Source organism: Roseovarius indicus, assembly GCF_008728195.1.
GTDB classification, from domain to species: Bacteria; Pseudomonadota; Alphaproteobacteria; order Rhodobacterales; family Rhodobacteraceae; genus Roseovarius; species Roseovarius indicus.
This window is the reverse complement of sequence record NZ_CP031601.1, coordinates 57672-114750: the sequence shown is the minus strand read 5'-3', so window position 1 is coordinate 114750 and position 57079 is coordinate 57672. Positions and strand designations below refer to the sequence as shown.

At 59.7% G+C, this 57079-nt stretch carries 57 protein-coding genes (2 of these 57 only partly in view); 32 read left to right on the top strand and 25 right to left on the bottom strand.

The genetic code is table 11. The annotated features are described in order from the left end of the window. Positions 1-3: the 3' portion of a Crp/Fnr family transcriptional regulator gene (locus RIdsm_RS29775; protein ID WP_057821638.1), read on the top strand. It extends 735 nt beyond the left edge of the window; only the last 3 of its 738 coding nucleotides appear in the window; its start codon lies beyond the left edge, outside the window; its stop codon occupies positions 1-3. Between the two features lie 58 nt (positions 4-61). Here RIdsm_RS29775 and RIdsm_RS29770 read toward each other — a convergent pair whose 3' ends face one another. The 3 genes from RIdsm_RS29770 to RIdsm_RS29760 form a co-directional block, all read right to left on the bottom strand. Further along, the gene (locus RIdsm_RS29770) at positions 62-250 is read right to left on the bottom strand and encodes a hypothetical protein (RefSeq protein WP_057821640.1); all 189 of its coding nucleotides are present in this window, start codon (positions 248-250) and stop codon (positions 62-64) included. Between the two features lie 211 nt (positions 251-461). Continuing rightward, entirely contained in the window at positions 462-782 is a 321-nt protein-coding gene (locus RIdsm_RS29765) for a hypothetical protein (protein ID WP_057821642.1), read from the bottom strand. An 89-nt stretch (positions 783-871) separates the two neighbouring features. Continuing rightward, positions 872-1297 (bottom strand): hypothetical protein, encoded by a 426-nt coding sequence (locus RIdsm_RS29760; protein ID WP_057821644.1) that lies wholly within the window; start codon positions 1295-1297, stop codon positions 872-874. Positions 1298-1570: 273 nt separating this feature from the next. Between RIdsm_RS29760 and RIdsm_RS29755 the strand changes: the two genes are divergently transcribed. The 12 genes from RIdsm_RS29755 (at position 1571) to RIdsm_RS29705 (ending at position 10417) form a co-directional block, all read left to right on the top strand. Next, positions 1571-1885 carry a hypothetical protein gene (locus tag RIdsm_RS29755; RefSeq protein ID WP_057821646.1) on the top strand — a complete coding sequence of 105 codons (315 nt, stop codon included), beginning with the start codon at positions 1571-1573 and terminating at the stop codon, positions 1883-1885. Next, complete coding sequence (locus RIdsm_RS29750; protein ID WP_057821648.1) at positions 1882-2226, top strand: hypothetical protein; 345 nt, start codon at positions 1882-1884, stop codon at positions 2224-2226. Before RIdsm_RS29755 ends, RIdsm_RS29750 begins: the two co-directional genes overlap by 4 nt. A 107-nt stretch (positions 2227-2333) precedes the next feature. Continuing rightward, entirely contained in the window at positions 2334-3401 is a 1068-nt protein-coding gene (gene hflK / locus RIdsm_RS29745; RefSeq protein WP_057821650.1) for an FtsH protease activity modulator HflK, read from the top strand. Then, entirely contained in the window at positions 3398-4486 is a 1089-nt protein-coding gene (gene hflC / locus RIdsm_RS29740; RefSeq protein ID WP_082647567.1) for a protease modulator HflC, read from the top strand. Before hflK ends, hflC begins: the two co-directional genes overlap by 4 nt. A 270-nt stretch (positions 4487-4756) precedes the next feature. Continuing rightward, positions 4757-5236, top strand: a complete 480-nt coding sequence (locus RIdsm_RS29735) for a hypothetical protein (RefSeq protein WP_057821651.1) — start codon at positions 4757-4759, stop codon at positions 5234-5236. Continuing rightward, the gene (locus tag RIdsm_RS29730) at positions 5233-6237 is read left to right on the top strand and encodes a hypothetical protein (protein ID WP_143100573.1); all 1005 of its coding nucleotides are present in this window, start codon (positions 5233-5235) and stop codon (positions 6235-6237) included. The genes RIdsm_RS29735 and RIdsm_RS29730 overlap by 4 nt, the downstream gene beginning before the upstream one ends. Before the next feature lie 34 nt (positions 6238-6271). Continuing rightward, positions 6272-7078 (top strand): transglutaminase-like domain-containing protein, encoded by an 807-nt coding sequence (locus RIdsm_RS29725; protein ID WP_057821670.1) that lies wholly within the window; start codon positions 6272-6274, stop codon positions 7076-7078. Positions 7079-7164: 86 nt separating this feature from the next. Next, a complete protein-coding gene (locus RIdsm_RS30305) occupies positions 7165-7344 on the top strand; it encodes a hypothetical protein (RefSeq protein ID WP_057821653.1) in 180 nt (59 codons plus the stop codon). A gap of 85 nt (positions 7345-7429) precedes the next feature. Continuing rightward, positions 7430-7936: a hypothetical protein gene (locus tag RIdsm_RS29720; RefSeq protein WP_229709627.1), complete on the top strand. Its 507-nt coding sequence runs from the start codon at positions 7430-7432 to the stop codon at positions 7934-7936. 70 nt (positions 7937-8006) lie between these two features. After that, positions 8007-8315 carry a hypothetical protein gene (locus RIdsm_RS29715; protein WP_143100574.1) on the top strand — a complete coding sequence of 103 codons (309 nt, stop codon included), beginning with the start codon at positions 8007-8009 and terminating at the stop codon, positions 8313-8315. A gap of 221 nt (positions 8316-8536) precedes the next feature. Then, complete coding sequence (locus tag RIdsm_RS29710) at positions 8537-9421, top strand: transglutaminase family protein (protein ID WP_057821659.1); 885 nt, start codon at positions 8537-8539, stop codon at positions 9419-9421. A 240-nt stretch (positions 9422-9661) separates the two neighbouring features. Continuing rightward, positions 9662-10417: a hypothetical protein gene (locus tag RIdsm_RS29705; protein ID WP_177228469.1), complete on the top strand. Its 756-nt coding sequence runs from the start codon at positions 9662-9664 to the stop codon at positions 10415-10417. Positions 10418-10523: 106 nt separating this feature from the next. Here the strand turns inward: RIdsm_RS29705 and RIdsm_RS29700 are convergent, their stop codons facing one another. The 3 genes from RIdsm_RS29700 to RIdsm_RS29690 form a co-directional block, all read right to left on the bottom strand. Further along, positions 10524-10763 (bottom strand): hypothetical protein, encoded by a 240-nt coding sequence (locus RIdsm_RS29700; protein ID WP_057821661.1) that lies wholly within the window; start codon positions 10761-10763, stop codon positions 10524-10526. A 168-nt stretch (positions 10764-10931) separates the two neighbouring features. Further along, positions 10932-11189 carry a helix-turn-helix domain-containing protein gene (locus RIdsm_RS29695; protein ID WP_057821663.1) on the bottom strand — a complete coding sequence of 86 codons (258 nt, stop codon included), beginning with the start codon at positions 11187-11189 and terminating at the stop codon, positions 10932-10934. 124 nt (positions 11190-11313) lie between these two features. Next, positions 11314-11565 (bottom strand): hypothetical protein, encoded by a 252-nt coding sequence (locus RIdsm_RS29690; protein WP_057821672.1) that lies wholly within the window; start codon positions 11563-11565, stop codon positions 11314-11316. A gap of 210 nt (positions 11566-11775) precedes the next feature. Between RIdsm_RS29690 and RIdsm_RS29685 the strand changes: the two genes are divergently transcribed. The 16 genes from RIdsm_RS29685 to RIdsm_RS29610 all read left to right on the top strand — a co-directional run bounded on the left by RIdsm_RS29685 (position 11776) and on the right by RIdsm_RS29610 (position 25968). Beyond that, a complete protein-coding gene (locus tag RIdsm_RS29685) occupies positions 11776-12144 on the top strand; it encodes a hypothetical protein (RefSeq protein ID WP_057821665.1) in 369 nt (122 codons plus the stop codon). A gap of 43 nt (positions 12145-12187) precedes the next feature. Then, complete coding sequence (locus RIdsm_RS29680) at positions 12188-12802, top strand: lytic transglycosylase domain-containing protein (RefSeq protein ID WP_057821666.1); 615 nt, start codon at positions 12188-12190, stop codon at positions 12800-12802. Next, positions 12799-13092: a TrbC/VirB2 family type IV secretion system protein gene (locus tag RIdsm_RS29675; RefSeq protein WP_057821668.1), complete on the top strand. Its 294-nt coding sequence runs from the start codon at positions 12799-12801 to the stop codon at positions 13090-13092. Before RIdsm_RS29680 ends, RIdsm_RS29675 begins: the two co-directional genes overlap by 4 nt. Continuing rightward, the gene (locus RIdsm_RS29670) at positions 13085-13363 is read left to right on the top strand and encodes a VirB3 family type IV secretion system protein (protein WP_043772477.1); all 279 of its coding nucleotides are present in this window, start codon (positions 13085-13087) and stop codon (positions 13361-13363) included. The genes RIdsm_RS29675 and RIdsm_RS29670 overlap by 8 nt, the downstream gene beginning before the upstream one ends. After that, a complete protein-coding gene (locus RIdsm_RS29665; RefSeq protein WP_074940787.1) occupies positions 13353-15728 on the top strand; it encodes a VirB4 family type IV secretion/conjugal transfer ATPase in 2376 nt (791 codons plus the stop codon). The genes RIdsm_RS29670 and RIdsm_RS29665 overlap by 11 nt, the downstream gene beginning before the upstream one ends. A gap of 299 nt (positions 15729-16027) precedes the next feature. Next, positions 16028-17557, top strand: coding sequence for an IS21 family transposase (istA, locus tag RIdsm_RS29660; protein WP_151175227.1), 1530 nt, complete (start codon positions 16028-16030; stop codon positions 17555-17557). A 12-nt stretch (positions 17558-17569) separates the two neighbouring features. Continuing rightward, entirely contained in the window at positions 17570-18340 is a 771-nt protein-coding gene (istB, locus tag RIdsm_RS29655; protein WP_151175226.1) for an IS21-like element helper ATPase IstB, read from the top strand. Positions 18341-18545: 205 nt separating this feature from the next. Beyond that, positions 18546-19634: a lytic transglycosylase domain-containing protein gene (locus RIdsm_RS29650; RefSeq protein ID WP_057822092.1), complete on the top strand. Its 1089-nt coding sequence runs from the start codon at positions 18546-18548 to the stop codon at positions 19632-19634. Beyond that, positions 19634-20443: a type IV secretion system protein gene (locus RIdsm_RS29645; RefSeq protein WP_057822090.1), complete on the top strand. Its 810-nt coding sequence runs from the start codon at positions 19634-19636 to the stop codon at positions 20441-20443. The genes RIdsm_RS29650 and RIdsm_RS29645 overlap by 1 nt, the downstream gene beginning before the upstream one ends. A 14-nt stretch (positions 20444-20457) precedes the next feature. Next, positions 20458-21114 (top strand): VirB8 family type IV secretion system protein, encoded by a 657-nt coding sequence (locus tag RIdsm_RS29640; protein WP_151175248.1) that lies wholly within the window; start codon positions 20458-20460, stop codon positions 21112-21114. Between the two features lie 101 nt (positions 21115-21215). Then, complete coding sequence (locus RIdsm_RS29635; RefSeq protein WP_074940739.1) at positions 21216-21911, top strand: TrbG/VirB9 family P-type conjugative transfer protein; 696 nt, start codon at positions 21216-21218, stop codon at positions 21909-21911. Continuing rightward, on the top strand, positions 21908-23287 hold the full coding sequence (locus RIdsm_RS29630; protein ID WP_057821935.1) for a TraB/TrbI/VirB10 family type IV secretion system protein: 1380 nt from the start codon (positions 21908-21910) through the stop codon (positions 23285-23287). Before RIdsm_RS29635 ends, RIdsm_RS29630 begins: the two co-directional genes overlap by 4 nt. Positions 23288-23291: 4 nt before the next feature. Next, positions 23292-24278: an ATPase, T2SS/T4P/T4SS family gene (locus RIdsm_RS29625; RefSeq protein WP_057821933.1), complete on the top strand. Its 987-nt coding sequence runs from the start codon at positions 23292-23294 to the stop codon at positions 24276-24278. Further along, a complete protein-coding gene (locus tag RIdsm_RS29620) occupies positions 24275-24469 on the top strand; it encodes a hypothetical protein (protein WP_057821931.1) in 195 nt (64 codons plus the stop codon). Before RIdsm_RS29625 ends, RIdsm_RS29620 begins: the two co-directional genes overlap by 4 nt. Continuing rightward, positions 24466-24879 carry a hypothetical protein gene (locus tag RIdsm_RS29615; protein WP_057821929.1) on the top strand — a complete coding sequence of 138 codons (414 nt, stop codon included), beginning with the start codon at positions 24466-24468 and terminating at the stop codon, positions 24877-24879. Before RIdsm_RS29620 ends, RIdsm_RS29615 begins: the two co-directional genes overlap by 4 nt. 12 nt (positions 24880-24891) lie before the next feature. Further along, positions 24892-25968: a TrbL/VirB6 family protein gene (locus RIdsm_RS29610; RefSeq protein ID WP_057821927.1), complete on the top strand. Its 1077-nt coding sequence runs from the start codon at positions 24892-24894 to the stop codon at positions 25966-25968. A 137-nt stretch (positions 25969-26105) separates the two neighbouring features. On the opposite strand, the gene RIdsm_RS29605 is transcribed toward RIdsm_RS29610, so the two are convergent. From RIdsm_RS29605 to RIdsm_RS29575, 7 genes are all read right to left on the bottom strand, one after another. Beyond that, complete coding sequence (locus RIdsm_RS29605) at positions 26106-26798, bottom strand: competence protein CoiA (protein WP_082647578.1); 693 nt, start codon at positions 26796-26798, stop codon at positions 26106-26108. An 11-nt stretch (positions 26799-26809) separates the two neighbouring features. Further along, positions 26810-29017 (bottom strand): hypothetical protein, encoded by a 2208-nt coding sequence (locus tag RIdsm_RS29600; protein WP_057821923.1) that lies wholly within the window; start codon positions 29015-29017, stop codon positions 26810-26812. Positions 29018-29112: 95 nt separating this feature from the next. Continuing rightward, complete coding sequence (locus RIdsm_RS29595) at positions 29113-31284, bottom strand: DEAD/DEAH box helicase (protein WP_057821921.1); 2172 nt, start codon at positions 31282-31284, stop codon at positions 29113-29115. Between the two features lie 5 nt (positions 31285-31289). Continuing rightward, positions 31290-32597 carry an ATP-binding protein gene (locus RIdsm_RS29590; RefSeq protein WP_073037478.1) on the bottom strand — a complete coding sequence of 436 codons (1308 nt, stop codon included), beginning with the start codon at positions 32595-32597 and terminating at the stop codon, positions 31290-31292. After that, entirely contained in the window at positions 32590-35118 is a 2529-nt protein-coding gene (locus RIdsm_RS29585) for a tellurite resistance TerB family protein (protein ID WP_073037480.1), read from the bottom strand. The genes RIdsm_RS29590 and RIdsm_RS29585 overlap by 8 nt, the downstream gene beginning before the upstream one ends. Before the next feature lie 415 nt (positions 35119-35533). Beyond that, complete coding sequence (locus RIdsm_RS29580; protein ID WP_057821959.1) at positions 35534-38608, bottom strand: AAA family ATPase; 3075 nt, start codon at positions 38606-38608, stop codon at positions 35534-35536. After that, positions 38605-39747 (bottom strand): exonuclease SbcCD subunit D, encoded by a 1143-nt coding sequence (locus RIdsm_RS29575; RefSeq protein WP_057821957.1) that lies wholly within the window; start codon positions 39745-39747, stop codon positions 38605-38607. The genes RIdsm_RS29580 and RIdsm_RS29575 overlap by 4 nt, the downstream gene beginning before the upstream one ends. Before the next feature lie 77 nt (positions 39748-39824). Between RIdsm_RS29575 and RIdsm_RS29570 the strand changes: the two genes are divergently transcribed. Further along, positions 39825-40619: a BrxR family transcriptional regulator gene (locus RIdsm_RS29570; RefSeq protein WP_057821955.1), complete on the top strand. Its 795-nt coding sequence runs from the start codon at positions 39825-39827 to the stop codon at positions 40617-40619. A gap of 3 nt (positions 40620-40622) precedes the next feature. Here RIdsm_RS29570 and RIdsm_RS29565 read toward each other — a convergent pair whose 3' ends face one another. The 5 genes from RIdsm_RS29565 to RIdsm_RS29540 all read right to left on the bottom strand — a co-directional run bounded on the left by RIdsm_RS29565 (position 40623) and on the right by RIdsm_RS29540 (position 47753). Beyond that, complete coding sequence (locus tag RIdsm_RS29565) at positions 40623-42623, bottom strand: type IV secretory system conjugative DNA transfer family protein (RefSeq protein ID WP_057821953.1); 2001 nt, start codon at positions 42621-42623, stop codon at positions 40623-40625. Positions 42624-42631: 8 nt separating this feature from the next. Beyond that, complete coding sequence (locus RIdsm_RS29560) at positions 42632-44983, bottom strand: relaxase/mobilization nuclease domain-containing protein (protein WP_037240058.1); 2352 nt, start codon at positions 44981-44983, stop codon at positions 42632-42634. Next, on the bottom strand, positions 44970-45563 hold the full coding sequence (locus RIdsm_RS29555) for a helix-turn-helix domain-containing protein (protein WP_037240056.1): 594 nt from the start codon (positions 45561-45563) through the stop codon (positions 44970-44972). Before RIdsm_RS29555 ends, RIdsm_RS29560 begins: the two co-directional genes overlap by 14 nt. 516 nt (positions 45564-46079) lie before the next feature. After that, positions 46080-46286 carry a hypothetical protein gene (locus tag RIdsm_RS29550; protein WP_037240054.1) on the bottom strand — a complete coding sequence of 69 codons (207 nt, stop codon included), beginning with the start codon at positions 46284-46286 and terminating at the stop codon, positions 46080-46082. Between the two features lie 537 nt (positions 46287-46823). Further along, positions 46824-47753 carry a DUF2493 domain-containing protein gene (locus tag RIdsm_RS29540; RefSeq protein WP_037240049.1) on the bottom strand — a complete coding sequence of 310 codons (930 nt, stop codon included), beginning with the start codon at positions 47751-47753 and terminating at the stop codon, positions 46824-46826. A gap of 840 nt (positions 47754-48593) precedes the next feature. On the opposite strand from RIdsm_RS29540, the gene RIdsm_RS29535 reads away from it, so the two are divergent. After that, a complete protein-coding gene (locus RIdsm_RS29535) occupies positions 48594-49562 on the top strand; it encodes an AAA family ATPase (RefSeq protein ID WP_197060313.1) in 969 nt (322 codons plus the stop codon). 8 nt (positions 49563-49570) lie between these two features. After that, a complete protein-coding gene (locus RIdsm_RS29530) occupies positions 49571-51901 on the top strand; it encodes a S8 family peptidase (protein WP_074940746.1) in 2331 nt (776 codons plus the stop codon). Between the two features lie 134 nt (positions 51902-52035). Here the strand turns inward: RIdsm_RS29530 and RIdsm_RS29525 are convergent, their stop codons facing one another. From RIdsm_RS29525 to RIdsm_RS29495, 7 genes are all read right to left on the bottom strand, one after another. Further along, entirely contained in the window at positions 52036-52635 is a 600-nt protein-coding gene (locus RIdsm_RS29525) for a rhomboid family intramembrane serine protease (protein WP_107817808.1), read from the bottom strand. A 163-nt stretch (positions 52636-52798) separates the two neighbouring features. Further along, positions 52799-53302 (bottom strand): hypothetical protein, encoded by a 504-nt coding sequence (locus RIdsm_RS29520; RefSeq protein WP_236553432.1) that lies wholly within the window; start codon positions 53300-53302, stop codon positions 52799-52801. Positions 53303-53456: 154 nt separating this feature from the next. Beyond that, positions 53457-54179: a DUF736 family protein gene (locus RIdsm_RS29515; RefSeq protein WP_037240043.1), complete on the bottom strand. Its 723-nt coding sequence runs from the start codon at positions 54177-54179 to the stop codon at positions 53457-53459. A 126-nt stretch (positions 54180-54305) separates the two neighbouring features. Then, a complete protein-coding gene (locus RIdsm_RS29510) occupies positions 54306-54608 on the bottom strand; it encodes a hypothetical protein (RefSeq protein ID WP_037240040.1) in 303 nt (100 codons plus the stop codon). Between the two features lie 100 nt (positions 54609-54708). Continuing rightward, complete coding sequence (locus RIdsm_RS29505; protein WP_057822078.1) at positions 54709-55170, bottom strand: DUF6915 family protein; 462 nt, start codon at positions 55168-55170, stop codon at positions 54709-54711. Between the two features lies 1 nt (position 55171). Next, entirely contained in the window at positions 55172-55558 is a 387-nt protein-coding gene (locus tag RIdsm_RS29500) for a DUF6878 family protein (protein ID WP_037240036.1), read from the bottom strand. 121 nt (positions 55559-55679) lie between these two features. Further along, a protein-coding gene (locus RIdsm_RS29495) for a strawberry notch family protein (protein ID WP_074940726.1) crosses the window boundary here: on the bottom strand, positions 55680-57079 show its 3' portion. Its footprint extends 2863 nt past the window's final position; only the last 1400 of its 4263 coding nucleotides appear in the window; its start codon lies beyond the right edge, outside the window — the gene reads right to left on this strand; its stop codon occupies positions 55680-55682.

Here is a 57079-nt window from a genome sequence, read left to right as displayed (position 1 = left end):
TGAGAGGGCCGCCCTCTCTTGCTCGGCAGGCGGCCCCGGTGATCACATCAGACGCCGGAGGTTAAGCGAGGGCGTGTTTCGCCGCATCGAGTTCCTTGTTGGTCTCGGCGTCGTTTTTCGCCGTGTGGGCCTTCTCGGCTGCCTGGTAGTGCTTCAGCGCCGCGTCTTTCTTCGGGCCGGAGGGCGCCTTGTCCCACGCGGCCTTCACGGACTTCATCTTCTCGGCAGTCTTGTTCTGTTCGGGAGTCATTGGAATTGTCCTTTCCTGGACGCTCCGAGAATAAGAAGCGTGTCGACATGCCGTCCTTTGGAGATCGACACGCCCACACGCTTCTCGGGTACTCGGAAAAATGCACCACCGAATGTTCGGCGGCACGTCTCACCTAAACGGAGTCGGCGCCCCGCCGCACTGACGCAGGTTAGCCCCGACGCCTGCGGCAGGTCGGTTGCCCATGCGCTTCTCAATTCACTGCAGTTTGCTGGTGGGAAATCCGCAGCCATCTGTCGTCATCGTTGAGGTAGGTTGAGGCACAGAGGGCCTTGTAGATCGGCACATCGGGTTTCTCTGCCGAGACGCGATAGGTGAGAATTGCGATATCACGACACCGCGTGACGCGCCGTTCGGCCATGACAACGGTGCGCCAGCCTGTCCTTTCCCGAAGATGGGTCCAGATCTGGTCGCCCTGGAGGATGCCGGGCGGATAGGGGAACACCATGACGGCGTTGGTCGCTGTCGTTGCCCGCGCGTTCTCGGCGCCACTGGTCCAGAAGTGCTCCTCCATGTCCCAGAGTATGCCCTGTTCGTGTGGAGAAAGCGTACCAGACTTGTGCGCAGCATGTGCCGGTCTCCTCTCGGTCGCGGTTGATACGGTCATTCGCCTGACCCCGACCCGCCAACCATGAACGTCTGAAATAGCACAAAGATGATCGCGAGCACCGCCCAGATCGCTCCGCTTGTTCCCGGGCGGCCATCGGCCACCGTCGAGGCAGCGCGCTGCAGGGCACCTGATGTCGGTCCTTCGGGAAGCAGCTGGCTCAGGTCTCGTGCGATCCTGCCGTAATCGCTGGCGAGCGCAGGAACGTCCCGAAATCCGGAAAGCAGCGTTCCCAATCGTGCCCGCGCGCCGTCGCGCCCCAGCATGACCAGTTCAGCGGTTTCTTTCCATGGATCGAGGCCAAGCCGCGCGAGCGTGGAGAGGACCGTCACGATATATCCGTTTCGGTCCTCGCCGACCGATGCATAGAGAAATCGCTCGAACTCGGGTGGGTGCGGGTTGAGTACATTGGGGTCGGCCATTGTATTTCCATTCCTTGGTTGCAGGAACGCAGATCGCCCCTGTTTGCCAAAGGATACGCGCGGGTCGGTCTCCCCGCCCTTACACAGGTCAGTGCGCGCGACTGCACCCCGGGAAGGTCGCAGCAGGTTCGGTGCCAGGGACTAACATGCGTCAGCGCCAGTCGGACGATCCCGATGTACAAGACACTAAAGCGTTCGACTGGTCAGGCCGGGTCTCCAAGGTGCCCTCGACAGTGATGAGCGACGAATCTGCCAACATCGCGGAGATCAGAGATGACCATGCGGTCGACCAAATCGACGGTGACGTTTTCGAACCCTTTCACCTTGCCGGGATACCCGGGCGATTTGCCTGCGGGCGACTACGAAATTCTTGTCGAAGAAGAGCTTCTCCAGGGGCTCAGCTTTGAGGCGTATCGCCGGACGGCGACCTACCTGACGGTGCGCGGAAGGGGCGGTCATGCGGGACGTACAGAATTACGGGCGATTTCCGACAGCGACCTGAAAGCGGCGCTGAGCCGGGATGCAACCACAAGCGAAACGAACAATCACAGCGAGGCGGCGCTTTTCCCGCAGGAGGACTTGAAATGAATACTCCCGAATGGCTCAAACCTGGCATCTATGGTGCCGTGATCGGTGCTGTCTTTGTCGGCGTCGTCGGATTTACATGGGGTGGCTGGATGACCGGCGGCACTTCGAATGACCGGGCGGTGGCGATGTCCCGTAACGATGTCGTCGCCTCAATGGTACCGGTCTGCCTCGACATGGCGCGGTCAGACCCGGCTCGGGTGGACAAGCTTGCAACGATCCGGGCAGCCTCAACCTACCAGAGGCGCGACGCTCTCATGACAGCCGGCTGGGCGACGATGCCAGGAACCGATGCCCCAGACCGAGACATTGCGCAAGCCTGCCTGAAGGAACTGGAACTCTGAGGTCATGCTGTTCAGAGCCGACGATGTGATGGCGCAAAACGGTTCGCACCGTCAAACGCGCGAGCCAGGCATCGCCCCGAGTGCCAAAACTGAGATAGGAGCTTGCGATGCCATCTGATGACAATGGACCGGAACATCGCGGACCTTGGAAAAACAAGCAGACCCGCGTTCCCCCTGAGGTTGACGCAATTCTCAGGAGGGGCCGGGATCGGCTGCACGGCATCCTGCCGGACGGTCTGCCACCGGTGAAGCGTCTTGCAATCGGGGCCGCCATTGCGCTTGCGGCGTTTGGGGCGTGGTCCTCATATTACACGGTGCCGAGCGACTCTGTTGCGATTGTCCAACGGTTCGGGAAGTACGCGGCCGAGGTCCCTCCGGGGCTGCACTTCAAGATCCCGTTCGGGATCGACGTGACCACGTTGGTCCCGGTCAAGCGCCAGTTGAAACAAGAGTTCGGGTTCACGACTCCGGGTGCCTCCGATCCCTATCAGAGCCCGACGGACGGTCGCCGCGAGACCGAGATGGTGACTGGCGATCTCAACGCCGCGCTCGTGGAGTGGGTGGTGCAGTACCGGATTTCCGAACCCCGGAAGTTCTTGTTTGAAGTGCGCGAGCCGAGCGCGACCCTGCGTTACGTCTCGGAGTCCGTCATGCGTGAAGTCGTGGGAGACCGCACAGTCGACGAGGTGATCACCGTCGGGCGCCAGGAAATCGAAAGCGAAGCCCTGTTGAAGATGCAGGCGCTCGCGACCAAATACGCGATGGGCATCAGCATCGATCAGGTGCAGCTGAAGAATATCAATCCGCCCCAACTCGTTCAGGCCTCGTTCAACGAGGTCAATCAGGCGCAGCAAGAAAAAGAGCGGATCATCAACGAGGCCCGCCGTGAATACAACCGCGTCATACCTTTAGCCGAAGGCGAAAAGGACCAACGGATCCGCGAAGCCGATGGTTATCGCTTGAGGAGGATCAATGAAGCCGAGGGCGATGCTTCACGCTTCACGGCGCTCCTGACGGAATACCGTCTGGCGCCCGAAGTTACCCGGCGCCGGATCTACATCGAAACCCTGCAGGATGTTCTGCCGGGAATTGGTTCCAAGATCATTGTCGACGGGTCCACGGCAAGCATCCTCCCGCTTTTGAACCTTGATCGACAGACAGGAGAGCAACGATGAAGACCCTTTCGCTTATTGCCTCGGGGATCGCGGTTGCCGGGGTCGTCGCTGCGTCATCCGCCGTCTACACCGTCGGCGAGGTCGAACAGGCCATCATCACCCAGTTCGGCAAGCCGGTCGGCGCGCCGATCACCGAGGCTGGTCTCAAGCTGAAACTCCCCTTCGTTCAGGAGGTTAACCGGATCGACAGCCGGGTTCTGGAGTGGGACGGCTCGCCATCGGACATGCCCACCAAAGACAAGCTCTATATCTCGGTCGATCTCTTCGCGCGCTGGAAGATCACCGATCCTCTGCAGTACTTTCTGCGCCTGCGCGACGAACGCAGCGCCCAGTCGCGCCTCGATGATATCCTCGGTAGCGAGACGCGGAACGCCGTCGCCAAGCACGAACTCATCGAGATTGTGCGCACGACCAGGGGCCGGACGCCGCTTCGGGACACGCTTCTGACTGATCAGGAGCTTGCCCAGGACATTGGCGCACTGGTTCCCATCACGAAGGGGCGGGCGCTGGTCGAGCAGCAGATCTTCGAGGCGGCGGCGGAGAAGGTGCGCGTCTTCGGGATTGAGCTTCTCGACATTCGTTTCAAGCGCATAAACTACAATGAGAGCGTGCGACCCAAGATCTATGACCGCATGATCTCGGAGCGCCGGCAGATCGCCGAAAGATTCCTGTCCGAAGGCAACGGTGAAGCGGCCCGTATTCAAGGCAACAGGGTGCGGGATCTGAACAAGATCCAGTCCGAAGCCTATCGCGCCGTCGAGGAAATCCGCGGTGCCGCCGATGCCGCAGCAGCAGCAATCTATGCGGGCGCCTACAATGTTGATGCCGTTTCGGTCGAATTCTACGATTTCACCCGAACAATGCAGGCCTACGGCGACATGATTTCCGACGACACGACGCTTGTCCTGACGACGGACAGCGATCTGTTCCAGTTCCTGCGTGGCATGCAGGGCGAGGCAGACCCGATCCGCGATCCAGGCAGCGTTCCAAGCGACGGTGGCGTGGCGTCAATCGGCAGGGCCCGACCAGCGCAAGACCCCGCGACGCCAATCGTGACACAGACGGAGGTCGAAGCATGCCGATAGGTTCATGGTGGAGGGTTTCAAGCATGAATAGAGGGTATCAAGCGGGAAGCACGTCAATGACACCGGGACCACCGAGGTCGGTTTCTTTCCGCTTCTGAGCAAGACACACCCACTTAATTTCCGTGCCCCTAACCTGCGTCAGCGCACGATTTGCGCTTGGCTGGTAGGTGGATGGCAAGAGATGGATCGCGATGAGGCGAGGGCCTGCCTGCCCCCACTCGAGGACACGACTTCCAACGTCGCACCGCGCAGCGAGGAGGACAATACGCTATGACATCAGTCAAACATCTAACCAGGACAGCCGCAGAGACCACCGATCTCGAACGGCGTGTGCTCGCCCATGAGAAGGTGCTTCAAGCCCTGATCGCCTTCATGGCCCGCACCGAGCCGCGATTTATTGATCATCTGAGAGAACGGTTCGTCGAGCCGATGCGCATGGCGCGGCATGAACATGACTACCGCGAAACCGATGATTATGCGGAAGAATTCATTCGCGCCGTGATGCTCCTCGTAGACGTGCGCGCGCCAAACGAGAGGGAGCCGGAAATGACCGACATGAAACCCGTGCCGCCGAAAAGCAGAGGAGCACAAGATTCTTCCATGAACCGGCCGACGCAGCGCAATGGGGTTCAGGTGCGCGAAAGAAACGGCATCTGGGAGGTGCAGGTCGATGGCAAGTTCCGGGGCGACTACCACCAGAAGGAACATGCCCTTGCGGCTGCGGCTTTAATAAAGTTGTCCCAAAAATGACCAACCGCGCCCGCCTTACAGTTCCGCAAGACTTCCCGATTCAGGCGGCAGAAAACGAGGGCATGCCACCAAGACCCGATTTCGAGGATACGCAACCGCGCTTCACCCGCCCCGGGAGCCAAACTGGAACACACTGCCTGGGTTCTTTGAAGGAAAAAACGGCGACTGGCAAAGCTTGGCCTGCAAGGGAAAAGCCGATCAGACAGGACAAGAAGAAAAACAACAATTCGCTAGCACGACTGATCTCTAGGCTGGCTGTCGTGGCCGGTATCATTGCGTCTGTGGCCTTCCCAGTCTTTGCTCAAGACGGCACTGGACCGATGCCAGACAACGCAGAGGCGCGGAACTATGGTGGGGGCTGGGACTGCGATCTCGGTTTTCGGATGGACGGTGCCGAATGCTTGGCTCTCAACATCCCCGACAACGCCTATGCTACAGGGCGGACATATGGTTCAGGCTGGGCGTGCAGGCGAGGATACGAAGAAGTGGGCGATGCGTCCTGTGAAGCGATCCCCATGCCCGAGAATGCCTATCTGCGATCATCAGGTTACGACTGGCAATGCGAGCGCGGATACCGGCAGGATCGTGAGACATGCGTGCCAATCGTCCTTCCGGAACATGGATACCTCACGGAAGACACGTCGGGGTCCGGGTGGGTATGCGACCGCGGTTTCACACCGTCGGCGAGCGCCTGCGTTCCGATTTCGGTTCCCGAAAACGGCTATCTCACCAATGCCGACTATGGTGCCGAATGGGCCTGTGAAAGGGGCTTCTTCGAAATCGATGGCCGCTGTGATCCCGTGGCGCTTCCGGCAAACGCCTTTCTGGATCAAGAGTCCTACGGTCCGGGATGGCGGTGCGAACGGGGTTTCGAGGCGGTGGACAACGCCTGTGTGGCGATCGACCTGCCCGCAAATGCCCATCTCGATCGATCCGGAAACCGCTGGCGTTGCGACCGGAGCTTTCAACTTTCTGACGGGGCGTGCGTTCTTGGACGATAATGCCCCCAAATCGCGTCCGGCCGAGACGGCTGGCATGCGGTTGCGGATAGGCTGTCGCCTGCGTTACCAGCTGACCCAGCCGACGCCGCTCATTGCAATGCTGAATGTGCACTATTCGCGGTTCGGCGATCTGGAGCGTGCAGACTATCTCGTGACGCAACCGAGCGTGCCGCTGGAAAGCTATCGCGACGGCTTCGGCAATTGGTGCACGCGGATGGTGGCGCCGGCGGGGGACTTCACCCTGTCCACCGACGGGATCTTTCGCGACACCGGATTGCCCGATCCGTCAGCGACCGAGGCCGCGCAGCACGCCGTTCAGGACCTGCCCTTCGAAACCTTGGTCTACCTTCTCGGCAGTCGTTACTGCGACACCGATCTTCTTTCGGAAGAGGCATGGCGGCGCTTCGAGAATACCCCGCCTGGCTGGGCACGCGTTCAGGCGATCTGCGATTTCGTGCACAGGCATGTCCGCTTCGATTACATGCAGGCGAGCGCGACCAGAACCGCGTCCGAAACGCTGGCCGGTCGGCAGGGCGTCTGCCGGGATTTCTCCCATCTCGCCATCGCCTTCTGCCGCTGCATGAACATCCCGGCGCGTTACTGCACCGGCTATTTGAGCGAATTCGGTCAACCGGAGCCTCACGCCCCCGACGATTTCGCAGCCTGGATGGAGGTCTTTCTGGGTGGTCGCTGGTGGGTCTTCGATCCAAGAAACAACAGCCCGCGCATGGGAAGGATCCTGATCGCGCGCGGTCGGGACGCCGCCGATGTGCCTCTGACCCAGACATTCGGGCCGAATACGCTGACGCAATTCAACGTCTGGACAGATGAGTTGACCTGACCTTGGTTTCTTTTGCGACGGGACATCGTAAGTCCGTTCGCCAGTCCCCATATACATAATACCGACGCCAAGCGTTCCGGTCCGACATGGACGAGGAGTTGCCGTCGGTCAATCAAAGGATCGATGACATGTCTTTCAAGGACCTGACTGACCGGGCTGCGGCTGCAATGAATCCGAAGCCTGAGGAGATAGCTAAGACTCTTGCCAAGGAGAACGAGTCCAAACCTGCCGGCAAGGACATACCAGCGAAATCCAAGACATCTTGAGACGTCCACGGGCCACGCATCTTATACTCAAATGGGGCGCGGACCACCCATAGCAACAAAAGAAACAAGCGAAAGGACAGCGCCAATGGAAGATCTGACGAGTAAGACTATCGCGGTTTTCTCCCGACCGTTCACCGTTCCAGGCTTTGCTGAAACGCTTCCGGCGGGCGAGTACGAGATTGAAACGGAACTGGCGTCTCCCCCGGATCAAGTGGACCCCGAAGCTTGGAAAGCCTCCGTCTTGGTGAAGCTTCATCCCCGGACATCGCATCCTGGACTGGAGAGAATCCTGACTGTTTCCCTTGCCGACCTCGACCACGCACGCGCGAGGGACAAGCTGACCGGTAATGCCTTGACGGATTTCTTCCTCGAGGAGATGCTTGCCGACCCGATGATCCGTCTCGTTATGCAGGCGGACGGCGTCTCCGAGGCGCATTTGCGACATCTTTACTCCAGGCCCGGCTTGCCGGAGGCGGACAATAGGCAGGCAGGGCAAGTTGCCCCCTCCAAGCCGAAGGGGATACGAAATGGGACGGATGCAGGTATTTCCGGCCCACTCTCTGGAAGCTCTCGTCCCGGCATAGGAGAATGACGCCGTTGTTGGACAGATGCTTCCCGATCCAACCGAGTGCGTTGTTCGAATGGATCGAAGGGGCTCGGTTTTGACCGATCACCCGATCAATCTCGACGGTCACAGATCCGCTGCCGACCAGCGCGAAACAGAGATGCGTCGGCGCCCTGCGAACAGCCAGCCACCCTCTACGCTCTCGTCGCAACTTGGCCTCGGAAGTCTCGAAGATCAGATGCTGGCAGAGCCTGCGCGGACATGGGTCGAAGTCATGGAGAAATGGCGCTTTCTTCTTGTTCGCTACGCATCGACCCCCGAGGCTGGAGATGAACGCCTTCAGAAACTAATCAAACGGGCCCTTGGCGACATGGAACGACTGAGGAAACGCGAGGAGCGGAAATGACGATCAAGTTCGCGGACGAGGAACTCGAGATACCGAGGGCAGCGGCCGACGTTGCCGCCGAGCGCTTCTGTTTGAAGTGCAGGTCGCGCTTCTGGAGCGAGGGGTTCGTTGAGCGCATATGTTCGCGTTGCAAGGGGTCTGCCGTTTGGCGCGCGGCTATTTCCGAGGGTAGCGGACATGGGCGCCGACGTTCCGGCGGTCGTTTGTCGTAGGTCTCACCGATGCCATCGATCACCCTCACGCACACAACCTGCTATCGGTATCGCATCGCTGTTTCACTCGGCCCGCATCGGTTGATGTTGCGTCCGCGGGAAACCCGGGATCTCAGTCTGACGTCTTTCGACCTGAAGATCAGTCCCGAGGCCCGCATCGACTGGTCAAACGACGTTGCCGGCAATGCGATCGCGACGGCTCAGTTCGACGAGATGACGGAGTCGCTTTCGATCCGGTCGCGCGCGCGGGTGGACCTGAGCGCGCCTGTCTGGCCGGTTTTCCCGATCGCTGCCGACGCTGCCTCCTACCCATTTGTTTATTCCAGCGACGACCGGACCGACCTCGGCTCGCTGGCGAAGCCGCAATACGCGGACGCCGCGGGGCGGTTGTCCGCGTGGGTTGAAAGTTATGTCATGTCACGGCCAACAGACACGCTGTCACTGCTGAAGGACATCAGCAACGGCATCACGGCCAGCATTTCCTATCAGAGCCGCGAAACCGAGGGAACGCAAGGACCGCTGGAGACCCTCGACAGGGGTTGGGGATCCTGCCGGGACTTCGCTGTGCTGTTCGCCGAGGCCACCCGGACACTAGGCTTCGGGGCCAGGCTTGTATCAGGATATCTGTTCAATCCCTCGGGGGACCGGGTCGGAACAGTGGGAAGCGGTTCCACACACGCCTGGGTCGAGGTGTTCGTTCCCGGAGCGGGTTGGATCCCGTTTGATCCCACCAACAGGTCGGTCGGCTCCACCAATCTCGTACCCGTCGCCGTCGCGAGAAGGATGGAGCAGGTTGCTCCAGTAACGGGCAGTTTCCACGGCAGACCCAGCGATGTGTTGTCGATGGAAGTATCCGTGGATCTTGAAGATGCCGGGGCGCGCGCTCCTGGATGACGAGACGAAAGAAGGGATTTTCTTTCGATGCTGGCAACAGCCCTCAGGATTGATGGCCTGAAGGATTGGACTGATTTGCTCTACGTTTCTGCTGGTTAGCAGATTTGGCTTGGCAAACCGTATGCGGATGTCGATACAGCAAGAGACGTAACATAAACTTCATTATGCGACTTTATACTTAATGTTGCGATAGTATATTATTGTATGTATGCTGAACTCCTGTCACGAAGGCTCCTCAGCATGCGTTATTCATTCAAAAAGCTCCTCCCCTCGGTCGCTGTTGCTCTGGCCCTTGCGGGCGTTTCCTTGCCGATGCCCGCCCGCGCGCAGACATACCCGATCGACTGCGCGATCCTCCTCTGCCTGTCTGGCGGCTGGCCCGCGTCCGTCCCTTGCGCCCGGGCCCGTGCCGAATTCATCCGACGAATTACGCCTTGGCCGGTGGAACCGCCGCTACAAATCTGGCGCTGTCCCATGGGCGCCTCCTATGAGATCGAACCTCAACCGAGCGGAACAAATCGGACCTTCGACGCGTTCTTCCGGATTGATAATGTGCGGCCACGCCAGTCATTTCCCATGACCCGTCAAGCACCTGAAGTAATGGCAAAAACGGCCGTTTGGAGCGTTGACGAAACATCAAACGAGTTCGTTCCCGTCGAACTTGCCCTGCGACTCGTTCAAGATCGTGCAGATATCGACATCAGCGGACCAGAGTTCAATTTTGTCCGATCCATTCGAGTTTTTGATGTTCGCTTCGCCTCTCAGCAAGAAACTGGAGAAAATAATCAATGCCGACGCTATGCGCTGGTCTATCTTGGCACCTACGGCACGCAGGGCAAATTTTCATGGGCCGTATCTGCGCCGACGGCTCTACCCGATGCTCATGTCGGGCTCGAAGGCTGGGGGTCGAACTGCCCAAGCGTTTTTAATCGATCGGTATTCGTGGATTGGCGCGACTACGCGGGTAACTATGGGTTTGAACAGGTCGATTACTGACCCGTTCCAGTGGCCTGTCAAACGTCATTCGCCGCAGACACTCTCCGAGTCAACTCTGCCCAGGGTACCGCTTTATGCACAGATACCCTCGATTGGCTTCGAGTTGTCATGACTGATCTTGCCAGCTGTCGCGCCTCGGAATTTGGGTCAATCCACCGAAGTCGATTTCACGCTTTTCAGCGTCACTGAGGTCAGGCAGACACTTTGAAACCCGCTGCGGGCCATTGACATCCCACATCACCGCCAGCGCGCCCGTATTCCAGCGATACACCCACCCGACAACACTACGCTCATCCATCCCGATCAAATTCGCGATCGCGACGCCTTCGACCTCATCTTCGTTCACTGTTTACTGACTTCCTACAATTCGGCGTTGTGGACAGCAGCCTGGATCTTAAATCGCTTGCTGCAACCGCATGCCGAGCCTGGTTATTATCGGTTACTGTTTGTCCTCGTGATAGCGCTCTTCACACCGGGAGAGCTCAGCACCGGTGTTTTCGATCAATCAAATGGTTCAAATCCTGTGGTCGGGCTCCGTGGCGGCTTCGACGATCGCCAGAACCTCGAATGGGTCAAAGCCGATGGCACGCGCCAAAACGACCAGCTCGACCACGTCGATCCGGCGTTCGCCGCTCTCAATGCGCGCCACGAGAGATTGATGGCACTTGAGCCTGTCCGCCAAGTCGTCCTGACCGAGACCCGCGTTTTTACGCGCGTCGACCAACGCCTGGCACAAAGCCTCTTGCCCTTTGCTTCTAATTGTATTCGCCACGCGTCACATACCTTTTGTGACGTCGCTAGCGGATGAAATCTGTTATCTAAAAAGTAGATACTTGAGGGTGTTATCGGCGTCTGGTTTCCATGGGCTGCAAGTCTGATGCTCCCGAAGCTGCCCATCAATCCCCTACCAATTGCAGAAATCGGCCATAGTCCTCACTGACCTCCCTCGCCTCCTCGAACGCGCGGGCCCGTTCACCGTCGAGGCAACGGAAGTAGCTCTGGATATCCTGAATGTAATCTTCGAAATCGCCACGGATGATGTCTGCATAGTCCCGCACTGCCTGCGAATCGCTTGGCACGAAAGGACGGGCCGGGGCGAAGCAGGATTCCGCCAAAACCGGCCCGGGAACGCAGATTAGAAGGACCATAGCTTGCAATGGGAGCAGGCATATCAACCTTGGGTTTCTCAAACCTGTTATCTCCTTGATCGCAGACACTGGCCGTGACTAGTGTTTGCGTGACCAAACTACAGCTAAAGCACGATATTACATCTTGCGGTTGATAGTATACTATCGTAACTCTGGGCTTCAAGTAGGAATGCCTGGGGTCGCGCCATTGGAGAAAGCGTGAGCCGGGCCATGAACTGGGACATCGAAGCACCAAATGTGGTTACGGAAGCCAGGTTCCGCGAACTCGTGGAAAGCGGCTATAGCGCAGAAATCCTGTGCCAGGAGTCGGCACATAAGAAAGGCCCCAGCTATTACGGGGTCTGGATCATGCGCGTTGTCTCTGATGATGGCGTGGAAAAGCTCCTCGTCACCGCCCGCACGCGGACGACCTACAACGATATCAAGATCCGCGAGTTCAAAACGATCTCCGGCGTGGTGTCTTTCTTCATTGGCCTTGGCTTTGCGCATGTCGACCTGCCGCTTGAGGCGGGGACAAGCCGGACCCACAAACTTCCGCCGTCAGACAAAGCCCCATCAGACAAGGGCGCTGACAACTAACCTCGTCTGCCTCTGGCTGGTCGCCGCGCCAGCCTCCGCGCAAATGGTGCTGGTCATGGAGAGCGACGGCTCCCTGATCCCGTCCCGCTCCCAAAGCAGCTTTGCTCGAAACTACAATGACGGGATTGGTCAGGGTTCGGCCTCAGATGGGATCGCGATCTTCGGCGAGGTAGAGGCCGAGCAAGAGGGCGTCCAAGTCGCGGCCCTTGCTCGCCTGACTCCCCTGCCCCGCGCCGATGTCCTCTCCGGGATTCAGACCACGGCCTTGCGCTATGCCGGCCATCCCGGCCTGCGTCGCGCGGGGCTTTCCGTGACGGATTGGCTGGCTCTCTATCGGGCCAATATCGAGGTTGAGAGCGCCTACCGGCAGGATGCGATTTCAAGTGCAGGTGCCATTGGCCTTGGTCAATTGATGCCAGCGACGGCGCGTGATCTGGGCGTCAACCCGCGTGATCCGCTGCAGAACCTCGACGGCTCCGCCCGCTACCTCGCGATGATGCTGGAGACGTTCGGCGATCCGCATCTGGCGCTGGCGGCCTACAACGCGGGGCCGGAAGCCGTGCGCCAACACGGTGGCATTCCCCCTTACCGAGAAACCCAGAACCACGTGGCCCGTGTCATGGCCGTCGTGGCCCGATTGGAAGGATCAAATTCATGAAACAGATTTCAAACGTCTTTGTCGCCTCGCTGGCGCTATTCCTGCTGATTGCCGAACCCGCCCTCGCCCAGAGCATTGATCTCTCCCCGATCCAAAGCTTGTTACAGGGCATTGTCGACGCGCTGACCGGCCCACTTGGCGTTGTCATCGCGACGCTTGCCGTTCTCGGGGTCTTTCTCAGCTGGTTCTTCAACATCATCGATCTGCGCCAGGCGCTCTGGGTCCTCGTGGGCATCGCTGGTGTTGCCGCCGCCCCCACCATCGTTGCCGCGGTCTTTGCCGGTGGCTGAGCGCGCGCCTCTCTTTCTCGGCCTCGTGCGCCCGCCGAAGCTTCTGGGCCTGCCCATCATGTACGCGATGGTCTGGCTCTTCGGTTCGGTGCTCTTGTTCGTCTGGGTCCAGCACATCGGGGTGCTGGGCGTGGCCGCCCTTCTTTATCCGGTGCTGTGGAAGGCCGCAGATTGGGACCCGCGTTTCATCGACGTGATGATGACGGCCCTGCAGGAGACACCGCCCACGCGCAACAGGTCCATCCATGGCGGGGACAGCTATGCCCCGTGATGACGCCCGTGATGCTGCGCTCGATGCCCGCACAATGACGCCAGACTGGTATGCGCGCGAGACCCGCCTCGCGCATATGCTACCTTACGTCAGCCTGGTCGATGACCGCACCGTGCGAACCCGGGTGAACGAGCTTTTTCAGTGCATCCGGCTCGACGGGGTCAACAGCTATACGACGGATGATGCCTATCTCGACAAGGTGACCGCGCTCTTCGCTCGGATCATTGCGCAATTGGGGCCGGAGTTCAGCTATTACGTCCATAAGGTCTCGAAGGCGATCACGCCGGACCTCGAGCCCCTGCGCGAGGACAGTTTCGCGGGAGAAGTCGACCGGCTCTGGCGCAAGAAGCTAGAGACCAGCGGGCTGCGCGACAAGACGCTCACCCTTACGATCATCCATCGCCCTCCTCCAAAAAGCGTCCTGCCATTCCTGAACCGCAGCGCGCCGGATCGCCTCAAGGAAGCGACCGAGAAGCGCCTTCGCCGATTAGGCGAGGCCGTAAACGTGTTCCTGTCTGGCCTGACGGAGCTTAACCCACGTGTGCTTTCGGCCAAGTCCGGCGAGTTGATCGGCTTTCTGGGGGCCCTCAACACTGGCCAGGAACTGCCGCTCTATCCCGCAAACACCTATGGCTTCCTGTCCTTCAACGTCGCCAACACGCGAGTGACGTTTCAAGGCGATCACTTCGAGCTCTCCGAAGGCGTCGTGGGACACCGGTACGGCAAGAGTTTCACCATCGGGGAATACTCGGAAGGCACCTCCTGCACCATGTTCGACATGCTGAACCTGCCGGTCGACATGATCGTCACGCATTCCTTCACGCCGATCAATTCGAACCTCATGGCGGGCCGGATCAAGCGCCAGAAGCGCCAGATGCAGGCCAGCCAGGACGCGGCCCTCTCGCTCATGGAAGCCCTCGATATCGCTGCCGATGATCTGGAGGCCAAGCGGCAGAGCTTCGGCGAGCACCACATGGTCGTGACGATTTTCTGCGATACGCTGGACGAGTTGCAGAGCTTGAGCGCCGAGATCGTGAACGCCGCGGCCGCCGAAGGCGTGAAGATGATCGGCGAGCGGGTCGCGGCCAAGGCGCATTACCTCAGTCAGCATCCCGGCAACCAGCCCAAGCGCGTGCGCGCCAGTGCCATCACCAATCGCAACTTCGCGGATTTCGCGGCCTTCCACCGGACCCAACTCGGCAAACCCGCCACGAAAACCCCTTGGGGCCGCGTCATCACCTATCTGCCCACGCCCGAGCAGAGCGCCTATCGGTTTTCCTATCACGAGCAAGGCTCGCCCGACAAAGAACCCACCAGCGGGCATACACTGATCATGGGACGACCCGGGTCAGGCAAATCGGTCCTCTCGGCCTTCCTCATGACGCAAGCTCGTCGAGCAGGGTCGCGGATCTTCGTCTTCGATTACCGCCTCGGTATGGAGATGGCGGTCCGCGCCAATGGCGGGCGTTATGCATCGCTCAAAGCCGGCCAACCCACGGGCCTCAACCCGCTCTGGACCGAGACCGATGCGCGCGGCACCGCCTGGCTCTCGGACTGGCTCGCCACCCTGCTCTATCGTGCCGACAAGCCGCTGACGCCCGCGCAAACAAATCGCATTCAGGAGGTCGTGCGCCAGAATGCGCAGGCCACGAACCCAGCCTTGCGGAACTGGCGCGACTTCGCATCTCTTTTTGTGTCCACCGATGATGGCGGCGATCTGCACCAGCGCCTGCTCGAGTGGACCGAAGAGGGCCGCTACGGCTGGATTTTCGGACAGACGCTGGAAGACACCTTCTCGCTGAAGGGCGATGTGGTGGGCTTCGATCTGACCGGCATTCTCGACAGCGAGGCCGAGAAGGAACGCATGGCCGTCCTCTCCTATCTCTTCCGCCGGGTTGAGCGCGAGATCGAGGATCGGCGCCCCACCATCATCGTGATCGACGAGGCCTGGAAGGCGCTCGATAACGCGTATTTCGCCGAGCGGCTGTCGAACTGGCTCGTGACCGCGCGCAAGCAGAACACCGTTGCGGTAATGATGACGCAATACGCCAGCCAGCTCGAGCGCACCCGAACCGGCAAGACCATCGTCGAAGCGGTGCCCACACAAATCCTGCTTCCGAACATCCGCGCCCATGCCGCCGATTACGCGATGCTGAACCTCTATGAGAAGGAACTCGATGTGCTTCTCAACACCGGCAGCGACAGCCGCCTTGCGCTCATCCGCGACGACCAGGGCTCGATCGTCGTCGATGCCGATCTGAGCGCCCTCGGGCCCAATCTCACCATCCTCGGCGGCATGGAAAAAGGCGAGGCGCTGGTCGGCGCCGATTACCGCGACCGCCCGGACTTTTGGAGGCTTTCATGATTCGTACTCTGTTTCTTCTCACCGCGCTCGGCGCTTTGGCCTCCTGCGCCCAGTACCAGGAACCGCAGGCGAACTGCTTCACATTCCTCGCGTCCACGGCACCTGTCGCGCCTGATTGCAGCTTCATGCGCGCACCGGGGTAGCGCGGACAAGGATTCCAATCTGACGCGGACAAGCATTCCGATTTAGCGCGGACAAGATTCCGGGGTTCGCGGACAAGATCGCGGAGCCCTTTGGCGGGGTGCTGAGCAATCACGTGGCGGGTAGCCTTTCGCTCTTTTGAGAGCGGGAGGGACCCAATGGCGAGATTGCCGATGAGGAAGATCAGAGAAGCCTTGAGGCTGCGCGCAAGCGGCCTGACGACCCGGGAGGTTGGCGACAGCATCGGCGTCGGCCGTACGTCGGTCAGCGAGTATGTCGGCCGGGCGGCGCGGGCGGGTTTGTCCTGGCCGCTGCCGGATGATCTGACGGATGCTGCGCTGGAAGCGTTGTTGTTCCCGGTCCCACCGCCAGATGCAGCTACCACCTACCCGAAGCCGGACTGGGCGCATGTGCATAGCGAGTTGCGCAGGCCCGGAGTGACCCTGTCGCTGCTCTGGGAGGAATACCGGGAGGCGCATCCCAAGGGCTATGGCTACAGCCGTTTTTGCGAGCTTTACCGCCGCTGGGAGGGCAGGCTGGCCCCGGTGATGCGCCAGCATCATGTGGCGGGCGAAGCGCTTTACGTGGACTACGCCGGGCAAACCTTCGAGATAGTGGACCCCGAGACTGGTGAGGTGCGCCAGGCCGAGTTCTTTGTCGCAGCCCTCGGCGCGTCGAACCTGACCTATGCCGAAGCCACCTGGACACAAGGCCTGTCCGACTGGATCGGCAGTCACACGCGAACCTTCGCATTCTTGGGCGGCGTGCCCACGACGGTGGTCTCGGACAATCTCAAATCCGGGGTCACCAAGGCCTGCTTCCACGATCCACAAATCAATCGCAGCTACGCCGACATGGCGGCACATTACGACACCGCCATCATCCCGGCCCGCCCGCGCAAGCCTCGCGACAAGGCCACAGTCGAGGTGGCCGTGCAGCTCGCGCAGAGGTGGATCCATGCGCGGCTGCGGAACCGGCGCTTTTCCTCGTTGGCGGAGTTGAACGCGGCGATCCGGGAGCTTCTGGAGCGCTTCAACAACCGGCGCACCCGTCATCTCGGGGCCAGCCGCCGGGAGCTGTTCGAACAGATCGAACGCCACGCCCTCCAGCCGCTTCCGCTGGAGCCATACGAGTTCGCGGAATGGCGCTGCCGCAAGGTGGGGCTCGACTACCACGTCGAGATCGACCGGCATTATTACTCGGTGCCCCACACCCTGCTGAAGGCCGAGGTCTGGGCGCGCATCACCAGTCGGACTATCGAGATATTCCATAAAGATCAGCGCGTTGCCTCGCATGTCCGGACATCGGGCAACCGCAAGCACACTACGGTGATGGATCACATGCCGTCCAATCACCGAGCCTATGCCGATTGGACCCCGGAGCGCCTGTGCCGGTGGGCGTCCAAGGTCGGCCCCAACACGGCATCCCTCGTCGAGGTCATCATGCGCGAACGCAAACACCCCGTGCAGGGGTTCCGCGCCTGCCTGGGCATCCTGCGGTTGTCCAAGGGATACGCGGCAACCGAGTTTGAAGCGGCCGCAAATTACGCGCTCACCATCGGCGCCCATTCCTACGGCTCCCTGCAATCCATCCTGAAGAACAAGAGATATCGCCGGGCCCCGGATCGGCCCGCAGAGGAACCGGCGATCACCCACCCCAACATTCGCGGCGCCGATTATTTCCACTGAGAAAGGATACACATGCTTGATCATCCAACCCACGACCTGCTGCGCCAGCTCAAGCTGGACGGCATGGCGGACGCTTTCACCGAACTGCAATCCCAGGACAGCGCCGCCGACATGGGCCATGCCGAATGGCTCGGCCTCCTGATCGACCGGGAGGTGGCGAACCGCACGACCAAGCGGTTCCAGTCCCGGCTGCGCGCCGCCAAGCTTCGTCACGGTGGCGCTTGCGTCGAAGATGTCGATTTCCGCGCCGCGCGCCGCCTCGACAAGGCTTTGTTCCAACAGCTCGCCGCTGGCCGATGGATCAAGGAAAAGCGCAACCTGCTGATCACCGGCCCCTGTGGGGTCGGCAAAACTTGGTTGGCCTGCGCCTTGGGACAAAGAGCCTGCCGCGACAACGCCACCGTGATCTACAAGCGCCTGCCGAGGCTGTTTTCGGAACTGCAACTGGCGCATGACGATGGACGCTTCCCACGCATGTTCCGCCAGCTTGTCAAAGCGGACTTGCTCATTCTCGACGACTGGGGGCCGGAACGCATGACCGCGCCACAGCGCCGGGATATGATGGAAATCATCGAGGATCGATACGGGTCCGGCGCAACGCTGGTCACAAGCCAGCTGCCGGTCGATGCCTGGCACAACATCATCGACGAACCGACTTTCGCGGACGCTATCCTGGATCGCCTGATCCACAATGCGCACAGATTGCCTCTCGATGGCCCGTCGATGCGCAAGACCCGCGATGCCCCCGCGACCAAAACCGTTGACGAACAAACCGACACCTGAGATGTCAAATCAAACGCTCAGCATCCCGCGCGAACTTTGTCCGCGCACCCCGGAATGACTGTCCGCGTGCCGTTGGAATGGCTGTCCGCGAAGCCCGGAATGCGCAGCTTCACGCCGATCGGCGCACCGGAGGGTGACATTGAGGTCTAAGCTGCCCCATATCCTGGCCCTTTGCCTGCTGCCCGGTCTCGCCTTGTCCCAAGGTGTGCCGACCAATGACAGCGGGCTGACTGCGCGCGATATCGTCGAGACCGGCGATCGCGAGGCTGACCTCGCGGTCCAGGCGGACAAGCTTGCCGTGCGCGAACTCATTGCCGAGATCGAACGGGAGCAGCTGGAAACTCTGCAACGCATCCTCGATGCCCAGACCAGCTTCGGCGGTCAGGGCCCGACCGCGATGATTTCAGGGCTGGAAAACGGAAGCGGCGATCCAGCCCGTTCCGTCGAAACGGTCTACGGCAATGCCGAGACCGACCCCAATCCCGGCGGCGCACAGATGTTCGGGGATGCGGCAGAAAACATCGAGCAACTCATCATCCGCGTCGCCCAGGAAACCAGCGGCTTTGCCGGCGTTGGCCGCGCGGGCCTCTCCCCGGTTCAATGGCGCGCACTCCTACAGGCGCTCATCTGGCAGGAAAGCCGGTTTACCATCGGCGCGCGCTCGCCCGTCGGGGCCTTCGGCCTCACCCAGATCATGCCCGGGACCGCCAGCGATCTCGGCATTAACCCGGAATACTACAACAGCCCCTATCTGCAGGTGCATGGCGGCGCGCGGTATCTTGCGGCCCAGCTCAACACATTCGATGGCAATGTCATCAACGCCCTCGCGGCCTACAACGCCGGACCCGGTCGCGTGTTCGAATATGGGGGCGTACCACCCTTCCGCGAGACCCAGCACTACGTCCAGGTCATCCCCGAACGCTACAATCTCTACCTCAGCCGAATCGGCGGGATCGAAGCGCTCGGCACGATCGACCCCGCGCTTCTGGCCAATGCTAACCTCTCGATGACCGGGCATGGCGCGGCTTTCTATGGCAACAACTCGCCCGCCGCGATCAGGCAAGCTGCCCTGCGTATCCAAGACATCGTCACGCGGATTTCCGCGACGGAAGACGTACAGGAAAGCGTCGCGCTCAATACCTATGCCCGCGCCGAACTCGTGCGTCTCGTCGCGGCCCGCATCCGGCTACAGGCGGCGCGGACCCGCGTACTCTCGGCCGAAGAGCTGGCACAGGCCAGCGCCCGCATGGCCGAGGGCGCGTTCATGGAATTCACGATCAGGGAGATAGACTGATGAGACATCTACTCATGAGAACGGCCTTGGCCACGACGCTTGGGATTGGCCTGCATCTTGGCACCCTGTCCCCTGCCCTGGCACAAGGCGTGCCCGTCGTCGATACCCAGAACATCGCGCAAAACATCCAGCAACTCCGGCAGATGATCGAGGACGAGATCCTGCAAAACGAGCAGCTGACGCAGCTCCGTGAACAGCTTGCCACTCTCACGGAACAACTCGCGGAGCTGCAACGGACCTACGAAGCCCTCACCCGCCTCGCCGAACTGCCGGAAATCATCCGCACCGAGATGGAAGACGAGCTGAACGGCCTGCTCGATCAGGAGTTCGGAGACATCCTCGCCACGATTGAGGCCATCAAGACCGGAGACTTCTCTGGCCTGTCGGGCTCCGGCGCGGGCGAGATCGAAACACAGATGGACCGGGTGCTGGCCGATCTCGGCTTTGATGACGATACCCTCACGGAAATGGCCACCAGCGGAAATCCCGGGGCCAACCGCGTGGCGACGCAGGCCACAACCGGCGCGCTCGTCTCGGCCGCTGCCCAGAACAGCTACGAGGACGCGGGCCAATCGCTGGAACGCGTCGACCGGTTGGTCGGGCTGATCGATGACATGGACGAACTGAAGGAAAGTATCGACCTCAACACGCGGGTGACGGCGGAGCTGGCAATTGCCCTCGTCGCCATGTGGCAGCTTGAGGCCGTGCAAACCGTGGGTGACGGCACAGGCGGCGTGATTGATGCCGCCACAATCGCCGAAGAACAGCGCTTCATGGATTTCACCTTGCCGGACCTTCGGGCCGAGTAATCGTGGGGGCATGAATGGTGGCGAGTGAACAGGAAATCATCGAGGAAGAACTGGTCTACGGTGCCTTGCGCCGCGAACGGCTCTGGCAACGCCTTGGCCTGACGGGCCTTGTCTTCGGTGGCATCGGCTGTCTGAGCGCCGCGGCGGTCTCGATCCTCGATGTCGACCCGCCCCCCGTCGTTGTTCCCTATGATCCCGCCACCGGCTTTGCACTCCCCGAAGCCTCGGTCGGCGCCTCCTCGGTGACCGCCAACCAAGCGATCATCGAGGCGGAGGTGTTCCGCTATGTGACCGACCGGGAGGTCTACAACCAGCTCGACAACGATCTACGCATCCGCAACGTCCTGCGCCGCTCGGACGGAGCTGCCGAGAGCGGGCTGCGCCAGATCTGGAACAGCGCCAATGAGAACTACCCGCCGACGGTCTATGGCCCCAATGCGCGGCTCGACGTGGAGATCCTCAGCATCAACCGGATCGGAACCAACCGCGCGACGGTCCGCCTGCGCAAGCGCCTGACATCTATCAACGGCGTCCAAACCGGGCTTTTCACCGCCACGCTTCTCTTCGAGTTCCGCCCCGAGACCCGCCGCTCCATCGATGAGGTCTGGACCAACCCCTTCGGCTTCACGGTCCTCGAATATTCCATCCGCTCCGACAGATTGGAGAATTAATGCGTTTCTGGAATTCAATTCAAAATATCTTGTCGCCAATGTCCCGAGAGCGCGCAGCGTGGCAGGGTATTGGCGACCCAACTCATTCCGGAAACGCATGTTTGTTCCCTGCTCGACTTTTCATATTGCTGATTGCCCTGTTGCCCGGCCTTGCTTTCGCCGAAGCCATCCCGCGTGGCGGGCCCAATGACAATCGGGTGCGGCTGGCAACATATCAAGAAGGTCAGGTCTACCGGCTCAGCGTGTCGCTCACCCATGTGACCACGGTCGAGTTCGGGGAAGGCGAGAGCATCCGCTCGATCATTGCGGGCGACACGGAAGGCTTCGAGATCGACGGCGTACCCGGGGGTCAGGCCTTCGCGATCAAGCCGGTGGCGCGCGGGGTGCATACCAATGTGACCGTCTACACGAACAGGCGCAGTTATTACTTTAACGTCGAGGAGACCCGCAGTCCGACCTTTTACGTGGTCCAGTTCCGCTACCCCGAAGACAATACGCGGCCCACACGTGCCATCGCGGCCCAAGCGCCGAACTATAATTACGGTGCCAGCGCCCGGACCGAGTTCACCCCCACCCGTGTCTGGGATGACGGGACGTTTACGTATTTCGAATTTCCGCGGAACGCGCCGGTGCCTGCGATCTTCCGCTACGCCAATGGCCGTGAGCGCACGGTCAACACGCAAACCCCTGAAGACGGCGTGATCCGCGTCAGCGGCGTGAACCGACAATGGGTGCTGCGGATCGGGGAGGAGGTGGTCTGCATCGAGGCCACCCCACCTGCGGGGGTAGGCTCATGAGCGATACTGGAAACGCAGACCTCGAGAAACGCCTCGCTGCTCTAGAACAAGGCAAGGGCGCTGGTTCGCCCCCTGCCCCACGGCGCTCACCGCTGCTCGCTTTGGTCGTCGTCCTCGTGATCGGCGCGGGCGGTGCGTTGCTCTATCTCATGTCCCAACCCGAGGAAGAGGAAGTCCTTCCCACGGCCACGCCGGACGTGTTCCAGAACGAAGGCGACGGGTTCGGCGCCATCGAGACCTTGCCCCCGCCCGAGCCCGAGGTTGTGTTCGTCGCACCCGATCCGGTCGAGCCCAATGCTGAGCTTCTGGCACAGCTCGCAGCCCTTCAGGCCCAGATCGAGGAATTGCGCAACGCCCCTGAACCGGTCGTCGAGGAAGACACCGCCGCCGCAGAGGCGATCGACGCGCTGACCGCTCAAATCGCTGCGCTCCAAGCCGCCTCGGAAGCCGCACAGCAACGATTCCAGGACGAACTGACGGCGCGGGATCGCAGCCTTGAGCAACTCCGCATGGATCTGGAACTGGCCCAACTCGAGGCCAACCGCCCCCTCCCCGCACCCACCGGGCCCACCGAGGACGAGTTGCGCGCGCGGGAAGAAGAACGGCTGCGCCGCGAGGAAGAAGCACGACGGCTCGCGGAACTTGAACGCCGCGCTGCTGAGGAGCGCGCGTTTCAGGAGCGCCGCATCACCTCGCCCACCATCGCCTTTGGCGGCACGTCCGGTGCGAATGAGACGGCGCTGACCGAGCGCACCTTTGGCGAAGTGACGGATTTCGTTCTGAACGGCGCGCTGCCCACTTCGGTGACGCAAGCTGAGGTCATCGCCAACCCCTCCAACACGATCATCCAGGGCACGATGATCCAGGCCGTCATGGAAACCGCCCTCGACAGCTCTCTGCCCGGCCAGACCCGGGCCGTTGTTTCCGAAGACGTGTTCAGTTTCGACGGTTCTCGGCTCTTGATCCCGCGTGGATCCCGCCTCATCGGGCGCTATCGTTCGGGCGTTGATATCGCGCAGCGCCGGGTCACCATCGCCTGGGACCGGATCATTCTGCCCGACAACCAGACCATCCAGATCAGTTCTTTTGGGGGCGATGAATTGGGTCGCTCCGGCGTCACCGGCTTTGTCGACACGCGCTTTGACGAGCGCTTCGGCTCGGCCGCGCTGATTTCTCTGATCTCCGCCGCGCCAAGCGCCGCCGCGGCAAACGTGCAGGATGAGACCGCCGCGGACGTGCTGGAAGACGTGGGCGATGATCTGGCAGATGCCACGGACAGCGTGATCGGCGACTACCTCTCGATCGGCCCCGTCATCTACGTCGACCAGGGCGCGCGCGTCACGGTGATGGTCGACCGCGATCTGGAGATTTTCTGAGCCCATGTCGCTGAGCTATCTCGAAACCTCCCTCGACAGGATCGCCGCCGCCACCCGCGACGATGTCATCGAGATCTGCATAAATCCTGACGGAAGCTGCTGGGGAGAATTCCAGGGCGATCACTTCATGCGAAAGCTGGACCAGAGGCTGACCGCAACAGAAGTCAAAGACCTCGGCAACCAGATCGCCTCTTCCGCAAACACCACGATGAGTAAGGACCGCCCCATCGTCTCGGTTTCAATCACCTACAAGGGGCGACCGATCCGGGCGCAGGTCATCACTCCACCTGCAGTGCTAACCGCCATGTCGATCAGCCTTCGGTTCTTTTCAAGCCTGCCACTCGACGGGATCGCACTCGACTTTCTCTATGGCAAAGAACGCAAGCTCGAAGAACTGCGTCTCGAGAAGACGCGGGAACTGCGCGACGTTGTGGCCGCGGGCGTGATCGACGATGCGCTGGCCTTTTGCGTCGACAACAAGCTTAACATGATCGTCTCTGGCGGCACCTCCACCGGCAAGACCGTGGCTGCGCGCAAGATCCTCTCGCACGTGCCATCCGAGGAACGCATCGTCACCATCGAGGAAGCCGCCGAGCTTCTGCCGACCCAGCCCAATGCCGTGACCCTCATCGCCAATCGCGACGCGGAATTCCAGACCGCCGATGTGCTGCTCACCGCAACGTTGCGCATGCGCCCCGACCGGATCATCCTGGGCGAGGTGCGAGGCAAGGAGGCCATGACCTTCCTCGAGGCGATCAACACTGGCCATGGCGGCTCAATGACCACGCTGCACGCAGAAACCCCGCAACTTGCCGTGCAGCGTCTGGCCATCGCCGCACTCAAGACCGAGATCCCGATGACCTATGCCGACATGATCCAGTACATCGAGAACTCCATCGACGTAATCATCCAGGCCGGTCGCCATGATGGCAAACGCGGGATCACCGAATTCTACCTCCCCGGCAACAATGAGATCGGAGCTTCCCAATGAAAACCTTTGAATACGATATCCTGTCCTTTCCCATGACCCGCAAAACCAGTCTTGCCGACATGCAGGCCAGCCTAAATGTGAAGGGGGCCGAAGGCTGGGAGGTCGTGTCGATCAGCTCCTCGGAATTCGCCAACGTGGGACACACGGTCTTCTTGAAGCGCGAAACCACGGCCATCGGAGCAACGGCATGAAGCAGGCGCGGTGTCTCATTGCCCTGATCGCGATGGCCCTGAGCCTGACGGCCGCGCCCGCCTTCGCCGAGCGCAACCTGGTGCCGACACTTGAGCCCAGTTTCAACGTCTGTCCGGACCGCCCGGCGGAACCTACCTGGATGCAAGAAATCCCCCTGCGCCAGGCCTATCAGCGCGTATTGGTCCAGGACATCTACCGCGCCCAGAACCTTGAGCGGATCGTCGAGACCGGAAGCTGCGCCTGTGAAATCCGCTTCCCAGCTTGGGACGAGGCCGAGGCCACCTTCCGCGATCACCACCCCACCGCCGAACGGTGGGAAATGCTGCAAGCCTCGGATGTCTACAACCGCCGCGCCAACGACGCCCGTCTCGAGGCCAAAGCGATCTGCGAAGCCGCGGGCAACTGGTGAGGCACAACCCCGATGAGCGTCGTCACCTATTTCGTTGAAACCTCACAGGGCTACCTCGATACCGCCGCCGAAACCCAGTTCGGATCTGTCGCGGCGACGGTTGGCACGCTGCTGGTGCTGGGAACAACGCTGGTGGTGATCCTCGTCTTCCTGAACATGATCTACCAGTACAAGGCGATGGACGGGCGCACGGCTTTTTGGCTTGCAGTCAAGATCGGGCTCATCGGGATATTTGCGACCAATTGGGTTCAGTTCAACGCGCTGTCTTCCGCCATCCTTGCCGGGATCGACAGCATCGCCGGCGCACTTGTCGCTTCGGTCGGGGGCGGCAGCCCCGGGCCCTCCGGTACTTTCGCGGAAGAGTTCGATCGGCTGATCTCGGAACTCGGCGATTACCTGAACGCCGCCGGTTCCGAGCTGAACTGGATGGCCGGTGCCATGCTGGACATCGTCGGTGTGCTTCTGCTCTCGATCCTCGGCGGGCTGGCCGCCTTCATCTTGGTAGCCTCTCGGCTGATGATCGCGCTCCTGATCGGGATCGCCCCGGTGATGATTTTCCTGACGCTGTTCGAGGTGACCAAGGACTATTTCGCGCGCTGGCTGTCGGCGCTGATTTCCTTTGCGCTCTACCCCATTGTCGTCGCAGGCGTGTTCGCAACGATCACAGGGGTCTCCTCAGCCCTCATCGGCGAACTAGGCGACCCCGAAGGGGCCTCAAACATCGGTGCGCTCATCCCCTTCTTCATGATGGTGCTCATGGCCAAGGGATTCATCATCGCAACACCCTTCATCGTCCGCGCAATCTCCGGCAACATCATGATGCCCGCCCTCTCCGGCGGTCTCGGTGGCGGCTACAGCTTCACCCGTGCCGCAATGGGCAGCCAGCAGGCCTACAACCGCTACCTGATCGGTGGCGCCAGTGGTGCGGAATACGCAGCCCTCAGGGCTCGGCAGTTTTTTGGGGTACAGCAGATGCCTGTGCGACAAGGCATGGGACAGACGGGTCAGGCAAGCGGCGCAGGATCATCGGGGGTCGGGTCCCAGATGCTGACGCAACTGGCTAGGCTTGGAAGGTTGGGGCGACGGTGACGGGCTAATGAAAACAACCCTCCAAAAACCGCAAAGGTACTGCTGGTGAACTTCTACGGGCGGTTTTCATATCCAAAGCGTTGATTTTAGTAGACCAGGATAGCCGCCAAAAACGACTGTTTGCGACCTGAAGTTTATTAGAATCTTCTACGCCTTCGATAGCCACGCTGGGTGGGTTCTGCGAACTGAACCACTGGTAGCGGCCTCCCTTCACTAATCAACCTAGCGAACTCCACCTTTGGGAAGTCGAAGAGATAACGGCTTCTGCCTTGTGCGGCTGTCAGCAAGCATAGATTTTCGCCGCCAAAGTCAAATCCGACGATCTTGCCCAATGATCCCCATTCTTTGAGAAGCCGTGTTTCCTCGCAATAAACGGTGTAGATATCAACGCCGTCGAACCGTTCCGGATAGTTTTCTGACAACATACGTTCATATTGGATCAGATCAGTTGGGCGGCGGGTTCCATCGATAATCCAAATTACTTGACCGTAGAAATCTGTGCGCTTTCTTACCTCAGCCGACTTGATAGCAGAGTGCTGGAACTCGATCACAAGGCCATAGGGTGTTTTGATATCCGCAATATGAAGCTCGCCAGTTTCATCGCGAGCTGGCACCTCTTGCCAGTCGGTGAGAAACCGGTTCTTCCAGTCGCGATGCCACTCGGTTTCGTTTTCCCACCAATGATCACAATGGCGGCGGCCTTTGTGCGCCCAATGCCAGACCTTCTTGGTCCCGCATCGAGCTAGCATGGCGGCATTGCAGCCTGGGCAGTTGCCCAAGGCACCAGGCGTCGCCTCAACTCGTTGACCATTCAAAAGTGCAAAACGCATTCCGATCACGCCTAGTTCAAATCTGACTTTACGTTCTGGTACAACGTCACCAACTCGGCCATGCCCATGTCTAAGATTGGCTCATACATAAAGGAATTGAGATGTATATTCGCTGGCGTGATTAGATTAACGCGGCGTAGAAGGCCTATTTTTTCGGCTTCATTATTGAACAAGTCTTTGAATTTTTGAAAAATCTTCCCCGTCTGCTTATTCGAAACATCAAATTCTTCCTGCGCAGAACGGATCTTCGCGACCATGTATCGCTCGGCTCGCATTCTGATCGCGATTGACAGAGCGATCTTGTGCTCAAGATTGATGCCATCGGCAACTTTTTCACACTCATCGGCCGTGGCGAAAAGATGCTCAATAATTGGCTGCGTCAGATCAACATCAGGGAAAGTACACCCGCTCAAATGGCGTTCGAATACAGCCTTGTAGTCCTCAATGGTGAGGGCTTCAGTTTCATCTTTGTAGTGGAGCATCCTGGTAAGCTGAAGGTAGTCAGCATTAGGATTCCCATCGGCATCTTTTGGGCCAAGCGTGTACTCGATCAAATTACGTAAGAACGGGATATAGGCAATTAGAACGGACGGTTCCGCCAATCTGCCCTGCCACTTACGAAACGGACTCTGGATATCCGTCCGCTCGAATGGCTCAAACTTGATCCCATCATCAGATCGAAACGCCAGCCGACACTGATGTGCTGGACAGATATCTCTGTTTGAAACTGTTCGAAGGAAATCAAAGTTGTGAGTCAGGACGATGGCAAGGAAATTGGTGTCTTCGACCTTGGTTACATCCTCCAAGAAGTCGATGATCGCGAACTTGTTCTTGTAGTCAAACGAGTCAGAAATGTCGTCAAAGACAAAGAGGGTCTTGGTGCGGTTCTTCCATCGCACGAATACCTCATACATAATATCAAGTATGTACAGCGCGCGGCTTTCACCTGTGCTTAGCGCTCGGAGCAGTTCTTGCTTTTCGGATGAAGCATAACGCCTCTCATCACCTGCATCTTTGATGATAAAAGCAATCGAAGGAGCACTTCCTTTGAGGATCGCATCGGCCTTATTCTCAACGGAAAGTTCAAATGGCAGGTAGAGAAAGCGACGATTGAAATCTGCCACTACAGCATCCCAATCACCTCTGCTGCTGTCCGCGTCTGCGATGATTTCAGCGAGAGCACTTTGACCAGTTCGATACTCGGATACCAGCGCTTTGTACTCATCAAGTGCAGCCCGAAGATATTGCATCCAAAGGTCACGTTTCAGGCCTTTCGGTTCGTTTAGCATAGGCAGAAGGTGTTTATTATCTGTGATATAGTCTCGGAAAGCCTGCAGCTCCTTATTTTTGAGCTTTGAATTGAATGTGTCGAATTTCTTCGCCACCGCCTCATCGTTCAAGACGCGAAGCTTCTCCTCTTCGATGCGCTCGCGAAGAGATTGGTCCGATGAAACCTCTTCCTTCTGATCCGTGTTTTCATCCGCCAAGCTGATGCTATGTCCAGCGTTAAAAAAGTTGTTCGCTTCGAGTTGCTGCTGAACCTGGGCGACATTGTGATACTGAAAATCCCTTCGAAGGATTGGCGATTGTTCGGTTATCTCGTCATACTTTTGCGCAAAGTCCTCGACCGCAGCCGCCACATCTTCGCTGGCAAGGAATTGCTGAACTTTTGGGTCGTACAGGATTCTGTAGTCGGCTTTGCCGAGGTCCGATTGATGAAGTTCGTTGAGCTCGTCCTCAATCGCAGAAAGTGCCTCATAATAGCTGCCGCCGAACACATCCTCGATAATCGGGTCTAAGTTCTCCCGTGATCTCTCTCCAAACCCCGCAGCGTTCCTGAGAGCTTTGTCCAAAGCCTTTTTTGCTTCGCCAATCGACTGATGGATTTTTTCGTACTTCGTTCTGAGTTCGGCGTTCGCAAGAAGAGTGGACACCTGACTTGAAGAGAATTTGTCATCGTAGGATTTAACGACGAAAATTTCCTCTTTCTTAATGGCTTCGCCATTCAGGGTGATCTCACAAGTAGGTTCGCGATCCGGGAAGTGCAGGTCCTTCGGCGAATTGCCTTCCGAAAGGTCCATCATTGTCTTCGCAAACGATGTTTTCATAACACCGTTCGGAGCGTAGATCGCGTAGCCTTTGTGCTTAAACTCCAGCTCTGACTCAAGTTTTCCAATTCCATAACAATATCTTAGATTTATGTTCAGCTTATCGGCCACGACATTCTCCAAATGATCTCTGCGCCCCCAAAGGCCATTGCATTTGGCCCTAGCGGTTCAGAACGTGCAAGGAAACAACCTCTGCTTCCCACCGCTCATGCCTGAATGATCCTTTCAACCAACGTTGGAAGAATTTGAGGAACAAGCTTCGAACTGGCTGCATCCAACTCCAAGAGCGGCTTCGACAGGTACGGATGAAACTTCTCCGACACGAAGTTCCCTGCTCCCGCGAACAGATCGACAGGTTCGCCAGATCGAATATGCGTTAGTGCCGTTTGAAGATCGGGGGTTTCGTCCCCTGCCTCCACCAGCAGAAACCCGTCATGCTGTTCAACCAAGAACCCCTTACTTCTTAGTGCGAGCGCGAGAGTTGACGTCTTCACCGTTCCGACCCGCGTTGCGATGATCGATGTACGTTCGCCAAAACTGTAGATATTCTTGGTCCGGAACCCGAGTTGCTCATAGTGGGCGCGCGCTTCGTCTAGCATCTCTAGCGAAACGGCCTCCATGTAGGGTGGACTGATACCCCGCTCGAGCACACTGAACATTCGGTCTATCACCTTGTCATAAATGTCGCCTGCATCGCCGCCGAAGACTGGAGGCACACCAGCCTTCGCGGGTTTGACGATTATGACCTTTTCACGATCATGAATTTCTTGAACAACCCAACGCCGCCCGGAAAAAATCAACAGCATCCCCGGAGCAAGAACATTGTCGATCGGCAAGGTTCCAAGATCCCGCCCCTCTGCAACCAAACGGAATTCCTCAGGTGTCTGGAACACCGCATAGAAGCTGTAATGCTCGACCAGCTTCTCGCCTGTCGGGCCCAAGAGTAACAGCCCACTTCCGGCCTGTTCGATCAAACCGGTTTCAGGATGGCCAATCGCACGCAACACATCGGCGAACACCTCAGTCGTGACCCTTCGAAAAGGACCCTCGCGGCACAGTACATTGTAGACCACGCTTGCGGACGCACCGCCGCGCTGCGCGATAACCGACAGTATCTGATGAACGAGCGTCGAAAGATGAAGCGCTTGCGGTTTTGGCGGTTCGCACCAGCCTTCCAGCAACAGATCTATCATCGCGATAGACCTGATCAGGCCCAAGCGAAGTCGATCGACGAAACTGCTCTCCGGCGACAATTTGGCTTCGACGGCGTACTGTCGGAGTATAGCAGGTTGTCCTTCACGCCGGCCTGATCGCCCGAGCCGTTGCCGCAACGCTGCTACGCTAAACGGTGCCCCTATTTGAGCCACACAGGTCACATCACCGATGTCGATTCCAAGCTCGAGGGTCGACGTGCAAATCGCAGTCGTCGGCTTCGCAGGATCCTTGAGCCGCCGCTCCACGAAGTCACGGTGATCTCGGGAGAGGCTCGCGTGGTGGGGGTAAAATTCCTGCGGCAGGTGTTCTCGCTCGCAAAGCTCCCGCAACCGATCTGCGTAGATCTCCACCCGCTGGCGCGCTCCGGCGAAGACCAGGTTGTCGCTGCCTCGAAGGTGTTTGAAAAGATGGGCTGCTATGGCATCCGTTGCGGATGGACTGTTTCCATCTTCATCGCCTGAGAGGTAGCCGCGAAGCTGAAGCCTCAATTCAGCCTCGCCGCCATCTGCTTCGATCAGTTGGACAGAGCTTGCTGCGTCAGGGCGAAGATAGGCCTTGGCGAGGTCCATGTCGCCGAGAGTGGCTGACAGACCTATCCGACGGATTGGGCGCTTTGTCGCGAGCTCGAGCCTTGTGAGCAGTGAACGAAGCTGGACACCACGTTCGCTATCTAAAACCGTGTGCAATTCGTCGATCACGACTGCCCGCGTGGCCCCAAACAGGCGAGCGATTTCCAAACCACGACGAATGAAAAGTGCCTCAAGGGACTCTGGGGTTATCAGCAGGATCCCTTTTGGAGATTTCAACGCGCGCGTCTTGATCGATTGCGAGACATCCCCGTGCCAGGGAACAACCGGAAGCTCTGCTTCCTGGCAGATGCCCTCCAGCCGTATGGCCTGATCCGTGATCAAGGCTTTCAGCGGACCGATGTAGAGTAGATCGAAGCCGGTGCCGTCGCACGGCTCGTCAAGCACCTGTGAAATCAACGGCAGGAACGCCGCCTCCGTCTTTCCGCCCGCCGTTGAAGCCGCAACGATCAAATCGGCATTAGTTTCGCAGATCGTCCGGATGGATCGCGCCTGGATGTCGCGAAGTTCGCGCCATCCTTTCTGGCGTATCCATTTCTGCACAGGCCTCGCCAGTCTGTCGAACGCACTGCTCATCGACGTCAGAGCTTGAAGCTGATCAGGTCATCGTCACCGGGGTCTTGGGCACCAGTCGACTCGTCTACCTCGGTCATGTCTTCGCCAAGGTCTTCGGAGACTTCGATCTTTTCGATCAGATCACTCCATTCGACACCGGGGTTTTGCTCGAGCACGGAAAGCAAGTTCACGAATGCGGTCACCGTATTGCGCGGCGTGCGGAAGTAAGCTTCACCGATCCGGTCCGAGCAATGCGCCATGAAGGCCTCGAGCGCGTCGTCCGGCAGAGCAACGGCGTCGTCCTGCATGATCCGCCGGACATTGGCCAGAAGTACGAAAAGGTCTTCAGGGGTCAGGCTGGCGAGCCGGACAACCGGTCCTGAAAGATCGACCAATCCGTCTCGCGCGAAGGTGTTCTCGGCCAAACGTGATTGAAGGGCTTCGTAGCTGTAGAGCCCTCGACGGGTGTTCATCAGAAACTCCGGGGTCCCGCCCATGAGAAATCCGAGGTTCTCGGCACTGCCCTGCAGCACATCATTCAGGATCCGGAGTATCTGTTCGTAGTTTGCATTGCGGGCCTGCGACGATGTGAGCTTGTAGAGGTTCACCATCTCGTCAAGGCCGACCAGCAATCCTTTATATCCGGCCTCGCACACGAATGCCGACATCAGCTTCAGATGGTCATAGACACTGGAGTCGTCGATGATTGTTCGTACGCCAAGTACTTTGCGCGCGTCGGTGCGTGTCGCGAATTCACCGCGCAGCCACCTCAGGGCTGCGGATTTCAACTCGTCGTCACCGGTTTCATGGCCTTCCCAATATCGGCGGATGACTTCCGCGAACTCAAACCCTCCGGTAAGTTCTTCAAAGTGGCCAAGGCGTTCACGAATGACGGTCCCCGTAGGCAAATCCCGTTCTTCAGCATCTCGGTGAGCCTGGCTGACAAACCGTTCCACCACGCTGGCCAATGCCCCGCCATCGGGCTTTGTCCGCGTCGAGAGGTTTCGGGCCATCTCCGCATACAGCCCCCGAGCTTGTCCGCCGGTCGCGTGAATGCGGCGATCCGGCGCCAGATCCGCGAACATCACGACCAGGCCTTTCTCCAAGGCGACGAGGCGGATCAGGTTCATGAAGAACGTCTTGCCCGATCCGTATTCCCCGATGATGAACCTGATTGCCGATCCGCCATCGGATATCCGGTCCATGTCCTTAACGAGCTCTTCAATCTCCCGGACGCGGCCGACCTGAATATGGCGCAAACCTAGCTTGGGCACGACCCCGGCCCGAAGCGCCTGTACGATTGCATCGCGTTCACGTGGTTTCAACTTAGACATCCCTGCCCTCCGCACTCATCTTTTCTTTTACCGCCTCCGCAATCTCCGGGGACATGTCATATCCATCATACTCGTCGAGAAGCGCTTCATCGTAGGTCTCAAAAGCCCATTCATTCACAACTTCCAGTGCCCCGGACGCCATCAAGCCATGCGAGGCGCAGATCGTCTCGAACTCTGTGTCAGACCAATGCTCCCGAGTAACTAGTTCGAGGACAAGGGCGCCGTGTTTCGGGTCAAGCCCCGCCAGCTGGCTTTGGCTGGCGGGCCCAGACGCACCACTTTCTTCCTCTTCGACATCGAAAATCTGACCGAGGACGGACGACACGCGCTCAGTGTCCGAACGGATTGCTGCGATCCGCGACGCGTCGAGTTTGGGTCCGCTGGCTTTTTCAAGATCGGGTATCGCTTCGCCCGGGCGACCCGGTTGCGAGGCACGAACAGCGCGAGGACCATCCGCGACTTCGCCAGCATGCAGATCCGAGTAGGCAAGCGCAGGATCGAGGCCCAAAGCCTTGTAGATTTTCTCGATGCTTGCGACTTCGTCGGAGTGAATAATGCCATCGGCATGTGCTGCACCAACCAGTGCTGCCCGCATAGCGGCCTGGCTGTCTTGGCCCACATCCTTCAATTTGCGCCGCAGAAGCGTCATGTCCGGCGGCACGGCCAAGAACCATTCAAGGTTTGCACGCAGCCTGCGGCGTTCCTGATCGCTGAGGGCCGCGGCGGAAACCTGATCCTCCAGCGCCCTGCGCTCGGGCTCCGCGATGCGACCATCCGCATGGGCGACGAAGGACCCGAGCGCTAGTTCCATAAGAGCGTTTCGATAGCTTTCGGAAACTTCCTCCAGTCTTTCGATGGGTTCACCCAAGCTAAACAGCACAACAGGTTCCTCTGCCTTGGGTGATCGGAGTGCAAACCGAGGGTCAGGTGCGAGACCAAAACCCAGGCGCGCGAGCGCGTCGGCCGCTCCTGTCATCTGCCTTTTCGCGATCTTCTCGTTCGTTTCTCCCTCCAGCCGTCCGATGACCTCCTTGAGCGGCACCAATCCCCCTCGATCGACGACATCGCTTGCCCAGAATTTCAAGCGGTCCATTTCCTCAGATGGGAAGGCTTCCCAAAGTTCAGTGGGCATCAAAGCATGCGCTTCAACGCTTCCGCGACCTTCAGGATTTCGGCCCAGGAAGCGACTGAGCTTGTCGAGATCGTTCATCACCTCATCAGCCAGCTCCTGAGCAATCTCGATCGGTTTGCGCAGGCCGGAAATATCCGGGACAGGCTTGCCATCCAAGGTTGGGTTGGCGGACCCCTGAAACTCGCTGGAAGCGGCCCGATAGGACGCCGTGAGCTTCTTCCTAGGCTTGGTAACTTTTAGTCCGTCCGGAAATCGTTCATCAAATCGCATGCGGAAGAGGGCGATGAACTCGTCACGGCACCGCGTCGCAGGAGTTCTAAGATTGCCTTCGGGATGGCAGATGAACCAACTCAGCAACCAGTCCGCAGTCAGGTGCTCGCCTTTGTCGATCCGAACTCCAATTGCGTATTTGAGTGAGAACGGAAGTTCCCAGCCCTGCTTCTCGAAAATCGGTTCGATAGCGTCGAGGTCGGTTTCGGCAAGCATCGCAATGTCGAGGAACTCACCCAGATAGCGTCTGACCGAGTGGTTGTCAGGGTAAAGTGACTGCAGCCGCCGAACTTCTTGGACGATATCCTTGGCATCTTCGTCGGACTGATCGACGAAGAAGCGACGCTCCAGCCCGTAGAAGTACAGGAACATGTAGCCGGGGTTATAGGAGGCGTCGCTTCGCCCACTTGCCAACCACTCCAAGTAGGTTGCCCGACACTGGGGTGAGATATCCGAGTATCCGGGCCAATACGGCATGCCATCGCCAGCCTTGTCCCTGCCCGAGCGCGCGACCGACAGGGATGGATCGATATAGGCTCGGCATTTGTCACGATACCCGTAGGAGTTCAGCAAGGGAGGCGTGCCAACATAGACCATGCCGCCGATGCTGCGGCCCGCGACGCTAGCTGTTTCGCTAGAAGGGACCCACCCGCTTTTCTTTGTTCGGGACAACCTGCTCGATGCAACTCGCCCAGATTGTTTTCTTTCAGCGGCTGCCGCAAGAGCTGGTGCCGCAGACTTTCCGGCCCGAACGATCTCGGCGTAGTCCTGCTTCGGTGGAGAAAAGGCATGAGTCGCAGCCGATGCCTTGGAAACACTAGCTTCGCGAGTTCGTTCGCGTTCACGCCCGACACGTTTATTATACGCATTTGGAGGCACTACCGGCGCTGAATTCGATTTTGGTGTTTCCGAACTCTTTGCGCCGCCATTTGTAGCGGCAATTTTTCTAGATCGCCGCCTTTCTTGCCACCAAACCAAAACGATGGGCGCTCCCAATGCAAAAAGAACTTGGCTGCCGTCCGACCAAGACTGCAATCCAAGTGTAACAATTACCAAAGCAGCAAAGAAATAAATCGCTAGAAAAAATGTAACTCGAAAAACCTTCCATACAAAACTCATCAATAAAATCTCCAAACTGGCCAGTTCGATCTCTAGAGAACGGCGCCCACATCTCAACCTCTAGGCGATTTTTCTCTGCTCGAACAATCGAATCCCCAGTGGGGGTGCACATTTCAGCAGTTTTCGAAGAGGTCAGGCGTGTTCGTGTCACGAACTCGGCTCAAACCTTCGCCAACATGCAAACATGGGTGCTTTATCCTATACAATCCCTTCGCGCCCTCAAAATGAGCGCTGCCACCATTGGGCATATGGACCGTGACCACGTCTGCACCGCATATGGGGCACTGATGCCGGAAACTGCGCTGGCGCTTTGCCTTCGAAGAAGACTGTAAGACCCAGCTTTCTCGAACGTCGGTAGTGCCACCATTTGGCAAGTGCCGCGAATGAGCTCGCCGTCGAAACCAACGAGGATCCATCAGACCACCCCCCTTTCCTCTATACTACTCCCAGACATCCCTTTTCTGACATAGAAGCCGTTTGGGATCGCCTCCTGGACGAGCGGTACATGCGAAATCAGACCCACGGCACGGTTCTGTCGGACGATGGAGTTGAGGACCTGTAGGACCTGGTCGAGCGTGCCGGACCCATTTTCGGTGTCGAGGCTTCCAAACCCTTCGTCGATGAAAATCGTGTCGAGCCGGACCTTGCCGCTCGCCGCTTCGACCACGTCGGCAAGACCAAGTGCGAGAGCGAGTGCCGCAATGAACGTCTCGCCGCCTGAGAGTGTGCTTGTAGCGCGAGATTTCCCGGTGTGCGCGTCAAACACCTGTGTGCCAAGGCCTCGTTTACCTCGCCCTCCATTCTCCACCTCGCGCTCAAGACTATACTGATAGTTTGTCATTGGGCCGAAGCGTAAGTTTGCCGCTTCCAGAATCTGGTCGAACATCGCGCCTATCGCGAATGTCTCCAAGGTCAATCTTTGCGAGTTCTGCCCGTTCACCAGCGCAGCTAGTCCGCGCAGCGGGCCTGATGCCGCTTCGGCTTCGTCAAGCTTGCGCAGCGTCTCTTCCATCCCCTTTCTAAGCCGATCCAAATGATCGACACGGGTCTGGGCGGCAACGCGTTCTTCGGTCGCCCTGCCGAGTGCCTCAGCATGGATCTGGTGCGTTTCCCGCAGCGCTTCGATGTCAGGCCGGGACATGCCTTCAATCGCAGAGGCAGCATCTGTGACTGCATCAGACGCACTCTTGTGCTCACGCCGGTAGGTCTCGACCGTTTCTCTATCTTCATCGAGAGTTTCGATGGCTGGCTTGAGAGACTGAAACGCCTCTGCTGTGAGGCCAACTCCAGCCAGTCTTGTTCGGAAAACCTCCGCCGCCTTCTGATGGCGCGTCTTGCAGTCCGCGAGCGCCTTGTCCGCGCTTTCGAGATCCTTGACTGCGCCGAGTGCCTTTTCGCGCGCGGAGTTCAGCGCTTTTTCTGCCGCGGTCCGCGCCGCCTGAAGTGACTCCAGCGACCCGGTCACATTCTTAAGTGTGGCCGCGAGCACCGTCACATCGCGCAGGTTCTCCGGCACCTCGGCAAGCTTGCCATCGCGGGCCGCCTTGGCCTCGGTTGCCTTGTTCCGCCGCTCATCAAAGCGATCACGCAACTCATCGCGTTTCCGCTCCAGTTCCTCGACCTGCAATTCCAGTTCGTCAATCCCTGCCTCCGCGGCAAGAATGTCGACGCGGGGCCCAAGAGCTGCGAGTGCGGCGTCCTCACGACCGATCTGCGCCGCGATGACGTCCGCAAGCTCCTCTGACTGCTGCAGGGTGGACAAGCGTTTCTTTCGCTCCTCGAGCGTCGCTTGTACCCCGATCAGTGCTTCGCCGGCTTGCCGCGCTTCGCGATCGGCCGCCAGCCATGCGTCTCGCGTCTCTCGGAACGCCTTGTCCAGGCCAGCACTGCCGATGTCGCCCGTCGCAGGAGCGGGATGCTCGGTCGCGCCGCAGACCGGACATGCCGACCCTGCTTCCAGTTTCGTCGCAAGGTGCAGCGCCTGTGCAGCCGCGAGATTTCTTTCGGCTGTCTCAAGATTATCTCGTGCCTTCTCGGCCCTTCCTGACGCAGCTTTCGACTTCCGAAGCTGTTCTTCGACAGCGGCCTGAGCCGTCGTAACATCCTGCAAGGCGCCCTCGTAGGACTTGGCTGCCAGATGCCGTTGGTCGAGTTCTGCGCGTCGACCCACGATCTCGGCGCGCTTCGTCTCGGTCTCACGCGCGACTTTCAGCTCGGCGTTTTTCGAGATGCGCTTCTCCTGGAGTTTGGTCAGTTGTGCCTTTGCCGCCTGAAAAGTGTTGTCGGCGTTCTGCTGCTCTTTCAGCGCGGTTTCGACTGCCTGATTGCTATCGGCTGCTGCCTCGAGGATTCGACCATATCTCTCCAGTTCGTCGCTTCTCCGGCGCAGGGTTTCGACCTCATCGGCACGGTCTTCCTCGTGCCGGAGCGCCTCTGCCGCCTTTTCTGCTTCTCTGGCAGCAAGCTCGCTGGCCTCGTCAGCCTTTTTGCGCCCGCCCTCGGCTTCACCAACCTCGCGTTCGGCATCCCTCACTCGCTCCTCGACATCGATCAGACCGCGCGCGCGCTCGGCTTGTCGGACCTGCTCGGCAAGCGCCTCGATATCGTCCTTCCGCGCCTCAAGTGCGCGAAGCCGTTCGTTCATCTTTTCGGCCGTCGCGAATTTTTCTTCGATCGCCTCCGCCTGACGCACTGCTTTCTCGGCAGCTTCCGCCGTCGCCTTCCCGGTTTCTTCGTTCGCGCGTAGCTCTGCACATTTCCCGGTTGCGGCTTCGATGCCCGAAATCAGTGCATCGGTGCTTTCGAACCCTTCTGCCATGAGTTGTTTGATGCAGAGTGCACGTTCCTCCCGCACCTGCCGTTCAGCCTCATCGGCTGCGGACTTGAGATCGGCCATGAGCTTTTCGTAAAGCGAGACATCGAAGAGTTCTCGCAGGATTTCGAGACGCTCTTTTGTCTTGGCCGAAAGGAACTTCTCGAAGCGCCCTTGCGGCAGAAGAACGATCTGGCGAAATTGCTCTGAGCCATATCCGAGCATCTCGATGACAGCCGCGTCGACGTCGCGCACCTTCTTCTCGGCCACGATCTTGCCCCGCGCCGCGTCTGTAATGTCGTCTAACGACATACCGGTCGCATCGAACAGGTAAGCTTCGTGTGCGCTCCGCGTCTCGCCTTCACCGCGTGCCTTGGGTCGCATCTGGTCGGGTCGGCGAAGCACAACATATCGCCGCTCACCAATGTCGAACACGAACTCCGCCTCGGTCATTACATCCGGATCGGCGTGATCCGAGCGCAGCGACGGAGCCTCTTGCTCCGCCTTCGCCGCTTCTCCGAAGAGCGCAAAGGTCATCGCGCTGAAGATGGTCGACTTGCCCGACCCTGTCTGTCCGTAGATGCCGAAAAGACCCGCCTCGACGGCATCCCGAAAGTCGATAACCACCCGACCCGGATAGGGACCGAACGCCTGAAGTGTTAACCGAACAGGTCTCATTTCACATCCTCCGTCTCCCGCAGGCGACCGAGTGCCGACGCTACGACCTCCAGTTCCTTCTCTGAGAACCCTTCGTCCCGCACGTGTTCAACGAAGTCGCCAATGACTTCGACAGGGTTCGCGACCGCCAGGGCACGTCCCGTTAAGGACTTTACTTCTGGCGCCTGTTCATCCCGCTCGTAGATAAGTTCACAGGCGTTCGGGAACACGTCGCGGATGCGCTTCATTCCATCGATCACAGGCGCATCATCGGTAAGCACGGCTTTGATAAAATCGTCAGATCGGTCTGCGAGGAGAAGTTCTGCGTGACGTCCCTTCAAGACGCGCACATGGCGAATGGGTGTGAAGGGAATGCTCTCAATCGTGGTTTGCCCGACTGCATCGATCTCGACGAGGCTCATCGACTTCTGGCAGTCAGATTCATCAAACCCGAAAGCTAATGGCGATCCCGAGTACCGGATATGAGGGGCACCAACCGATTGCGGCCTGTGCAGATGGCCAAGAGCCACATAGTGGGCACCCTCGAACACGGCCGAACTGACTGTCTCGATGCCCCCGACCCTGGTGAGAGGTCGTTCACTTTCGCTGCTCGAAGCCCCGGCTACGAAAGCATGCGAAACGACGACCCAACGCGTACCATCGGGAATGTTACGCCGACCGCAAGCCACCTGAGCCGCGAGAACGTCCTCGGGCGTGTGGAGAGCTTCGTCGGAAAAACATTCACGGGCGGCATACTCGTAGGCGAAGGGCAACCCTGTGAACGCCACAGGTCCGTGGGCGTCCGTGAGGACCAGCGGTTTCTCGTCCGCACTGATCGCCCCACGTATTAAAGCGCGTCGTGTGTCTGTCATGATCGCCATAGATGCGATTCGATCACCAGAGTCGTGATTGCCGGCGATCATCACCACAGCCGCGTCAGTCTCCGAGGCAACGCGCGCCAAGAACCCATTGAACTGCCGCACGGCTGACGTCGGCGGGGCAGCCCGGTCAAAAATATCTCCTGCAATTACAAGAACATCAACGTCGCGGGAGGTGATCGCCGAAACGATCTGGTCGAGTATTGCTGCGTGATCGGAATCGAGAGGAATCCCGTTGAACTGACGCCCGAGATGGAGGTCGGCGGTGTGAAGAATCCTCATGGCAATAGTCCGTATATTTTTTAATCGTATAATTTCTAGATGGACATACAGGCGAGAGTCAAGGTAGGGATGCGCACATGAAGCTCGACGACCTCAAACATGCGCAGAGAGAGCGCCTGATCTTTCTGGACCGCTGCCTGACTTGGCGGGGTATGGCAAACCGCAAGGATCTGATCGACCACTTCGGTATTTCGACCGCGCAGGCAGCGCTGGACTTTCGTGTCTATCTCAGTCTAGCGCACAGTACACCGCCGACCTATGATCCGGTGCGAAAGACCTATATTGCTTCGATCGAACACGAGCCTTTAGCACCATCCGGGCTGACCGAAGCCCTCGATATCCTGACGAGCGATGATGAAGATACGCCGCCTTCCGCGTTGCCACGACCGGAACGCAAGGCAGATCGGAGGACTATCGCGCTGCTTCACCAGGCAATCAGGTCGGGGAAAGCCCTCCACGTACGGTACACGTCGATGTCGTCCGGTACCGACGAAGGGCAGTGGATTGCGCCGACCCGCTTCACGTCCGATGGTGAAAGCGTGCACTTGCGTGCCCACAGTTTCAAGCACGGTGAATATCGGAACTACCTCCCGATCCGCATCGATCCTGACAGCTCCTTCGAGGAGAAACCCATAGACAAGCCTCTGCCGGAGGACGTGGATTGGAATACTCGAGCAATCATCTGGCTGCGACCAAAGACAGGACTTTCAGATGAGCAAGCAAAGGTCGTCAGACGTGAATTCGGCTTTGAAGGCGAATGGCTTCGAGTCGAAACCAGAAAAGCGCTGGAATTCTTTTTTGATCGTCGATGGGGGTTGGATACCGTGGGCGCACGGCTTGAGCGCGCGAAAACGGACTACGAACCAATATGATAACTAGATCCCTTCTCGTACGCCGTTCTTGCTCCGCTCCATAGTTGCCTCTAACATATCGAGACCATCGACGGCAGAACGCATCTGCGCCTCATCATCCACGCCCACTGTCTCGCAATTCGCAACCTGGCCCCCAAAATCCATCTCCATCTGTCGTTGTTCCTCGGCGACGACGGCTTGAACGGCGGGCGCGGTCTTCTTTGGGACGACATCGGTTTGCTCTGACGATTGGCCATCCGCAGCCTGGCGTGCGGCCACCACATCGGCTTCGGATCCGCCTGACCCGTCCGGCGGCGGCGTCATCGGCATGGCGCGCATACTCAACGGCAGATTGCCTTGCGGCCCCCCTCCCCCCAGCTCCGGGAACGGCAATTCGCCCGTCTGTGCCGCGTGGATCGCCTTAAACAGCCGATCGTCAAAATACTGGATCCGCTTTGCCCGGACCGGCATTTGGGCATCGATCACCATGACGATCTCGTCGAGCGGCAGGCGGCGCGCCTCATCTTCGGGCAGCAAAGAACTTTCTTCGGTCCGTGTGGACTGGCTGCGTCCTTCGAAGGGGTTCTTGCCGATGGACTGAGACCGCGTGACCACGGTCTTCGTGGTCTTGCCGACAGCCTTGCTCAGCTCCTCGACGGTCTTCTCATCAGAGGGCGTCAGGTAGAGCTTCACCCCCGCGTTGCCCTGTAGGGCGCGGCGGGTGTTTTCGCCATAGATTTCATCAAGAGCGGGGATGGTTTGGGTGACCACGGCCAGATGACCACGATAGGTCCGCAAGGTCTCGATGCTTTCGACCACAATGGGCATCTTGCCGAGGCGATTGAACTCATCGAGCATGATCATCACGGGCCAGGGTTCGTCGGGGCCGGGATCCTTTTCCTGCATGGCGGACAGGAGATCGGAAAAGAACAGCCGGATCAGCGGCGCGAGCGGCTTCACCATCAGCGGCTGGACCACCAGATAGACCGAGAAGGGCTTCTTGCGGATCGTCCGGAAATCAAAGTCCGAGACTGCCGTCGCCTCATCGATGGCCGGGTTCTGCCATTGATCAAGCCCCGAGGTCATCAGGAGCGAGACGTAAGAGGTCAGCGTATCGTTGTTGGTCGAGGCCAGCCGGGTGAAGATCAGCTTGGCGGCCCGGTTATCCACCTCATGGCCCCGCGCGAAGTACTCCTTCTGCTTGTTCCCACCCGAGGCCGCGATCCGATAGATTTCTCCCAAGGTGGGGCGCTTGCGCTGGAAGGCCAAGAGGCCCGCCGCCACAAAGAGATCGATCCCGCCCTTGAGGAGGCCCTGCACCCGGTCGTTGTCGCTCTGCAGGAAGAGCGTCGCAAGAAGCTGCAATTCCATCTGCTGGCGCGCGGGATCTTTCAGCTCAAAGATGCGCAGGAGCGGGTTGTAGCGGTGCGTGCGCTTGCCCTCCCAATCGGTGGGGGCAAAGCGATAGACCTTGTCGCCTTGGGCTGCGCGATGCCGGGCCGTGGCCTCAAAGCACTCGCCCTTCACATCGAGCGTCACGGCGGAGCCTTGCCAGGTCAGCAGGTTCGGAATGACGAAGCCCGTGGTCTTGCCGCGGCCCGTGGGTGCCACGATCAGCGCATGCGGGAAAACCTTCGAGCAAATGTAATTGGCGCGGGAGCTCGGCGTCCCCAGCTTGCCGAGGATGAACCCGGTCCCTGGCGCCCCGAAGAAGCCATTGGCCTTCATCTCGCGCGCGGTCTGCCAATGGGTCTGGCCAAAGCGTGTGAGGGCCGAGCCTGAGAGGGCGAGGCTCAGCATCAGGCCGGCGGCGGCGAAGCTGCCGATGATCAGGTGAATAAGTTGCGCATCCTCCGGGCGGCGGTCCAGGATCGCCAGGTAGTTCTGCGCGATATATGCAAAATCGATCTCGGCCCCGAAGCCGAGATCCTGGTAGGTCAGCACCGCCGAGGCGATGGTATAGCCCATGGCGGCGGTCACCAGCGTTACCAACAAGACACCGGTCGCGATCCGCGCCTTTCCCATGGGCGCGCTCAATGGACCTGTCCCCGCTCGGTCTCGCCATCCACGTCTGTGGCGCGGTGTTTTTCATATTCGGTGTCGGCAAGATCATCGACCACCTGGCGCAGGGCCTCCGTGTTGGCCGTCGCGGCATCGGATTGCAGGTAGACCTTGGCGACATAGAGCCGGTCGAGGCGGTCCTCGAGAACCTTGTCCAGCGCATCGGCATCGCCGGATGTGAGCCGCTCAAGTTGACGGTCATCCAGCACCCGCGCGATCTCGGTTCGGAAAGCGTCCCGCTCCGCCTCGGTCTCGAAAGGCGCGGACAACTCCCCCGCCCGCTCATGGTCCAGAACACGCGCAATCTCGTCTGCGAGGCGGTCGGTACGGTCAGACTGCGGCGCAGTTTCACCGCGGGCTGCGAGGAGTGCGTCGCGCGTGCCAACCCCAAGCCCCTCGCGCATCTCGGTTTCGCGGCGGACCTGATTGATGACCTCCGTGTCGCGTATCTCGACGACGGCCGCATAGGTCGCGCCGAGCCCACGGGCGAGATGGGACGGCATGTCCGGATAGCGCGCGCGCAAGTCATCCGTGACAGCATATGCAACGGGCGTGCGGACGTCGCGTCCCTCCATGATCCGGTCGACCTCGCGGGTGATCTCGCTGGCGCGGGCCGCATCGGTGATGGTCTCCCTGTAGGGTTCAGACCGGTCGATCACATCGCCGGGGCGTGCGAGCAGGTCCGGGTGTGCTTCGAGATACGCGCGCTGCTCCGTCTCGATCCGGCGCTCCGCTCGCGATACAACCTCCCAATCCCGGTCCTCGATCTGCTGCGCGGTCAGGCCGTCCGCGCGCATCTCCTGACGGATTGTCCCTTCCATCGCCCGGACCGCGTCCCGGTGATAATGGAACCGCTCGCTGATCGGTTCTTCTTCCATGACACCATCCCGGCGCAGCACGTTCTCCCGCTCCAGAAGCGTGCCAAGCACGACATGCACATCGTTGAGGATGTCGCGCGCCTGTTCCAGATCGGCGCGGCGTTCGAGGTTCAGATCGCGCGCCTCGGCCACCTTGGAGAGATCATCGGCAATCCATTGATGCTCCAGTGCTGCATTTGAGGCGCCCGTCTCGATCCGGGCCACGACTTCCGATGTGCTGATCCTCGTGCCGTGTAGTGCCGCGTCAATGCGCGATCTCAGATCGGGCTCTACCAGACGCTCGCGCTGGCTGGCGTCGATATTGGCTTCGGAATAGATCCCGCCCTCCGAGGGGGGCTCTGACAGCGTGGATGATCGCAAACCGAGAGGCTGCATGTGCTGGACCTGCGTCTGGATCTCGATGAGACGTTTTTCCAGCACGGGACGTTCCGCGTCAGGCTTCTCGGCGATCATGCCCTGCACCCGCGCGAGCTTCTCCGCATAGAGGCTTCTCAAATCCTCAAAGCTTTGATCCTCGGCCATATAGACATCTCCTGTTCGGTCCACCTGCCCGCCATGCGCCAGCACCTCGCCCGCGCGGAAGAGGGCCGCGGCGATGTCTTCGCGGGCCCCGCGGACCTCGGAGGTCTCCCGGGAGGCCTCCACGGCAAGCGAATGGTAGACGGTTCTGGTGTTGGCGATCTCCGCCAGCGTCCGGGTCAGGTCGGCCCCCACACGCTCCCGCTCGCGGGGCGCGCGGCCCTCTTCTTTCGCCGCATAAACCTCGCGGGTAGCGGCGGGGTAATGCACAACACCGCGATCGACCCGGCGCGTCGCTTCCAGGCGCACGCCGTACTTCTCCGCCTCCTCGACCATGGCGAGGCGGAAGTCGTCATAGTTGAAGCGATGATTGCGCCCCAGAAAAAAGAACTCACCTTCCTGCGAGCGGCGGTTCAGCACCAGATGCGCATGCGGGTGATCGCGGTCCTCATGCACCGCGATGATGTAGTCGAAATGCCCCGCATCAGTCTGGAAAAACCGCTCCGCCACATCAGTCGCGATGTCGCGCACATCCTCGCCGCGCGTGCCGATGGGGAAGGACATGAGCATGTGGGTGGTCTGTCCGAGCTTGGGCTTGAAGCCCGCATCCCACCGCTTGGCAAAGCGCTCGGTCAGATCCTTGATATCACCCGCCTCGAGCTTCGCTTTGCCATCCAGGAACCCGCTACTGTCCACGATATGGGTGGACTTGGTCGTGAGGTAATCGAGCTGGTTTGCGAGCTGCGATTTCGTGTGCGTACCCCCGCTTCGGATTGCCTTGAAGACCGCCGGCCGATGCCCTGCTGCCGCGCGCACAAGCTGGGTCTGCTTGGCCACGTGCAGCCCCTGCATCGAGCCCCGGACGCGACTCCAGCCATCCCGAAAGACCTCGCCCGTGACGGCATGGACAGCATCATTCAGCCGCATGGGCAAACTCCCTCAGCGCGGCCGTGGCCTCCAGCTGCATGACGTCGCGCCGACGCCGCAGCAGCAGGTCGATCTCGTCAGCGGAATCCAGAATGAACCGCGCCAGCCCGCGCATCTGTGCAAGGCGCAATTCAGTGAACTCGGCACTCGTGCTGCCCCCTGCCCCCTGCCCTTGCCGATTGGCCTGCGTCATCTGTTTGGCGATCTGCGCGACCCCATTGCCGACCTCGTGCAGCGAGGCGCGGTAGCGCGCCATCTCAGCTGCCATCTGCGCGTCCGGAACGAACACCCCGCCTGCCGCCTGAATGAGCCGCCGCAGCCCCTCGGCCCGGCTTTCGATCCCCGCCTTCGCCAGCACCGCGTCGAGCGCCTCAAGCTCCGCAGCCGTGACCTTCACACTGACCGCTGAGACCGGAATTGCGGCATCCGTCTGGCGCTCGGCATCGGCTTTCAAGACGTAGCGCACGGCGCGCGATGTAACACCGAACCGCGCAGCCAGCTCGGACGTCGACACACCCTCCGCGGCCTCGCGGACGATCTGCATCTTCTCGATCTCTGTCAGGCGTTTTGTTCGGGACATGCGGAAGAAAGACCCCTATTTCCTGCCACCTTCCACCAAGGCTGCCCCTACCTTACAATAATATATCACGCTGTCAATTATATACTTACGTCGCATTCAGGCTCAGGCAGCCTTGGTGTCCGCTTCCCCCGCGGCCCGCAGGGACGCGGCTCTGCCGGCCTCACCACAGGGCGACCCACCTGTCCTAGGGGTCCGGTCCGCCAGCCCCGCCCGAGGGTCTGGCCGAACACCACGTGTTCGGACGGAACCGCGGGCGGGCGCAAACCCCTCCGACAGGGCGGACAGGCAGGGTCAAGGAGGGCCAGATTTGGCTTGCCAAATCTCTGCCGCAAAAACCGGGAGGCCTTGGCCGATAGGTTTTTGTGGATGGCCCCCTTGAGGCTGACTGGCCGGTCTGTCGCGGCCTGATCATTCCGGGCGGAGTGCGTCCGTTGAACGCGTAGGGACCGGCATCCCTGGAACAGGGATCGGGCCGCCCCAAGATCGTCCTGGGGCGGCCCATCCTCGTCAGAGGATTTAGTCCTGGGGATCTTTCGCGCTCGGCGGGAACATCACCAGCTCCGAGACCGCGACCGGGAAGTCGAGCTTGAGGCTGAAGAACTCCGAGCCGCCCCCGTTGCGGGTGTTGCGGAACATCGCACCCACGCGCTGAAAACGGGTGCGCTCCTGGCCATCGGTGTCGGTGAACTTGACGGGGACGGTGGCGACGTAGTGGTTGGTCATTTGGGTTACTCCTTGTTGCGATGGGGATCACCCGGCACGGGGGCAAAAGGCTCGGTCGCAAGCGCAAATGCGGAGGGTCCGCGGCCAGCCGTGGAAGCCGTTTTTGTGCTTGCCGAAGCGAAGCGCAGGGCACGATTGGGCCGACGCCGTGCGATCCACATCTATGAGCAAAAAGGAGTGATCCGGATGACCCTTGCCATCACGCAGCCGCCACCATCCGCGTCCGCGTCCCGCCGAGCCTGGCCGGGGTGCTGACGGAGCCCGCCCGCGTGGATGCGATGTTCCGAAACACCACCCGAAGGTTGTGCAGGTCTTCAGCCTCAAGTGCGACGTCTCGATCCCTCGCGTCTTGCCCCGCTAACGATGTGCGTGAGGTGCGCACCATCCCCAGCCCATACCGATGCGGATGGGCCGCACTCTGACGGACTGGGTAGAGGGATGGCAGTGCCGGCCGCTGCAGACTGCCGATCACGCATGACCGATCGCACGCGCCATGAGACATGACGAAAGGGCCGCGCCAAGCGCGACCCCCTCTCTTCAATCCTGCGACGCCTTCTTCGCCGGGTCCGCAACCCGCATGACCGTCAGACCTTTCGCTTCCGCCTTCTGCCCGAGGTTCAGCGCGACCCCGTTGCCGCCGAAGAGTACAACCCCCGTCGCCGCGAACTTGTCGTCCAGCATTTCGTCGTTGCACTTGAACGGTGCCGCCCGCCCATGCGCGGACCAGCGCGGATCGAAGCGCGCTTGTGCGACACCCCGTGCGCGCGCCCACCGAGCCGCAATCATCTCCGCCCCGTGCTTGCCACCTTTGTGGCAGAGGAAGATCTCCTGATTGCGGTTCTGCTTGATCCGCTCGCGAACCTTGTCGAGCGTGTTGAAGACCACATCAACATCGGTCCAGTCGGTGGCGCCTGAGACGATCAGGGGAACCCCCTCGACTTTCGACTTCTCGGCGGTTTCACGGTCGTGCTGCTCGAGGAGCTGCCGCGCCTCGAAGACCGCCCCGGTCTCTTGCGCCCGGACGCTTGCGCGCGACCCGGCTGCCGGGATGAAGGCGTGGCCCGTCTCGATCTCGTAGCATTCCGCCGCTGCCTCGCTCATCACCTCGATGGCGCTGACGATCTCGCGCAGCTGCAGAAAGCGCGCCTGCGCCTCTTCGAGCGCAGTCTCGGCGATCTCCGATCCGTCATGGGATTTTGCCAGCGCGCCGATCTTGTCGGCGGTGCGGTCGACCTCCTTGCCGAGCGCCACCTTGCGGCGCTGCAGGATCGTGGCGAGCCCATGGGCCAGCGGTTCGATCTCTGCTTCAAGCCCGGTCCCGCGCAACTGCCCGAGCAAAGCCTCGAAGCTCTCGCGGATGATGTGGTCGGTCAGGATGTGATCTTCCGGGATCGGCAGCTGCGCGTCCTTCTCGGTCAGCCCGAAAAGTTCGATGGTCTCGTAGGTGTTCGCATTGTCGTAAGCCATGTCTGGTCTCCAGTGTTCGGTTCCAAGGCCACCACGTGAGTGTGGGGGCATGGCCGAATGCCTGGTTTCCGAATCTGCCCGGGTCAGGGACGGCGCAGCCGCCGGCTTGCCGGGCGCAAAAGTTTTCTGCGCGCAGCAGCTGACGCATGCACGCGCTCACGCACGGGATCGCCCCACGCCACAGGCCCCCGCCCTCGCCGAAAAGTTTTGCGATCCTTGACGCGGGCTGATTTGGGGGCCATCCGGAGGATATGCTTCCACGCTCATGTGTGTGTGTTTTGAGGGTAGGTTTGCCCGACCCGAGCAGGCAAACGGCCCGACCGGACGCGGGAGACGGATGAAGCGGCGGGATCGTTTTGCCCCGCAAAACAGACCAGAGCGCAATCCGGCGGAGCGGCCGGGGAGGGACGTGCTCGCGAGGCGGGCAAACCGGGATGCCAGGCGCGACGCCGCGGTGAGGCCACATGGCCGAATGCGCGACGGACCGAAGGGCCGTTCTCCCCTGCGACACGCGCAGCCGAGCTGGGGAGGCCGCAAGGCTCTGGCCAAGGTTGATGTGCGGGCGACGCCGCTGCCGACTATAGGTATTGCTTGTCCGGGCATTCGACTTAAAGGGCGGGCGGACGTTCGCTGCGGCAGCGAAAAAAGTGAAGCAGGTCAAGAAAACCGGACGTTTGCCGTAAGATTTCGAACTGACTTGATGCGCCCTCAGCCTTTCTCGACACCGTGGCATGCCAACCCGGCTTTATCCAAATCAAGCGTCAAATTCGGTAGCGCTCGTCGCAATACTCGGCTACGATTTTACGAAAAGCAGGTGGTTGCATGGCACGCGGAGAACTGATGAAAAAGCTGTTGTCGAGCTACGGGCGCGACGATGAATTCCGTGGTGTTGTCGAACAGATCATCTCCGAAGAGGAAAAAAAGAACAACCGAGTGCTAGCACGGTCACTGCGCAAGGCACTGGATGGACTGACGACACGCCCGCAAGCCAAGGGTCTTTCTCCTTTGGTGCCGTTCCCAGACGAGGCCGGAGAGTTCATCCAGCGGATCGAACCCGTTCATACGCCCGATGACATTATCCTGACTCACGACAACATTGAGCTCTTCACTGGGCTACTGGATGAATTCCGAAAGTCCGAAACGATCAAGCGCCACGGGCTTCCCGTGCGTTCCAAACTACTGTTCTGCGGGCCACCTGGAACGGGCAAGACATTGTGTGCTGAGGTTTTTGCCGGCCAGCTGGGATTGCCGTTTTTCTTTGTCAAACTGGACAGCCTCATCTCTTCATTTTTGGGCGAGACTGCCACCAATATTCGCAAGACCTTTGAGTTTGCACGCCGCCAGCCATGCGTACTTTTTTTCGATGAATTTGACGCGATTGCGCGGTCGCGGGAAGAAGGCAACGATCACAGTGAACTGAGACGCGTGGTCAACAGTCTTCTGATCTTCATCGATCAGATACAGCCAGGTGGTTTTCTGATTGCCGCCACTAACCTGGACGCTCACCTTGATCCCGCCATATGGCGACGCTTCGATGAAGTAGTATGGTTTGACCATCCCGACGAAGCAATGGTCCGCAGGTATCTCACCAATGCGCTGAAAAACACCGAAACGGAGTTCGAAGCAGAGGATTTCGTTCAGAGCCTAGCTGATTATTCCTATGCCGAGCTTGAAAAAATTTGCAACCAGGCCAAGAAAATTTCTCTTCTTGATCGCCGAAAAAGCATTTCAAAGAAAGACTTTCGTGATGCCATCCGTTACGCTGAACGCCGCAGGATGCGATTAAGGAAATTATCGAACAACCAGTGAGGCCACTGTTGGCACAATACGATCATCTGCAACTGGTCAGAGCGAAAGAGCCTTTTGCACGCCGAAAAGACGGCAGACCCGGTCCAGCGCCCAAGCCGGGAAAGGGTCACGGAGGGCAAATACGGCGCGAAGCCGATGATGCGGTCGCACGTCAACGCGCCATCCGCCCTCCCCAATTTGTCGATCCATCCCTGATTCTGAAAGTCCACATGCATGGACTGGCCATGGAGGGAGACTGGGAACAGCTTGGACTCACGTTGTTAAATACAGACGATGACAACAATATCGTCTTGTTTTCTTCAACAGATGAACTGAGCGATTTTCGCAATAGGCTGGATGCCTATGAGGGACCAACACCTGCAGGTCAGAAGAATCCGAGCTACTCCGGTTTTATCAACCGTATCGGTAGTATTAGCACACTGGAGCCGCGCGACCGTCTCGGGATCAGGATCAAGGAAGCCGGTTTTACGGAGGTTTCTGATCTTCAAGACGGCCAAGAGTACATACTCGATGTCGAACTTTGGGAGTTCGGGACGCAGGCTGCGCGTCGTCGAAAGGCAGAAGAAATCATCGCGTTCATTGAGGAGCAGGGTGGAGAGCTATACGACCACTATTCTGGGCCATCTATCACGATGATCCGGGTCAAGGCTTCAGGGCAGTCTATCAGACCGATTTTTTCTGTTCCTGAAGTAGCTTTTATTGACCTTCCACCGGAGCCGGACATCGAAGCCAATCAGATCGTCCAGTTCGCGCTAGATGATGTTCCGCCCGTTGCGCCTCTTGACCCTGATCTGCCAATCATTGCTGTGTTGGATACGGGCGTGAACGATCATCCATTCCTCGCGGATGCGATCGTCGCGCGCGAGGCCTTTCCCAGCGAGCTCGGTGAAGCAGATATTGCCGGACACGGGACGGCAGTGGCCGGTGTTGCCGCGCTTGGTGATTTAAGGTCGCAGCTCGACGGAACCTCTTTGCAACGTGTGGCGAGAATTATCTCGGCAAAGGTGGTAACGGACGAGCGGAAGTTTTTTGATCGTCGGACGCTGCCGAGCCAGATGAGACAAACGATCCAGAGCCTAAATGCAAGTCATGGATGCCGGATATTCGTGATCTCTCTCGGCGACACGAAGGCTAACTTTGAGCAAGGACGCGTTGGTCCTTGGGCAACGACGCTGGATGAGTTGGCACGTGAGTTGAACGTCCTGATCTTTGTGTCAGCGGGAAACCGGCCCCCTCGTGGCGGTACATCAGTTGAGCAAGGCGTGACCCAATATCCGGGCTATCTCCTTGAAGTCGCAAACCGTGTATGTGAACCTGCTGGAGGCGCGAACATCGTGACGGTTGGTGCATTGGCTCATGCAAACGGCATTGGCCCTCAGCATGAATTTGATGCGCATATTCAGCCCATCACCGAGCGAGATGAACCTGCACCTTTCACGCGCACTGGCCCAGGCGCCGGAGGCATGACCAAACCTGATTTCGTCGACTATGGCGGGACAATGGTTTTTGATGCCGTGGCGAGGCGTTTGCAGACGGCCCCTCATCTGGCGACGGCAGGCCTGATTACAACAAACCACGATTTCTTGCGTCAATTGCTTACAAGCAAAAGCGGCACGTCTTTCGCCGCACCGATGTTAGCGAACAGGGCTGCGCAGTTGGTCAGACGTTTCCCCGGGGCATCAGCCAATCTGATCAAAGCGCTTCTGGCGAATTCCGCGACTGTTCCAGAGGCTTCCACTCGACGACTGTTGGCTCTTGATGCGCGTGATCATTCAAGAGTCCATGGTATTGGCCTCGTCGACACCTTGCGTGCGGCCTACTCGGATGATCACCGCGTTGTTTACTTCGTGGAAGACAGTCTGGAACTGGACCATTTCGCAGTCTATCGGTTGCCAATACCGATTGAGTTTCAGACAGGAGGAAAACGCACTATTCGGGTTTCTCTGGCGTATGATCCTCCGGTGAAAAGAACCCGCGCAGAGTATATCGGCACGCGTATGAATTTTCGCCTTATTCGGGGCTGCCCGGTCGATCACGTCTTCGAGTATTTTCGCTCTCGGGTGGGAGAGGGAACGGATCCCCCAGAGATGGCGGGAAAATATGATTGTGATCTGGTGCCCAAGAAGAACGCTCGCGACAAAAACACAATCCAAAGCGCCTCGATATCGTTCTCAGCCGACACAACACAATATGGCGGTGAATATCATCTGGTAGTACGTTGCGTGGGTGGCTGGGCTATGGATCAGGAGATCCGTCAAAACTTCGCGCTGGTAGTCGAACTGGAGCACCATGCTCAAGTGCAGCTGTATGCAAGGCTACGGCCGAGATTGCGGACCTGAAGACCCCGACATTTTCTAGCAATTTTTGCGCGTCTATCGGTAATCTTCGGACTAACAAACGTCAGCTTCGAGCAAGCCGCGCTGCGGCGAACTTTGCGCTCATCGAACGGCCGGAATCGGCCGAGTGTACGGCTTCAGTCCAGATCGACGCTGCCGAGGCGCGGCGCATGGACATGCGTCCGGATTAGGAACGCAGCGCCCGCGCCCGCGATAGCGCCGAAGAGATGCGCCTCCCACGACACGCCGGGTTGGCCCGGAAGAACGCCCCAGAGAATAGAGCCATAGAGGACACCGACCACCAGTGCCGCGCCCAGCGTGATCGGGGAGCGATCCACAAGACCGCGCGCGATGAGGAAGCCGAACCAGCCGAAGACCAGCCCTGACGCTCCGATATGGATGGCGGAGCTTCCGAACAGCCAGACAAGAGCACCGCCGAGGCCGATCACCACGGCATTCACCGACAGCAAGCCTCGCGTGGTTGTTGCCACCAGCAGCCCACCCATCACCAGGAGCGGCGGCGTATTGGCCATCAGGTGCGAGAAGCTCCCATGCAGGAGGGGCATAGCGATGACACCATCTAACCCGCTGCCGTGCCTGGGGATCAGGCCGAAGGCCGGGTTCAGGCCGTAGCCGGTGATCCAATTGACAACCTGAACCGCCCAGAGCAGCGCGACAAAGGCGGCAAGCGCCGCGGTGCGCCGGAAGAAGACGCGCATATGATCCCGGTTCATCATGTTGGCGACAGTAGTCGTCCCCACAGCGCCTTCAACGGCTTTCGCGCGCTGCACAGGGTGCCACCTCCGGGAAAGGGGGTTCGCGGCGGCCAAACTCGGTAGGGCTCAAGCCAAGAGAATGGCTCCGATCTTACACGGTGTTCCCAGGCCGCAGCGGCATGATTTAACGCTCGGGGCGCTTCAACGCTTCGGCATATTTGCGGGCATTGTCGTCAATCGCGCCGTGCCAGAGCTTTGAGACAAAGGCCTGGGCGTCTTGAACGGTCATGTCCTTCAGCGAAGAGGACAGCGCCATGAAGAGCTCATCCTCGCTGATCGCGGCGGCATAGTGCATGGCGTCCGCGTAAAATGATGGATCGTTGAGAACCTGATCGCTCAGGGGCATCCGCGCGAGGTTCTCTTCCGGGATCGCCATAAAGATCGTGTCCTGAAGGTCGGTCAGATAGGCGCGGCGCGATGTGGACACCGGCTTTCCCGCCGCCTTGGCCTCCAGATATGCATGCCTTGTCCTGTCGAGCTTTGCCCTTGCATGGGTCATGATGACATCACGCTGTCGTTCAGGCAGCGCAAATCCGGTGCAACGCTGGATATGAGCAAGAAGCTCTTCAACCTCGGCGTCTACATCAAAGCTCTCGAACCACGGAGCTTTTCCCAGTCTCGCCACCATGTGCCCACCCTCGACCATTCAATAATATATTATCGTATATCATATTCAGCAGATCGCAAGCAGATGCGTGCTTCGTGCAGCCAGACATGGAAAAAGGGGAACCGTGGTCTCACGGCTCCCCTTTCGGTTCAGATCGTCTTCTCTCGCGCGCTGGTCATGCGACCAATGACAACCCCGCGTCCTGAGGCTGCTCACCGCTGTCGATGAACGGGATGATCGAGAAGGTCTGGCCACCGCGCTGCTCCTCGTTTTGCACAGCGTTGACGCGCAGGTCGCCATCAGGCGTGTTGATCAGCAGCGACAGGTAGTCATTGCCCGTGCGGCTGCTTTTGGCCATCCAGGCCGAGCCAACGCGGATCGGCTTGCCACGCGGCGAACTGACCTCGATCCGGTAGTCCGGATGCGTGTCTTCGGTCTTGTAATCGTTCTCGATCAGCATGAACTCCAGATCGAACATCATGTTGGCGATGTAGCCGGTGAAGGCGTTGTCGGCGTCCATGGCGGTGAGCTCGCCCGAGATCGAGCCGGACTTCATCAGGCCGTTCGAGACCAGCGGGATGATCTCGAATTCGCCGCTCTGGGCTGTGCGCGCTTCCTTCGTCTGCACGGCATTGACGCGGAACGGGCCCAAACCGACATCGATCTGCATCGAGATGTAGGGATTGCCGCTGGTCGTGCCGGTCTCGTTCCAGGCCGTACCGATGCGCACCTTGCGGCCAGACTTGTTGACCGCCGTCACGTCGTAATCCGGGCTGCGTTCGGACATCTTGGCCCGCGCTTCCAGCTGGATGGCGATATCAAAGCGCGTCGAGTGAATCATGCCGGTGTACTCGGCGGCTGCGGTCTCGACATTGCGGGTGAGGGTTCCTGCGAACATGGGATAGTTCCTTTTGGATTGGCCGGTGTCTGACGTTCTTGCCAGCGCATCCGGGATTACTTTCTCGACCCCTTGAGGGATCACAAATCAGAAAGCTTGCTTTCCCTTTATGCCCCGCCCCCCGGCTCAGCGCTGCCGTCCGAGTGGGAATGCACCTACGCCTCCGGGTGCTACACCCCTCCCCTGCCCGTCTGGTCTTGATTGGCTGCCCGGATTTTCCGCGCCGTCCTCGGATCGCGCTATGAAGAACTCCACCTCTTTTCCGTTCAACCGGTGCCCGCTCCGGTCTGTCAGGCCGATGCAGCTACCATTCGGCACATAGGTGATCAGGTACTGACCGAGCCCGTCCTTGTGGACAATGTAGCCGGTATTGGCCCAATGCACGGTCTGCCCGGCATCGACGGCGGCCTTGATGTCTTCGAGTGTCATGCGATCCTCCTTACGAAGAATGGTGGGGAAACGACGCAAGAAGCCCGGTCGTCCAACCGGGCTTCCGTGCGGTATTCAATTGGCAAAAAGCCGGGTCCTGTCAGGCACTCTGCGCCGCTTGCATCGCGCGCGCCGCCATCCAATCCTTCAGGCCAAGAACCGTTCTTCCGGCGGCGACCTCGGAGGCCCAGGCAACCCTTGGGTCGCCGCTGGGCTCATCGCCAGAATGCCGGTCGATGTGGCCGTTGGCCATCCATGGCTCAGGCTGGATCCGTCGCAGCCAGTCCGCCATGCTCGGAATGCGGCCCTGGCAGTCTTCACGGATATGCTGCTCGCCAATCCAGCGCACGGGAATGTCCCGACCCGCGCTATTGGTCAGGGTCAGGCCGAAAACCCGTTCGGCCTCGAACAGGCCTTGAGCGTGGTGGCGCATGGCTCGGTGCGTGAAGAGCGCTAGGTGCTCTTTCGAGGCGTCAAACCAATCGTGCACGGCCTGATAGTCAGACGGCACCCCGCCGAATTTCCGGGCAGAGCTTTCAGCATGATGAAGCGGATGGGCCATCTCAAAGCCCCTCGTCATAGCTGTGCGAGCATTCGACATAGCGGTCCGCGTGATCGAGGATAATGCTGTCTAGTGCTATGTCCCAGGTCAGCGTGCCGTAGCCGCCCTCGTTGTTTTCGAACCCCGGGTGATGGTGATAGGCGAGCGACCAGGCGAAGTCGCCAACCTCTGTGGCAAGCGCCTCCGGCAGTTGGACCTCTGCGGGCTGCACCGTCACATCCTCGACATTGCCGGAGTCGCCATAGCCTTCGTATTCGGCAGTGACCTCGCTGATGCCAAGCGCACGTAGTTGCGCGAGCAGCTCCGTTCGGGATGCCTTCAATGTGGTTTCGCGCTCTGCACGCCACTGAGCCGCCATTGCGGCATAGTCGATCTGGGGATTGGTCATGGGTCTGTCCTCTTGTCTGAATTTGGGGGGCCGGGCGTGGCATTGGTCTGCCCGCGCCCGGAAAGCGCAGCCCGGGCAAATCCCGATCCACGCCGCCCGACCGGAAGCTCGCTTTGACTTTTCAGGCGGCTTGTTCTGACGTCATGCTGGCTTCCTGCCCCACGATCCGGGCCAGAATGCTTCCCGTGTCGATCCCGTCCCCATGCGGCAGGAACACCCGTAGCTGGAAGGCAATGATCTCGGTGAAACACCCCATTGCCTTGAGGCCATCAATCATGCCCCTGTCCACGCCGCACAACTCAAGGCGCATCTCGCCTGCGACACGGCGACGGGTCAGGGTGAGACCCCGGCCCAGATCGACAGGCGCGGTGGTGCCGAGGGCGGCGGTCAGCATCTCCTGCGCTGTTTGCGGGTTGGACACGAGGAAGCGGGCGCGCAGCGCTGCCGCCCCTTCCTCGCTCAGCGTGCGCCCGATCATCGCCGTCGCCCCGTCAGGCGTGACCCGGTAGATGCGTTCATTGGTGGTCGGAATGTCCTTCCAGATCGGCAATAAGAGCCCGGTCAGCAGGTAGAGCTTGGTTGTGGTGGTTTTTGGCAGGGATGCAGCCTCGGCATCCCAAAGCTTTGCAAACTCGGGCCTTTCGATGTCTTCCCAGGCCGAAGACGTGAACCGCGCCTCCTCCAGGTAGCTCGACCCGTTTGGCCGCACAACCTTGCGCATCAGCGTGACGATGTCTTCGTCATACATCTGCATCGGGCGTGCCGAGATGAGCGCCGCGCGACCGGAGGCGCGATTGACCATCGGCAGCTTGTCCGGATTGCGCGATATGGCCTCTTCAGCGCCCAAGACATGGACCGGGTCCGTCACCTCGAGCCCGATGATCCGCGTCACGGCGCCGGATTTCGGGCAGGTCCAGAGATCCTCTGTGGAGACCTGCTCGATCTTTTCGCCGCGCAGGGTTTCCACGCCGAGATCGAGCGTGCCTGCCGCGCGCGCCCGTTCAGTCTGATCGGCAATCCGGCGCATGAACTCGGCAAAGAGCGCGTTCTGCATGTGGATGGGCAGGGCCAGAACCCGGTTCAGAAACCGCTGGATCGGCGGCAACTCCTCGAGCAGCACCCCGTCCTTGTCGATCAGCCGCAGGGCTGTCCAGTCGGTGAAGCTCTTGTAGCTCATCGCCTCAGCGCGCCCGGCGGCAAGATCGGCGAAATACCCACGTAGTGCGGCCCGCGCGATCGGGCTTTCGAGATTGTCCTCCTCGCGGAACATGCCTTGCGAGCCGGTCTCGCGCTGACCCTTGGTCAAGGCCCCTAGCTGGTCGAGGCGCTTGGCTATAGTCGAGGTGAAGCGTTTTTCGCCATGCACATCCGAGGTGCAGACGCGGAAGAAGGGCGCGCTGACCTGAGCCGAGCGATGGGTGCGGCCCAACCCCTGGATGGCCGCATCCGCGCGCCAGCCGGGCTCCAGAAGATAGTGCCGCCGCCGTTTCTGGTTCTTCGCCGTTTGCGCCGCGTGATAGG

Bases quoted from the DNA above. Each gene is read 5' to 3' on its own strand.
- RIdsm_RS29590 (WP_073037478.1), bottom strand. From the start codon at position 32,597: ATGTCTAAGTTGAAACCACGTGAACGCGATGCAATCGTACAGGCGCTT.
- RIdsm_RS29750 (WP_057821648.1), top strand. From the start codon at position 1,882: ATGAATACTCCCGAATGGCTCAAACCTGGCATCTATGGTGCCGTGATC.
- RIdsm_RS29520 (WP_236553432.1), bottom strand. From the start codon at position 53,302: ATGGTGGCGAGACTGGGAAAAGCTCCGTGGTTCGAGAGCTTTGATGTA.
- RIdsm_RS29645 (WP_057822090.1), top strand. From the start codon at position 19,634: ATGAGACATCTACTCATGAGAACGGCCTTGGCCACGACGCTTGGGATT.
- istB (WP_151175226.1), top strand. From the start codon at position 17,570: ATGCTTGATCATCCAACCCACGACCTGCTGCGCCAGCTCAAGCTGGAC.
- RIdsm_RS29550 (WP_037240054.1), bottom strand. From the start codon at position 46,286: ATGACCAACCACTACGTCGCCACCGTCCCCGTCAAGTTCACCGACACC.
- RIdsm_RS29625 (WP_057821933.1), top strand. From the start codon at position 23,292: ATGTCGCTGAGCTATCTCGAAACCTCCCTCGACAGGATCGCCGCCGCC.
- RIdsm_RS29755 (WP_057821646.1), top strand. From the start codon at position 1,571: ATGACCATGCGGTCGACCAAATCGACGGTGACGTTTTCGAACCCTTTC.
- RIdsm_RS29615 (WP_057821929.1), top strand. From the start codon at position 24,466: ATGAAGCAGGCGCGGTGTCTCATTGCCCTGATCGCGATGGCCCTGAGC.
- RIdsm_RS29705 (WP_177228469.1), top strand. From the start codon at position 9,662: ATGCGTTATTCATTCAAAAAGCTCCTCCCCTCGGTCGCTGTTGCTCTG.
- RIdsm_RS29575 (WP_057821957.1), bottom strand. From the start codon at position 39,747: ATGAGGATTCTTCACACCGCCGACCTCCATCTCGGGCGTCAGTTCAAC.
- RIdsm_RS29720 (WP_229709627.1), top strand. From the start codon at position 7,430: ATGGAAGATCTGACGAGTAAGACTATCGCGGTTTTCTCCCGACCGTTC.
- RIdsm_RS29505 (WP_057822078.1), bottom strand. From the start codon at position 55,170: ATGGCCCATCCGCTTCATCATGCTGAAAGCTCTGCCCGGAAATTCGGC.
- RIdsm_RS29585 (WP_073037480.1), bottom strand. From the start codon at position 35,118: ATGAGTTTTGTATGGAAGGTTTTTCGAGTTACATTTTTTCTAGCGATT.
- RIdsm_RS29725 (WP_057821670.1), top strand. From the start codon at position 6,272: ATGCGGTTGCGGATAGGCTGTCGCCTGCGTTACCAGCTGACCCAGCCG.
- RIdsm_RS29535 (WP_197060313.1), top strand. From the start codon at position 48,594: ATGAAAAAGCTGTTGTCGAGCTACGGGCGCGACGATGAATTCCGTGGT.
- RIdsm_RS29595 (WP_057821921.1), bottom strand. From the start codon at position 31,284: ATGAGCAGTGCGTTCGACAGACTGGCGAGGCCTGTGCAGAAATGGATA.
- RIdsm_RS29565 (WP_057821953.1), bottom strand. From the start codon at position 42,623: ATGGGAAAGGCGCGGATCGCGACCGGTGTCTTGTTGGTAACGCTGGTG.
- RIdsm_RS29685 (WP_057821665.1), top strand. From the start codon at position 11,776: ATGAACTGGGACATCGAAGCACCAAATGTGGTTACGGAAGCCAGGTTC.
- hflK (WP_057821650.1), top strand. From the start codon at position 2,334: ATGCCATCTGATGACAATGGACCGGAACATCGCGGACCTTGGAAAAAC.
- RIdsm_RS29515 (WP_037240043.1), bottom strand. From the start codon at position 54,179: ATGTTCGCAGGAACCCTCACCCGCAATGTCGAGACCGCAGCCGCCGAG.
- RIdsm_RS29665 (WP_074940787.1), top strand. From the start codon at position 13,353: ATGCCCCGTGATGACGCCCGTGATGCTGCGCTCGATGCCCGCACAATG.
- RIdsm_RS29680 (WP_057821666.1), top strand. From the start codon at position 12,188: ATGGTGCTGGTCATGGAGAGCGACGGCTCCCTGATCCCGTCCCGCTCC.
- RIdsm_RS29560 (WP_037240058.1), bottom strand. From the start codon at position 44,983: ATGCGGCTGAATGATGCTGTCCATGCCGTCACGGGCGAGGTCTTTCGG.
- RIdsm_RS29605 (WP_082647578.1), bottom strand. From the start codon at position 26,798: ATGCGTTTTGCACTTTTGAATGGTCAACGAGTTGAGGCGACGCCTGGT.
- RIdsm_RS29555 (WP_037240056.1), bottom strand. From the start codon at position 45,563: ATGTCCCGAACAAAACGCCTGACAGAGATCGAGAAGATGCAGATCGTC.
- RIdsm_RS29570 (WP_057821955.1), top strand. From the start codon at position 39,825: ATGAAGCTCGACGACCTCAAACATGCGCAGAGAGAGCGCCTGATCTTT.
- RIdsm_RS29610 (WP_057821927.1), top strand. From the start codon at position 24,892: ATGAGCGTCGTCACCTATTTCGTTGAAACCTCACAGGGCTACCTCGAT.
- RIdsm_RS29500 (WP_037240036.1), bottom strand. From the start codon at position 55,558: ATGACCAATCCCCAGATCGACTATGCCGCAATGGCGGCTCAGTGGCGT.
- RIdsm_RS29765 (WP_057821642.1), bottom strand. From the start codon at position 782: ATGGAGGAGCACTTCTGGACCAGTGGCGCCGAGAACGCGCGGGCAACG.
- RIdsm_RS29525 (WP_107817808.1), bottom strand. From the start codon at position 52,635: ATGATGAACCGGGATCATATGCGCGTCTTCTTCCGGCGCACCGCGGCG.
- hflC (WP_082647567.1), top strand. From the start codon at position 3,398: ATGAAGACCCTTTCGCTTATTGCCTCGGGGATCGCGGTTGCCGGGGTC.
- RIdsm_RS29630 (WP_057821935.1), top strand. From the start codon at position 21,908: ATGAGCGATACTGGAAACGCAGACCTCGAGAAACGCCTCGCTGCTCTA.
- RIdsm_RS29770 (WP_057821640.1), bottom strand. From the start codon at position 250: ATGACTCCCGAACAGAACAAGACTGCCGAGAAGATGAAGTCCGTGAAG.
- RIdsm_RS30305 (WP_057821653.1), top strand. From the start codon at position 7,165: ATGGACGAGGAGTTGCCGTCGGTCAATCAAAGGATCGATGACATGTCT.
- istA (WP_151175227.1), top strand. From the start codon at position 16,028: ATGGCGAGATTGCCGATGAGGAAGATCAGAGAAGCCTTGAGGCTGCGC.
- RIdsm_RS29675 (WP_057821668.1), top strand. From the start codon at position 12,799: ATGAAACAGATTTCAAACGTCTTTGTCGCCTCGCTGGCGCTATTCCTG.
- RIdsm_RS29760 (WP_057821644.1), bottom strand. From the start codon at position 1,297: ATGGCCGACCCCAATGTACTCAACCCGCACCCACCCGAGTTCGAGCGA.
- RIdsm_RS29735 (WP_057821651.1), top strand. From the start codon at position 4,757: ATGACATCAGTCAAACATCTAACCAGGACAGCCGCAGAGACCACCGAT.
- RIdsm_RS29510 (WP_037240040.1), bottom strand. From the start codon at position 54,608: ATGACACTCGAAGACATCAAGGCCGCCGTCGATGCCGGGCAGACCGTG.
- RIdsm_RS29710 (WP_057821659.1), top strand. From the start codon at position 8,537: ATGCCATCGATCACCCTCACGCACACAACCTGCTATCGGTATCGCATC.
- RIdsm_RS29620 (WP_057821931.1), top strand. From the start codon at position 24,275: ATGAAAACCTTTGAATACGATATCCTGTCCTTTCCCATGACCCGCAAA.
- RIdsm_RS29640 (WP_151175248.1), top strand. From the start codon at position 20,458: ATGGTGGCGAGTGAACAGGAAATCATCGAGGAAGAACTGGTCTACGGT.
- RIdsm_RS29580 (WP_057821959.1), bottom strand. From the start codon at position 38,608: ATGAGACCTGTTCGGTTAACACTTCAGGCGTTCGGTCCCTATCCGGGT.
- RIdsm_RS29730 (WP_143100573.1), top strand. From the start codon at position 5,233: ATGACCAACCGCGCCCGCCTTACAGTTCCGCAAGACTTCCCGATTCAG.
- RIdsm_RS29540 (WP_037240049.1), bottom strand. From the start codon at position 47,753: ATGGCTTACGACAATGCGAACACCTACGAGACCATCGAACTTTTCGGG.
- RIdsm_RS29690 (WP_057821672.1), bottom strand. From the start codon at position 11,565: ATGGTCCTTCTAATCTGCGTTCCCGGGCCGGTTTTGGCGGAATCCTGC.